This window comes from Cupriavidus sp. GW823-FHT06D04, assembly GCF_058795055.1.
This window is the reverse complement of record NZ_JBXAHL010000023.1, coordinates 56755-113920: the sequence shown is the minus strand read 5'-3', so window position 1 is coordinate 113920 and position 57166 is coordinate 56755. Positions and strand designations below refer to the sequence as shown.

Annotated in this window: 51 protein-coding genes (2 of these 51 running past the window's edge); 14 read left to right on the top strand and 37 right to left on the bottom strand. The window is 67.0% G+C overall.

Annotation, left to right across the window (positions count from 1 at the left end; translation table 11 throughout):
• Positions 1–290, top strand: partial view of a patatin-like phospholipase family protein gene (locus AC1Q7H_RS25115; RefSeq protein ID WP_013953177.1) — the 3' end only. It extends 742 nt beyond the left edge of the window; only the last 290 of its 1032 coding nucleotides appear in the window; the start codon falls outside the window, past its left edge; the stop codon is at positions 288–290.
• Here the strand turns inward: AC1Q7H_RS25115 and AC1Q7H_RS25110 are convergent.
• The 10 genes from AC1Q7H_RS25110 to AC1Q7H_RS25065 form a co-directional block, all read right to left on the bottom strand.
• Positions 271–915, bottom strand: a complete 645-nt coding sequence (locus AC1Q7H_RS25110; protein WP_153953492.1) for an HD domain-containing protein — start codon at positions 913–915, stop codon at positions 271–273. The two genes, AC1Q7H_RS25115 and AC1Q7H_RS25110, sit on opposite strands and share 20 nt — an antisense overlap.
• Positions 912–4379, bottom strand: a complete 3468-nt coding sequence (locus tag AC1Q7H_RS25105) for an adenylate/guanylate cyclase domain-containing protein (RefSeq protein ID WP_013953175.1) — start codon at positions 4377–4379, stop codon at positions 912–914. Before AC1Q7H_RS25105 ends, AC1Q7H_RS25110 begins: the two co-directional genes overlap by 4 nt.
• 152 nt (positions 4380–4531) lie before the next feature.
• The gene (locus AC1Q7H_RS25100) at positions 4532–4852 is read right to left on the bottom strand and encodes a non-heme iron oxygenase ferredoxin subunit (RefSeq protein WP_013953174.1); all 321 of its coding nucleotides are present in this window, start codon (positions 4850–4852) and stop codon (positions 4532–4534) included.
• A 1-nt stretch (position 4853) separates the two neighbouring features.
• A complete protein-coding gene (locus AC1Q7H_RS25095; RefSeq protein ID WP_013953173.1) occupies positions 4854–5222 on the bottom strand; it encodes an SUF system Fe-S cluster assembly protein in 369 nt (122 codons plus the stop codon).
• Positions 5223–5226: 4 nt separating this feature from the next.
• A complete protein-coding gene (sufU, locus tag AC1Q7H_RS25090) occupies positions 5227–5673 on the bottom strand; it encodes a Fe-S cluster assembly sulfur transfer protein SufU (protein ID WP_013953172.1) in 447 nt (148 codons plus the stop codon).
• Entirely contained in the window at positions 5673–6941 is a 1269-nt protein-coding gene (locus AC1Q7H_RS25085) for a cysteine desulfurase (RefSeq protein ID WP_153953493.1), read from the bottom strand. The genes sufU and AC1Q7H_RS25085 overlap by 1 nt, the downstream gene beginning before the upstream one ends.
• Positions 6938–8281 carry a Fe-S cluster assembly protein SufD gene (gene sufD, locus AC1Q7H_RS25080; RefSeq protein ID WP_492381861.1) on the bottom strand — a complete coding sequence of 448 codons (1344 nt, stop codon included), beginning with the start codon at positions 8279–8281 and terminating at the stop codon, positions 6938–6940. The genes AC1Q7H_RS25085 and sufD overlap by 4 nt, the downstream gene beginning before the upstream one ends.
• Positions 8278–9024 (bottom strand): Fe-S cluster assembly ATPase SufC, encoded by a 747-nt coding sequence (gene sufC, locus AC1Q7H_RS25075; RefSeq protein WP_013953169.1) that lies wholly within the window; start codon positions 9022–9024, stop codon positions 8278–8280. Before sufC ends, sufD begins: the two co-directional genes overlap by 4 nt.
• Before the next feature lie 53 nt (positions 9025–9077).
• On the bottom strand, positions 9078–10526 hold the full coding sequence (gene sufB, locus AC1Q7H_RS25070) for a Fe-S cluster assembly protein SufB (RefSeq protein WP_492381860.1): 1449 nt from the start codon (positions 10524–10526) through the stop codon (positions 9078–9080).
• Positions 10527–10557: 31 nt separating this feature from the next.
• A complete protein-coding gene (locus AC1Q7H_RS25065) occupies positions 10558–11028 on the bottom strand; it encodes an SUF system Fe-S cluster assembly regulator (RefSeq protein WP_153953574.1) in 471 nt (156 codons plus the stop codon).
• A gap of 156 nt (positions 11029–11184) precedes the next feature.
• Here AC1Q7H_RS25065 and AC1Q7H_RS25060 point away from each other — a divergent pair, with 156 nt between their 5' ends.
• Positions 11185–11895, top strand: coding sequence for an SDR family oxidoreductase (locus tag AC1Q7H_RS25060; protein ID WP_492378034.1), 711 nt, complete (start codon positions 11185–11187; stop codon positions 11893–11895).
• A gap of 230 nt (positions 11896–12125) precedes the next feature.
• Entirely contained in the window at positions 12126–12572 is a 447-nt protein-coding gene (locus tag AC1Q7H_RS25055; RefSeq protein ID WP_153953498.1) for a group I truncated hemoglobin, read from the top strand.
• A gap of 191 nt (positions 12573–12763) precedes the next feature.
• On the opposite strand, the gene AC1Q7H_RS25050 is transcribed toward AC1Q7H_RS25055, so the two are convergent.
• Complete coding sequence (locus AC1Q7H_RS25050) at positions 12764–13477, bottom strand: TetR/AcrR family transcriptional regulator (protein ID WP_492381859.1); 714 nt, start codon at positions 13475–13477, stop codon at positions 12764–12766.
• A gap of 207 nt (positions 13478–13684) precedes the next feature.
• Here AC1Q7H_RS25050 and AC1Q7H_RS25045 point away from each other — a divergent pair, with 207 nt between their 5' ends.
• The 9 genes from AC1Q7H_RS25045 (at position 13685) to AC1Q7H_RS25005 (ending at position 22761) form a co-directional block, all read left to right on the top strand.
• Positions 13685–14971, top strand: coding sequence for an alpha/beta fold hydrolase (locus tag AC1Q7H_RS25045; RefSeq protein WP_492378035.1), 1287 nt, complete (start codon positions 13685–13687; stop codon positions 14969–14971).
• Between the two features lie 33 nt (positions 14972–15004).
• Positions 15005–15661 carry a VOC family protein gene (locus AC1Q7H_RS25040; protein WP_194946779.1) on the top strand — a complete coding sequence of 219 codons (657 nt, stop codon included), beginning with the start codon at positions 15005–15007 and terminating at the stop codon, positions 15659–15661.
• Positions 15658–15930, top strand: coding sequence for a hypothetical protein (locus tag AC1Q7H_RS25035; RefSeq protein ID WP_194946780.1), 273 nt, complete (start codon positions 15658–15660; stop codon positions 15928–15930). Before AC1Q7H_RS25040 ends, AC1Q7H_RS25035 begins: the two co-directional genes overlap by 4 nt.
• A gap of 15 nt (positions 15931–15945) precedes the next feature.
• Positions 15946–17658, top strand: a complete 1713-nt coding sequence (locus AC1Q7H_RS25030) for an AMP-binding protein (protein WP_153953501.1) — start codon at positions 15946–15948, stop codon at positions 17656–17658.
• Positions 17655–18149, top strand: a complete 495-nt coding sequence (locus AC1Q7H_RS25025; RefSeq protein WP_153953502.1) for an acyl-CoA thioesterase — start codon at positions 17655–17657, stop codon at positions 18147–18149. Before AC1Q7H_RS25030 ends, AC1Q7H_RS25025 begins: the two co-directional genes overlap by 4 nt.
• Positions 18146–18904, top strand: coding sequence for a maleate cis-trans isomerase family protein (locus tag AC1Q7H_RS25020; RefSeq protein ID WP_153953503.1), 759 nt, complete (start codon positions 18146–18148; stop codon positions 18902–18904). Before AC1Q7H_RS25025 ends, AC1Q7H_RS25020 begins: the two co-directional genes overlap by 4 nt.
• A gap of 10 nt (positions 18905–18914) precedes the next feature.
• Positions 18915–20072 (top strand): FAD-dependent monooxygenase, encoded by a 1158-nt coding sequence (locus tag AC1Q7H_RS25015; protein WP_492381858.1) that lies wholly within the window; start codon positions 18915–18917, stop codon positions 20070–20072.
• A gap of 91 nt (positions 20073–20163) precedes the next feature.
• Positions 20164–21585 (top strand): MFS transporter, encoded by a 1422-nt coding sequence (locus tag AC1Q7H_RS25010; protein ID WP_492381857.1) that lies wholly within the window; start codon positions 20164–20166, stop codon positions 21583–21585.
• Between the two features lie 204 nt (positions 21586–21789).
• Positions 21790–22761, top strand: a complete 972-nt coding sequence (locus AC1Q7H_RS25005) for a Bug family tripartite tricarboxylate transporter substrate binding protein (RefSeq protein ID WP_153953505.1) — start codon at positions 21790–21792, stop codon at positions 22759–22761.
• 4 nt (positions 22762–22765) lie between these two features.
• On the opposite strand, the gene AC1Q7H_RS25000 is transcribed toward AC1Q7H_RS25005, so the two are convergent.
• The 3 genes from AC1Q7H_RS25000 to AC1Q7H_RS24990 all read right to left on the bottom strand — a co-directional run bounded on the left by AC1Q7H_RS25000 (position 22766) and on the right by AC1Q7H_RS24990 (position 26310).
• Positions 22766–23671, bottom strand: coding sequence for a LysR substrate-binding domain-containing protein (locus tag AC1Q7H_RS25000; RefSeq protein ID WP_211981585.1), 906 nt, complete (start codon positions 23669–23671; stop codon positions 22766–22768).
• 73 nt (positions 23672–23744) lie between these two features.
• Entirely contained in the window at positions 23745–24983 is a 1239-nt protein-coding gene (locus AC1Q7H_RS24995; protein ID WP_492381856.1) for a metal-dependent hydrolase family protein, read from the bottom strand.
• A gap of 1 nt (position 24984) precedes the next feature.
• Positions 24985–26310: an MFS transporter gene (locus AC1Q7H_RS24990; protein ID WP_013953160.1), complete on the bottom strand. Its 1326-nt coding sequence runs from the start codon at positions 26308–26310 to the stop codon at positions 24985–24987.
• A gap of 442 nt (positions 26311–26752) precedes the next feature.
• Between AC1Q7H_RS24990 and AC1Q7H_RS24985 the strand changes: the two genes are divergently transcribed.
• On the top strand, positions 26753–27466 hold the full coding sequence (locus AC1Q7H_RS24985) for a PA4824 family protein (protein WP_211981581.1): 714 nt from the start codon (positions 26753–26755) through the stop codon (positions 27464–27466).
• A 42-nt stretch (positions 27467–27508) separates the two neighbouring features.
• Here the strand turns inward: AC1Q7H_RS24985 and AC1Q7H_RS24980 are convergent, their stop codons facing one another.
• The 11 genes from AC1Q7H_RS24980 to blaOXA form a co-directional block, all read right to left on the bottom strand.
• Positions 27509–27874 carry an HVO_A0114 family putative DNA-binding protein gene (locus tag AC1Q7H_RS24980; protein WP_112776617.1) on the bottom strand — a complete coding sequence of 122 codons (366 nt, stop codon included), beginning with the start codon at positions 27872–27874 and terminating at the stop codon, positions 27509–27511.
• Complete coding sequence (locus AC1Q7H_RS24975; RefSeq protein ID WP_492381855.1) at positions 27875–28150, bottom strand: toxin-antitoxin system TumE family protein; 276 nt, start codon at positions 28148–28150, stop codon at positions 27875–27877.
• A 331-nt stretch (positions 28151–28481) separates the two neighbouring features.
• Positions 28482–29393 (bottom strand): carbohydrate kinase family protein, encoded by a 912-nt coding sequence (locus AC1Q7H_RS24970; protein ID WP_153953510.1) that lies wholly within the window; start codon positions 29391–29393, stop codon positions 28482–28484.
• 28 nt (positions 29394–29421) lie between these two features.
• Positions 29422–31056, bottom strand: a complete 1635-nt coding sequence (gene pgi, locus AC1Q7H_RS24965) for a glucose-6-phosphate isomerase (RefSeq protein ID WP_492381854.1) — start codon at positions 31054–31056, stop codon at positions 29422–29424.
• Positions 31057–31080: 24 nt separating this feature from the next.
• Positions 31081–32577 carry a glucose-6-phosphate dehydrogenase gene (gene zwf / locus AC1Q7H_RS24960; RefSeq protein ID WP_492381853.1) on the bottom strand — a complete coding sequence of 499 codons (1497 nt, stop codon included), beginning with the start codon at positions 32575–32577 and terminating at the stop codon, positions 31081–31083.
• Between the two features lie 44 nt (positions 32578–32621).
• The gene (locus AC1Q7H_RS24955) at positions 32622–33542 is read right to left on the bottom strand and encodes an ABC transporter substrate-binding protein (protein ID WP_228772350.1); all 921 of its coding nucleotides are present in this window, start codon (positions 33540–33542) and stop codon (positions 32622–32624) included.
• Between the two features lie 91 nt (positions 33543–33633).
• On the bottom strand, positions 33634–34665 hold the full coding sequence (locus tag AC1Q7H_RS24950; protein WP_013953152.1) for an ABC transporter permease subunit: 1032 nt from the start codon (positions 34663–34665) through the stop codon (positions 33634–33636).
• 79 nt (positions 34666–34744) lie between these two features.
• On the bottom strand, positions 34745–36307 hold the full coding sequence (locus tag AC1Q7H_RS24945; RefSeq protein ID WP_492381865.1) for a sugar ABC transporter ATP-binding protein: 1563 nt from the start codon (positions 36305–36307) through the stop codon (positions 34745–34747).
• 19 nt (positions 36308–36326) lie between these two features.
• Positions 36327–37595, bottom strand: coding sequence for an ROK family protein (locus tag AC1Q7H_RS24940; protein WP_013953150.1), 1269 nt, complete (start codon positions 37593–37595; stop codon positions 36327–36329).
• 198 nt (positions 37596–37793) lie between these two features.
• Positions 37794–37943, bottom strand: coding sequence for a hypothetical protein (locus AC1Q7H_RS24935; RefSeq protein WP_492378039.1), 150 nt, complete (start codon positions 37941–37943; stop codon positions 37794–37796).
• 948 nt (positions 37944–38891) lie between these two features.
• Positions 38892–39731 (bottom strand): OXA-1206 family carbapenem-hydrolyzing class D beta-lactamase, encoded by an 840-nt coding sequence (gene blaOXA, locus AC1Q7H_RS24930; protein ID WP_492378040.1) that lies wholly within the window; start codon positions 39729–39731, stop codon positions 38892–38894.
• Between the two features lie 160 nt (positions 39732–39891).
• Here blaOXA and AC1Q7H_RS24925 point away from each other — a divergent pair, with 160 nt between their 5' ends.
• Entirely contained in the window at positions 39892–41532 is a 1641-nt protein-coding gene (locus tag AC1Q7H_RS24925) for a hypothetical protein (protein ID WP_153953515.1), read from the top strand.
• Positions 41533–41646: 114 nt separating this feature from the next.
• Here the strand turns inward: AC1Q7H_RS24925 and AC1Q7H_RS24920 are convergent, their stop codons facing one another.
• The 12 genes from AC1Q7H_RS24920 to AC1Q7H_RS24865 form a co-directional block, all read right to left on the bottom strand.
• Positions 41647–41943, bottom strand: coding sequence for a TFIIB-type zinc ribbon-containing protein (locus AC1Q7H_RS24920; protein ID WP_013953146.1), 297 nt, complete (start codon positions 41941–41943; stop codon positions 41647–41649).
• 126 nt (positions 41944–42069) lie between these two features.
• On the bottom strand, positions 42070–43401 hold the full coding sequence (locus AC1Q7H_RS24915) for a nucleobase:cation symporter-2 family protein (RefSeq protein ID WP_492381852.1): 1332 nt from the start codon (positions 43399–43401) through the stop codon (positions 42070–42072).
• A 294-nt stretch (positions 43402–43695) separates the two neighbouring features.
• Positions 43696–44886, bottom strand: coding sequence for a type III PLP-dependent enzyme (locus AC1Q7H_RS24910; RefSeq protein WP_153953517.1), 1191 nt, complete (start codon positions 44884–44886; stop codon positions 43696–43698).
• A 22-nt stretch (positions 44887–44908) separates the two neighbouring features.
• Positions 44909–45685: an HpcH/HpaI aldolase family protein gene (locus AC1Q7H_RS24905; RefSeq protein WP_492381851.1), complete on the bottom strand. Its 777-nt coding sequence runs from the start codon at positions 45683–45685 to the stop codon at positions 44909–44911.
• Positions 45682–47457: an IucA/IucC family protein gene (locus tag AC1Q7H_RS24900; RefSeq protein WP_492381850.1), complete on the bottom strand. Its 1776-nt coding sequence runs from the start codon at positions 47455–47457 to the stop codon at positions 45682–45684. The genes AC1Q7H_RS24905 and AC1Q7H_RS24900 overlap by 4 nt, the downstream gene beginning before the upstream one ends.
• Positions 47458–47464: 7 nt before the next feature.
• Positions 47465–49276: an IucA/IucC family protein gene (locus AC1Q7H_RS24895; RefSeq protein WP_492381849.1), complete on the bottom strand. Its 1812-nt coding sequence runs from the start codon at positions 49274–49276 to the stop codon at positions 47465–47467.
• A 4-nt stretch (positions 49277–49280) separates the two neighbouring features.
• Positions 49281–50483, bottom strand: a complete 1203-nt coding sequence (locus AC1Q7H_RS24890; protein WP_153953521.1) for an MFS transporter — start codon at positions 50481–50483, stop codon at positions 49281–49283.
• Positions 50480–51964: an IucA/IucC family protein gene (locus AC1Q7H_RS24885; RefSeq protein ID WP_492381864.1), complete on the bottom strand. Its 1485-nt coding sequence runs from the start codon at positions 51962–51964 to the stop codon at positions 50480–50482. Before AC1Q7H_RS24885 ends, AC1Q7H_RS24890 begins: the two co-directional genes overlap by 4 nt.
• A 296-nt stretch (positions 51965–52260) precedes the next feature.
• Positions 52261–53289, bottom strand: a complete 1029-nt coding sequence (gene sbnB, locus AC1Q7H_RS24880; RefSeq protein WP_492381848.1) for a 2,3-diaminopropionate biosynthesis protein SbnB — start codon at positions 53287–53289, stop codon at positions 52261–52263.
• Positions 53286–54308, bottom strand: coding sequence for a 2,3-diaminopropionate biosynthesis protein SbnA (sbnA, locus tag AC1Q7H_RS24875; RefSeq protein ID WP_153953524.1), 1023 nt, complete (start codon positions 54306–54308; stop codon positions 53286–53288). The genes sbnB and sbnA overlap by 4 nt, the downstream gene beginning before the upstream one ends.
• A gap of 142 nt (positions 54309–54450) precedes the next feature.
• Positions 54451–56745 carry a TonB-dependent receptor gene (locus tag AC1Q7H_RS24870; RefSeq protein ID WP_013953136.1) on the bottom strand — a complete coding sequence of 765 codons (2295 nt, stop codon included), beginning with the start codon at positions 56743–56745 and terminating at the stop codon, positions 54451–54453.
• Between the two features lie 252 nt (positions 56746–56997).
• Positions 56998–57166, bottom strand: the end of a protein-coding gene (locus tag AC1Q7H_RS24865; RefSeq protein ID WP_153953525.1) for a thioredoxin family protein. 350 nt of this gene lie beyond the right edge of the window; only the last 169 of its 519 coding nucleotides appear in the window; its start codon lies off the right edge, out of view; its stop codon occupies positions 56998–57000.

The window sequence follows — 57166 nt, the reverse complement described above, 5'->3', positions numbered from 1 at the left end:
TCAGCTTCAACTCGTCGCTGATGCGCGAGATGCGCGCCATTGCCTTCGTCACGTCGCTGATCCAGCAGGGCAAGGTCGACCGCACGGAGATGAAGGAGATGTGGATCCACTCGATCCGCTCGGACCAGACCATGGCCGCGCTGGGGGTCTCCACCAAGTACAACGCCGACTGGGACTTCCTGTGCTCGCTGCGCGACAAGGGCCGGGCAGAAGCGAGCCGGTGGCTGGAGCAGCACTACGACAGCGTGGGCCGGTGCTCCAGCATCGATATCAGCGGAGAGTTCCTGTAGGCCAGACCGGCTGTGCCAGCCGCCACGTCAGGTTGGCGCGTGCCTGCGCCTCGTAGCGCGCCTGGAACAGATCGGTGGTGTAGATGCGTGGGCTGGCCAGCAGCGCACCCAGGAAGGCGCGCTCGGCGACGTCATAGGCGGCGTCGTCCAGGTCGGTGCGTTCGGCCCGCAGGTTGGCGCCATTTTCCTGGAAGCGCGCGCGGCTGCAGCCCAGCGCCGCCAGGTCGATATCGGCGGTGAAGCGGCCAGCCAGGCTTGCCGGCACTTCGGCGTGGGTGGTTTCCAGGATAAGGGCGGCCACGCGCGCGGCGGCGGCGATGGTGCCGCCTGCCCAATGGCGCAACCATTCGGCGCTGCGTTGCTCGTTGTCCGTGGCGCCGGGCACGTAGATGACGTCGTGGCACCAGAGCGCCAGCTCCACCTCGTCGGTATCCGGTATCGCGCTGCGCGCCCAGTCCAGGTCGTGCAGGCAGCGGCGTACATGGTCGAGGGTGTGGTAGTGCCGCGTCGGTTCACCGTAGTAACAGGCGAGATCGGTATAGGCGTCGGCCGCGCGCGTGCCGCCCGCACGTGTCCACAGGGCGACAAAGCGGTCTTGCAGGGGGAGGGCTGGCGTCGGAGTCATGCGTGCGGGCGCTCCGTGGTATTGGCGTGGTCGGCGGTCAGCGCTTCGAGCAGCGCCTGGGCCTCCCGCCAGTCCGCGGTATCGGTGCCCTCGCTGAAGCTGCCATGGATCCGGGCCAGCGCTTCACGCGCCGCGTCGCCCTTGCCTTGTTGACGCCACAGCCGGGCCAGGCTCAGGGTGGCCTGCAGTTCCAGCGGCTTTGCACGTTGTTCGTGGGCGACCGTGATGGCCCGGTGCAAGCAGGCCTCGGCTTCCACCTGCGCGGCTGGCGGCGCGGGGTGCTCTGCCGACAGCTGCAGCAGCATCTCGGCGCGCAGCCGGTACACGGTTGACTCATCGAGCCGCTCTCCGGTCTCTTCCACCAGCGCCTGTGCCTGCGTGAGCACGTCCAGCGCGGCGGTGGTCTGGCCTGCCCTGCCGCAGGCCTCGGCAACCAGGGCCAGGAGGTTCGGCATGCCCAGTCTGCCGCCGGTGGCCTCATAGGCGGCTACGCCCTGGCGCGTCAGCGCAACGCCTTCCTGGTGACTGCCCAGCTCCGCCATCGCCCAGCCCTGCAGGACGGTGCCCCACGACAGGTAGATCGGAAAACCCTGTTCGCCCGATATGGCGATGGCGGCTTCGGCATACTCCTGTGTCAGCCGGACTTCGTGCCGGCATCGATGCTGTTCCGCGGCAAATACCAGGCACAGCGCAAGGTTGTATGCATCCGGCCGGGCCCGGGCCATGGCCAGCGCCTCCTGGCAGCGCGCCAGTGCCTGGTCCGCCAACCCCTGGTACCACAGGATCCAGCCCAGCGTACTGGTAGCGTGGACGGCCGGGTCGCGCCCGTAGCCCGTCAGGAAGTCGTACGCTGGTTGTTCAGGATGCGGCACCGCGAGCACCGCCTCAACATGCTTGCGCGCGGCGTCCAGCATGCCGAGGCGGAACAGCGTGGCGCCAATCGCGCGATGGCCCTCCGCCAGTTGCTTGGGCTTCTGCGACTTCATGGCCAGCGCAAGCAGCCGCTTGCCCAAAGGCAGCGAGACCTGGTATTGCGCACGCAGCTGATAGAACGCCCACAGCCCCAGTTGTGCCGAGAACAGGTAGGGCGTCTGCTGGCCTTGCTCGCACAAGGCCAGCGCCCGCCGGTAATTGCCCTCCACTTCGGGTGATGCCTGGCCCCGGGCCGCAATCAGCGCGGGCCCGAGCGCAAGCAGCAGCGTCAGTTCCTGGCGCGCGCGCTCGGCACTGTCGGGTTGCCGCTTGATCAGGTCGATGGCGGTGCTCAGGTGCCGGATCGCTTCGGCCTGCGCGGAGCGCAGCAGTGCCTGCTGGCCGGCGCAGTGCAGGTACTCGACCGCCTTCGGGATGTTGCCGCTGAGGCTGTAGTGGTGCGCCAGTTCGCTGCAGTAGTCCTTGAGCCGGCCATGGAAGAGCGCCTCGATGGCCTGGGCGGAGCTTTCATGCAACGCGCTGCGCCGCTCGGTGAGCAGCGAGCTGCCGGCCACCTCCTGGGTCAGCGCGTGCTTGAAGGCGTACTCGACCTCGGGGAACGCTGGACGTTCGTAGACGAAATCCGCAGCCTGCAGGTCGGCCAGCAGCGGATGCAAGTGGTCTTCCGGCAAGCCGGTCACGCGCAGGACCAGGCTCAGCGGGAACTCCTTGCCGATCACGGCCAGCGTCTGCAACAGCTCCTTCTGGGCCAGCGGCAGCCGATCGATACGGGCGGCCAGCACGCCTTGCACGGTGGTGGGGATATGGAGCAGGGCCGGCGCGGTCTCGATGCGGTAGCAGCCGGGCTGGCCGAGCAGCGCGCCTTCCTCGGCCAGGGTCTGGACCACTTCCTCCATGAAGAAGGGGTTGCCTTCGGTCTTGTCGAGGACCAGCCGCTTCAGCGGCACCAGGCTGCGGTCGTCCCCGAGCAGCGCGGTCAGCAGTTCCTGCGCCTCCGCCTGCCCCAGCGGCTGCAGCTGCAGCTGCGAATAATGCCCGTCCGCATTCCAGTGATGGCTGTACTCCGGCCGGTAGTTCACCAGCAGCAGGATCCGCGCGCCGGGTACATGGTCGATCAGCATGTTGAGGAACGCCTCGGTCTCACCGTCCAGCCATTGCAGGTCTTCGAAAATGACTTCCAGTGGCTGGTTGAGGCTTTCCCGGACCAGCAGCCGCGCAATGGCGTCGAAGGTGCGCTGGCGCCGGATGGTCGGGTCCATGGTCGGCAACGGCGAGTCAGGCTCAATGGTGCCGAGCAGGTAGAGCAGGTAGGGCAGGTGCTCTTCCAGCGAACGGTCCAGCGTCAGCAGCCTGCCGGTGACCTTTTCGCGGCAGCTGCGGTCGCCGTCCTGCGCCGTGATCTGGAAATAGCTCTTCAGCATCTCGATCAGCGGCAGGTAGGCAAAAGCCTTGCCGTGCGAGACCGAAAAGGTCTCCAGCGCCAGGCAGCCCTGCTGCGACCTGACCTTGAATTCATGGAACAGCCGGGACTTGCCGACCCCCGCTTCGCCGACCACTGCAACAATGCGCCCGTGCCCCGCCTTGGCCTGCTCCAGCGCCGCGTGCAAGTGCGCCAGCTCATCCTGTCGCCCGACAAACCTGGCCAGTCCGCGGTGCGCTGCCACCTGCAGGCGCGTGCGCAAGGCACCCAGGCCAACCACCTCATACACCGCGAGCGGGTCGCGCACGCCCTTGACATGGGTGGTCCCCAGCGCCGTGAACTCGAAATAGCCTTCGGTGAGCCTGTGAGTCGATTCGCTGACCAGGATCGACGCCGGCGTGGCAATCCCCTCCATGCGCGAAGCGATATGGATGGTGTGCCCGACCGGATCGTAGTCGGTATGCAGGTCATCCTTGCGGATCGAGCGCACCACGACTTCGCCGGTATGGACGCCGATCCGGATCTGCAGCGGAATGCCTTGCTCCAGCCGCACCCGGTCGCTGTGGCGATGCATCGCATCCTGCATGCGCAGCGCCGCGTAGAGCGCGCGCAAGGCATGGTCCTCGTGGGCAATCGGCGCGCCGAACAGCGCCAGGATGCCGTCGCCGAGGAACTTGGCCACATAGCCCTCATAGTGGTGGACGGCTTCCATCATCAGCGTCACCACGGGGTCGATCAGCCGGCGCGCGTCTTCGGGGTCCAGGTCCTGCGTCAGCGCGGTCGAGCCCGCCATGTCGGCAAACAGCGCGGTGATGGTCTTGCGCTCGCCGGCAGTCTCGCCCCTGGCCTCCATTGCAGCCTGCTCGGCCAAGATGCGCCCGGCAAGGTGGGGCGGCGTGTAGAGGACCGGGGCCGTGGCCGCAGGCGGCACTGGCGTGGAAGCAGTGCTGGCAGGGGCGTCGGACAGCGCAAAGCCGCAAGCGCGGCAGAATTTCGCGGCTGCAGTGGCCTCTTCGCCACACTGTGGGCAGGCTCGGCCAAGCCTTGCCCCGCATGCCTCACAGAAGTTGGCTCCCGCAAGGTTCGCGAAACCGCAACTGGTGCAGCGCATTTCGCCTCCTGGCCGTCGTTGGTCGCCTGGACGGTACTCAACACTATTAGAGGTGGGATCGACGGGGATGGCAAGGCGGTGCTGCCTGATGACAGTGCGTCCAGACTGCTCCAGGCCAAGTGACTGATCTTGCACCGACTCGGGATGTACGCTTATTCCCCGCGCTCGTCCCTGACCTGCACCTTGCCGTCCGCCACCCGGACCGGGAACGTCGCCACCGGTTCGTAGGCGGGCGGGGACAGCGCCTCGCCCGTCAGCAGGGAAAAGCGCGAGCCGTGGCGCGGGCAGACGACTTCCTGGCCTTCCACGTCGCCGCCGCAGAGCGGCTCGGCCTCATGCGAGCAGAGGTCCTCGATGGCGTAGTAATTGCCATCCACATTGAATACCGCGACCTGGACGCCATCGACATCGACGCTGCGGCAAGTGCCGGGCGCGAAGTCCTGGGCTTGGGCGACATCGATCCAATCACTCATTTCAGAGCAGCCCCAGTTCCAGGCGTGCCGCCTCGCTCATCCGTTCTCTCGACCAGGGCGGGTCCCACACCAGTTCCACCTCGACTTCTTCCACCCCGCTGGCTTCCATCACGGCGCCCTCCACCACGCCAGGGAATGTCTGCGCCACCGGGCAGCCCGGTGCGGTCAGCGTCATGCGGATGCCCACCTTGCCGCTGGCTTCGTCCACCGATAGCTGGTAGATCAGGCCAAGGTCGTAGATATTGACCGGGATCTCGGGGTCGTACACCGTGCGCAAGGCCGCTATCACCCGCCCCTCGAGGCTGTCCGGCTCAGGCTCGAACCTGTCTTCGTGTTCCCTGGCCTTGTGCAGCCAATCGATCATGCTCATGGTTTTACTCCGTTGAGACCGGCCTGGCGCTGTTCTCCAAAGCGGCTTGCATGGTATGCCACGCCAGGGTGGCGCACTTCACGCGTGCCGGGAACTCGCGCACGCCGGCCAGGACCTCCAGTTTTCCCATCGGCACCTCGGCCTGCCCCGGCGCTCCGGTCACCAGCGCGTGGAAGCCGGAGAACAAAACCCGCGCCTGCGCCTCGGTCTTGCCTTTGAGCGCTTCTGTCATCAGCGAGGCCGAGGCGGTGGAGATGGCGCAGCCCGAGCCCTCGAAGCTGGCGTCCTCGATCACCCCGTCGCGGATTCTCAGGTACAGCGTCAACCGGTCGCCGCACAGCGGGTTGAAGCCCTCGGCGCTGCGGTTCGCTGCCGCCAGCCGCCCGAAATTGCGCGGCGAGCGGCTGTGGTCGACAACCACTTCCTGGTAGAGGTTGCGCAGGTCAGACATCAGGCGAATACCTCCTGTGCCGCGCGCACGGCAGCAAACAGTGCATCCACTTCTTCACGCGTGTTGTACAACGCGAAGGAAGCCCGCACCGTGGCAGGCACGCCGAAGCGCTCCATCACCGGCATGGCGCAATGGTGGCCGGCACGGACCGCCACGCCGTGCTGATCGAGGATGGTGCCGACATCGTGCGGATGGATGCCGTCCAGGGTGAACGAGAGGATGCTCGCCCTGTCGGCAGCCGTGCCGATCATGCGCAGGCCGGCGATCCTCGCTGCCTGCGCGCCGGCGTAGGCGAGCAGCGCGTGCTCGTGGGCGGCGATGGCTTCCAGGCCGACCGCGCGCACGTACCTGATGGCGGCGCCAAGGGCGATGACGCCGGCGATATTGGGGGTGCCGGCCTCGAACTTGTAGGGAAGCTCGTTGTAGGTGGTCTTGCGGAACGTGACCTCGCGAATCATGTCCCCGCCGCCCTGGTAAGGCGGCATGGCATCGAGCAGCGCGGCCTTGCCGTAGAGCACGCCGACGCCGGTGGGGCCGTAAAGCTTGTGCCCGGAGAACGCGTAGAAATCGCAATCGAGGGCCTGCACGTCGACCTTGAGGTGCGGCACGGCCTGGGCGCCATCGATCAGCACCGGGATGCCATGGAAATGCGCCAGCTCGATGATGTGTCGCACCGGGTTGACGGTGCCAAGCGCGTTGGAGAGGTGCGTCAGCGCGACCAGCCTGGTGCGGGAGCCGAGCAATTGCGCGAACTGCTCCAGCATCAGCTCGCCGGCATCGTTGATCGGTGCCACCTGCAGCAAGGCGCCGGTGCGCTGGCACGCCAGTTGCCAAGGCACGATATTGGAGTGGTGCTCCATCGCGCTGATCAGGATCTCGTCGCCCGGGCGCAGGCGCTGGCCGAAAGTTGCCGCCACCAGGTTGATCGCCTCGGTGGTGCCGCGCACGAACACGATTTCCTCGCGCCCGGCGGCGTTGATCAAGTCTCGCACTGCGTCGCGCGCGGCCTCATAGGCATCCGTGGCGCGCTGGCTCAGGGTATGCACGCCGCGGTGGATATTGGCGTTGAGCGCGCCATAGTAATGCGCTTCGGAATCGATCACGCTTTGCGGCTTCTGGGTGGTGGCGGCGTTGTCCAGATAGACCAGCGGCTTGCCGTTGACGGTCTGGCGCAGGATAGGGAAATCCTGCCGCAGCCGCTCTACCTCCGGGCTGGCGACCGTCAACGCTTGCTCCACGGCCATCAGTTCATGCGCAGCCGTGTTCATGGCAGCTCCTTCACGGGCTCCGGCAGCCGGCCGCGCAAAAGCGTTTCCAGCCGCGTGCGTAATGGGGCAGGGCCGAGCCGCCTGACGACCTCCTCGGCGAAGGCAAAGGTCAGCAGGGCACGCGCCTCGGCATCGTCCATCCCACGCGAGCGCAGGTAGTAGATCTGCTCGGGATCGAGCTGGCCTACGGTGGCGCCGTGGCTGCATTTGACGTCGTCGGCATAGATCTCCAGTTGCGGCTTGGTGTCGACCTCGGCGTTGTCGGACAGCAGCAGGTTGCGGTTGGACTGATGCGCGTCGCTGTGCTGCGCATCGGCATGCACCACCACCTTGCCGTTGAAGACGGCGCGCGAGGCGCCCGCCAGCACGCCTTTATAGAACTCGCGACTCTTGCTGTGCGGGCTGGCGTGGTCGATGCGGGTGTGGTGGTCAATATGCTGCCGCCCGCCGGTCATATACAGCCCGTCCAGCGAGCAATCGGTATGCTCGGCATTCAGCCCGACTTCAATGTCGACCCGCGCCAGGGCGGCGCCCAGGGCAAAGGAACTGGAGGCGACGCGGCTGCCATGCCGCTGGTCCAGGTTCACGCCGGCGATATGGAAGGCCTTGAGGCTCTCCTGCTGCAGCTTGTGATGTTCGACCTGCGCATCGCGCTCGGCAACGATGTCGGTGATGGTATTGGTGCAATAGGCCAGGCCATCCAGGCCCGCGTGATGCTCCACGATGCAGACCTGGCTGCCGGCTTGCGCCACCACGAGGTTGCGCGCATGGGTTGCCAGCTCGCCAGCCGTGGCGAGGAACAGCAAGTGGATTGGCTGTTCGGGGACGGTGCCCGCCGCCACGCGGATATAGGCTCCATCAGTCATGAGCGCCATGTTCAAGGCGGCGAAACCGGACGCAAAACCGGACGGGTACTCGCTTGCGCGACGCACTAGCAGCGCTTCCAGGCAGTCCGGCGCGCGCTCCAGCGTCGCGGCCAGGCTGGCCAGCTCCGTGCCCGCAGGCAGGGCACCAATGCGCGACCATTGCGGCTGGTGCACGCCATTGACGAACACCATCAGGTGCGCGCCGGCCAGGGCGAGCGCCTCGATCTGCGCTGCCACCGCGCCGTCCAGGCCGTCGCCGCCCTGCGGCAGTGCCACGGCAAAGCGGCTTCGCTCGAGTGCGGCCACGCTGGTGTATTTCCAGTCCTCCTGGCGCAGCGTGGGGAACCCGGCTTGGGCGAAATACTCCAGCGCCTGCCGGCGCGCGTGCGCAAGCCAGCCCAGGCGGCGGCCGGGCAGTGCGGCCTCGACGCGGGCGAACTCGGCGAGATAGTGCTCCAGTCCGCTTGCGCTCATGTTGAAGACTCCATCCCGGCATAGCCGTGCCGCTCCAGCTCGCGCGCCAGCTCGGGCCCGCCAGACCTGGCGATGCGGCCTTGCGCAAGCACGTGAACCTGATCCGGCACGATGTAATCGAGCAGGCGCTGGTAGTGCGTGACCAGCACAATCGCGCGTTGCGGGCTGCGCATGGCCTCGATGCCCCTGGCGACGATCTTGAGCGCGTCGATGTCGAGGCCAGAGTCGGTCTCGTCGAGAATGGCGAGGCGCGGCTCCAGCACCGCCATCTGTAGGATCTCGTTGCGCTTCTTCTCGCCGCCGGAGAAGCCCTCGTTCACCGATCGGTAAAGCAGGTCCTGGTCCATCTCCATGAGCTGGAGCTTGTCCTTGACCAGGGCGAGAAAATCCATGGCGTCCAGCGCTGGCTGGCCGCGGTGCTTGCGGATCGCGTTGAGCCCCGCCTTGAGCAGGTAGATATTGGAGACGCCGGGAATTTCCACCGGATACTGGAAGGCGAGGAAGATGCCAGCGCGGGCGCGCTCTTCCGGCGGCATGCCAAGCAGGCTGGTGCCGTCATAGAGGACCTCGCCCTCTGTCACGGTAAAGCGGTCGCGCCCGGCCAGTACGTGGGCCAGGGTGCTCTTGCCCGAACCGTTCGGGCCCATGATGGCGTGCACCTCCCCGGCCTTCACGGCGAGGTCGATGCCGTGCAGGATGGGCTTGTCATCTACGCTGACATGCAGCTTGCGGATCTCAAGCATGGCCGGCTTCTTTCATCCAGTGCGCCCTGCGGCGCGCGCCGTGCGCGCCACGTTTACCCGATGCTGCCTTCCAGGCTCACGCCCAGCAGCTTCTGCGCTTCCACCGCGAATTCCATCGGCAGCTCCTTGAATACTTCCTTGCAAAAACCGTTCACGATCATAGAAACCGCATCCTCTGCGCTGACCCCGCGGCTCTGGCAATAGAACAACTGGTCCTCGCCGATGCGCGAGGTGGAGGCCTCGTGCTCGACCTGGCCGGTGGCGTTCTTAACCTCGATATAAGGGAAGGTATGGGCGGCGCATTTGTCCCCCAGCAGCAGCGAATCGCACTGCGAGTAGTTGCGTGCGCCAACCGCGCTCCTGGCCATCTTCACCAGCCCGCGGTAAGCGTTCTGGCCGCGGCCGGCCGAGATGCCCTTGGAAAGGATGGTGCTCCTGGTGTTCCTGCCGAGGTGCGTCATCTTGGTCCCGGTGTCGGCCTGCTGGTAGTGGTTGGTCAGCGCGACTGAATAGAACTCGCCGACCGAGTCGTCGCCCTGCAGGATCACGCTCGGATACTTCCAGGTGATGGCGGAGCCGGTCTCCACCTGGGTCCACGAAATCTTCGAGCGCGCGCCGCGGCAGTCACCGCGCTTGGTGACGAAATTGTAGATGCCCCCCTTGCCGTCCTTGTCGCCCGGATACCAGTTCTGCACGGTCGCGTACTTGATCTGTGCGTCTTCCAGCGCGATCAGCTCCACCACCGCGGCATGCAGTTGGTTCTCGTCGCGCATCGGCGCGGTGCAACCCTCCAGATAGCTGACGTAGGCGCCCTGGTCGGCGATGATCAGAGTGCGTTCGAACTGGCCGGTGTTGCGGGCATTGATGCGGAAGTAGGTCGACAGCTCCATCGGGCAGCGTACCCCGGGCGGGATATAGCAGAACGAGCCGTCGCTGAACACGGCGGAGTTGAGCGAGGCGAAGAAGTTGTCGGTATAGGGCACGACCGAGCCGAGATACTGCTGCACCAGCGCCGGATGCTCCCGCACCGCCTCGGAAAACGAGCAGAAGATGATGCCGAGTTCGCCCAGTTTCTGCTTGAAGGTGGTGGCCACCGAGACGCTGTCGAATACCGCGTCCACGGCCACGCCTGCCAGCAGTTCACGCTCGTGCAGCGGCACGCCCAGCTTTTCGTAGGTGCGCAACAACTCCGGATCGACCTCGTCCAGCGTTTTCGGTCCCGCCTTCTGGGAGTGCGGCGCTGAATAGTAGGCGATCGCCTGGTAGTCGATGGGCGGGTGCTTGACCGTCGCCCAGTGCGGCTCGGACATTGTCAGCCAGTGGCGGAAGGCCTTGAGACGCCACTCCCGCATGAATTCCGGTTCGCCCTTGATGGCCGAGATCATGCGGATCACGTCCTCATCCAGCCCGCACGGTACCGTGTCCGTCTCCACGGGCGTGTAGAAGCCATGCTTATAGCCCTGGTTGATCAGTTCGTCGAGCTTGCGTGCCGGGGTTGCCATGATCTGCCTTCGCTTGCCACTGTCACCTGAATCACTGAATGTCGGCTTGCGGCCCGTTTGTGCGTCGGGCGCGCAAGGCGCCAATATCCACCGGGTGCAATACCGGTTGCGCCATATCTGCCAGCGTCACGCCATCCAGTGCGCTAAAAATGACTCGATTGATCGATTGCCAGTTGGCACGGATGGCGCACAGGCCCTCCTGCGCACACAGGCCGGCAGCGACACTGCACTCGGTCATGCCGGCCGGGCCTTCCATGGCGTCAATCACCTGTGCGATCGAGATCTGTTCCGGCGGTCGCGCCAGCTGATAGCCGCCGTTGGCACCGCGCATGGACTCCAGCAAGTGGTGTCTTGCCAGCATCTTCAGAATCTTGCTTGCCGTCGGTACCGCCACGCCGATCGCGGCGGCGACCTCTGCGGCACTGTAGATTCGGCCCGGGTTTCGCGCCAAGTGCGTCATGATCACCGTGCCATAGTCAGTCAGCTTGCTTAGTCTGAGCATCGTCGCCACCAGTATTTGCTAATTAGAACTAATTCGGTCCTCATTTGTTCCGACATCCGGGTTCGAAGTCAGGCCAGGATCCGGGGGATCCGCTGGCACAAGGTTGCGGGCGACGGTGTATAGATGATTATCTGCGCGAGCGGCGAGGACTCAGGCATGGTCAACCAACCCATTACCGTCATCACCGGCGCGAGCCGCGGCTTGGGCCGCGCAGCCACGCGCCGTCTGGCCACAGTTGAAGGTCATCTGGTCGTCGCCACGGCGCGCAAGCCGACGGACCTCGCGGCGCTTGAGACAGAACTCCGGCTTGCGGGGCATCCGATTGCATGCCGTCCCCTTGACGTCACGGAGGAAGGCTCGGCGGCCGCGCTGGCCAGCTGGCTGACCGAACGCTTCGGTCGCGTGGACGTGCTGATCAACAACGCTGGTGTTTCACTCGATCACTACAGCACCAGCCTGCTCGAACTGCCGCTCGAGACCCTGCGCCGCACCCTGGAAATCAATCTGTTCGGCGTGCTGCGGACCACCCAGGCGTTGGCGCCACTGCTGCGCGCCAGCCGCGCCGGCCGGGTGGTCAACCTGGCTTCGGGCATGGGACAGCTGGCGGAGATGGGCAGCGGCGTGCCGGCCTACCGAATCTCGAAAACGGCGCTGAATGCCGTCACGCGCATCCTGGCCGCCGAGATGGCCGATAGCGGTGTCAAGGTCAACTCGGTGTGCCCCGGCTGGTGTCGCACCGACCTGGGCGGCCCCGATGCGCCGCGCTCGCCGGAGCAGGGCATCGACACTGTGATCTGGCTGGCAACGCTGCCCGACGATGGCCCCACCGGCGGGTTCTTCCGCGATCGCCAGCCGATTCCGTGGTAGCCCCGGAGGGTTCGCGGCAGCCGCGTCGAAAACGCTGTGACGCGGCTTCGAGCATCCGGATAGCGGCGGATTTCCCTACTCGGAAGGGCCATGAGAAAACCATGCAATCTGCTATGCTGAACCAGCGGAATCGCCCATGTAAGCAGGCGTCGGCAGTTCATCATTGCAGATTGCGCCAGCAACTGTTTTCAAGTCTGTCCGGAGTCTGAATCCTGCAAGAGGAGACGACCATGCGCATTTCACCTTCTCTGTACGGTGTTCTGCTGGCCGCATTGATTGGACTCGGTGGTTGCGCCATGCCGGATAAGCCGAAGCCAACCATGCCTTCGTTATACGAACGGCTTGGTGGCATCCAGGCAATTACAGCGGTCGTCGACGATTTTGTTGGAAATGTTGCTGCCGACGCGCGTATCAATGCAAAGTTCGCCACGGCCAATATTCCGCGTTTGAAGACGAGACTGGTTGAACAGATTTGTGCTGGCGCAGGAGGGCCATGCACTTACTCTGGGCGTGACATGAGGACCGCCCATGCCGGCATGGGAATCACCAATGGCGAGTTTGATGCGCTGGTGGAAGACCTGGTGAAGTCGCTTACCAAATTCAAGGTGCCGTCTCAGGAACAGAAAGAGTTGCTCGGCATGCTAGGGCCAATGAGGAAGGACATCGTCTCTCGATAGCCCTGCTTTCCCTCAGCCTCGCGTCGGCCCACTAACGACCGGGCTGCCACGCGTTCGGCCATGCGCCCCGGAGGGCTGTAGTGCCGCGCGGTAATACCTTGACACCCACAACCTCGTCAGAGACGTAGCCCAATCGCTAACGTATGTCACGATCCGGCGCCCCCAGCCCGCGCGCTCCGGACTGGCCACTGCTACGCCCCGGAATCGGGCTCGACCGCGGCCGGCACTTGCAGGCTGCGCTCCAGCAGCGTCAGGTCGTCCCGCAGCAATTGCAGGATGGCTGCCGGACCCGGCTTTTCCAATGCGCGGCTGGCGGGCAATTCCACCGAACGTAGCGCCATATCCGCGATCTGTCCTGCGACATCATCCATGGAAACCTGTCCGGCGGGATTGAACCACCACGCGGTCCAGTTGCACATGCCTATGATCGAGAACGCCGCGACTTTCGCGTCCACCACGCGGAACGTTCCATGATCGATGCCGAATTCGATCGCTTGCCGGAACTGCTCGAGCACCGCGCGGCGCGACTGTTCCGCCATCTTGCGCTGCTTTAGCGGCAGGTTGTTTTCGTTGCGCTCCACCACGCGGAACTGCAACGGGTGCGACAGGATCAGCGTGGCATGGCGCAGCACCAGGTGGCGCAGAATGCCGGCAGGCGTGCACATCGCTTCAGGGATGGCCTCGGTCGCCAGTTGCGCAGCGGTGCGCGTGACCGCGGTGGTCAGTTCCTCGAGGATGGCTTCCTTGCTCTTGACGTAGTAGTACAGCGCGGGGCGGCTCAGTCCCACTGCGTCGGCAATGTCGTTGAGTCCGGTGCCATCGAAGCCACGCTCGATGAAGAGGCGGGTTGCAACTTCCAGGATCGAGTCCCGCAGTGCGTCGCTCTTGGTCTGTGTCTTTGCCATGGACTGCCATTCAGTTTTTCGACGCAGGCGTCGAGACGCCACCACGATAAACAATAAGACGCGGACGCGCCACCCCAATGGCCGGCGGCTCGCACTGAATCCTTTGAAATAGTGTCACAAAGTCACTTCTATCCGTGATTCGACACGGCTGCGAATAAATTTACGCTAACGTCGAAAAATAGACTATGCTGTAAAAAACGGAGTGAGATGATGACAAGTTCCAAGACGCCCCCCCACGCATCGCCCGCGGCAGCCGGCCCGATTGCCGGGTTTCTCAATACCGACTGGAACCCGCGCGACGTGCCACCCGGCACGGTGACGCGCAACGTCGTGCTGCGTACGGAGGATGGTGCAGCCACGGGTGGCTCGCTCTACGCCGCAGGCCAGCCGGATACGGTGGTCTGCATCATGCATCCGCGTGAATTCATGGCTTGCCACTACCTGATTCCGGACATCGTGGAAGCGGGCTGCGCGGCGTGGTCGCAGTCGCCGCGTTCGGTCGGCAACGACCAGCGCCTGGAGCACGAGTTCGCGCTTTACGACGTGGCCGCAAGCGTGAGCTACCTGCGTGAAGCAGGTTTTCGCCGCATCGTGCTGCTCGGCAATTCCGGAGGCAGCGGCTTGTACGCCTTGTATGTCCAGCAATCCAACGCAGCCCCCGCGGCACGGATCCCCAGGACGCCTGGCGGCCGCGCCACCAATCTCGCGTCAGCGACGCTGCCGGCGGTGGATGGCGTCGTGTTTGTCGCGCCGCACCCGGGGCAGGGCGTGCTGCTGCAGGGCTGCATCGACCCGGCCGTGAGCGATGAATCTGATCCGCTTTCCGTCGTTCCGGCGCTCGATGCGTTCTCGGCTGCCAATGGCTTTGCGCCGGCCCCTCAGTCCTCCGCGTACCACGCTGACTTTGTGGCGCGGTATCGCGCTGCGCAGGCCATGCGGGTGCAGCGCCTCGACAACCTGGCCAGGACGATGATTGCCGAGCGCATGGATGCTCGCGCGGAAGTGAAGCGCAACCCCGGTACCGTCAGCGATGCCATCCGGCGCCGCGCCGCCCACACGCAGCTCTTCACCGTGTGGCGCACGGATGCCGACCTGCGCTGCTTCGACCTGTCGCTCGATCCGTCTGAGCGCAAGTACGGATCGCTCTGGGGCGCGGACCCGTTTGCTTCCAACTACGGTTCAGTCGGCTTCGCACGTGTCTGCTCGCCAGAGAGCTGGTTGTCGACGTGGTCGGGGCTGTCGTCGAATGCGGCGCTGTCCCGGACCGCACCGGCCATTCACCAGCCCACCCTGCTGATCGAATACACAGCTGACCAGGCCTGCTTTCCAGGCGTCATCGCGGACATCTTCCACAGCATAGCCAGCACTGACAAGCAGCACCACCGCGTGCGCGGCGACCACCACGGCCGCGCGCTGGCCAAGGGCGAGGAGCCTGGCCGCTATGCGGCGGGCCGCCTGCTGCAGAGCTGGCTGCGCGAGACCTTTCCCCAATAACGAACCCGACCAATCCGATCCGGAGACGCAACGATGTTTGCAAGTACCGCTTCACCAGATGCTGGCGCGCCGCTGTGCCTGCACGGCGTCGACCATACCGCCAGGCCGACCTGGCGCCTGAAGGAAACCGTCACGTTCTATCGCGACATCCTGGGCCTGCCGCTCATTCACACGATCTCGGCACGCGGCTGGGGCCCCGCGACGCATCCCGATTTCCTGCACTTCTTCTTCGACAGCGGCAAGGGCAGCACCATCGCCTTCTTCTACTACCTTGGCAGTGTTGAGCCGGATGGCATTGCTGGCCGCGACGCCCGTCCCCCGTTCCCGGACGACCACGTCTTCGACGCCACCCACACGGCGTGGCTGGTCGAGTCGCAGGAAGCGCTGCTGGCATGGAAGGAACGACTGGAAGCGCGTGGCGTCGTGGTGTCCACCGAGACCGCGCACGAGGTGATCGAGTCGATCTACTTCCGCGACCCCAATGGCTACTTCATCGAGATCACGCGCAAGCTTCGCCCGCTTGCTGCGCTGGACGCGCGCGACGCCGATGCTACGCTGGCCGCCGCGATCGAGCTGGAGGACGAGGCCCGCGCCGATCACGCACACGTGACCTCGATCGACGAGATCTGGCTGCGCAAGGCAGAGATCCTGGGCTGCCGCCTGGACCTGGAGCAGGAGTGTCACGCATGAGCCGGTCTTCCCTGCGCATCTTCGTGCTGAACGTGCCCGAGTTCGCCTCGCTGACGGAAGCAGCGCGCCGCTTGCCGGCTTGCCGTGTCAGCGACCTCGGCGACTATACCGTGATTGCCGCGAGCGAGCCGATCGAGTTCGGGCGTCGCGAACTGGGGCTGAAGCCCGCAGTCTGGTATGGCCTGTTCACCGGCGGCCTCGACGGCAGGATCGAGTCGTTCGGCCGCGATACCGTGCGCATCGTGCCGCGCGATTATGAGTCGGCCTGAGAGCGGGAGGCAATCATGACCGGTATTCAGTTTCCGATCGAAGGCGTGGCGTATTGCCCGCGAGCGGCCGCGGCAAGGTACTTCGAGACCGGGGCGTGGGTAGACGACACCCTCGGCGGGGCGCTGCGCAAGACCGCGCGGCGTGATCCGGACCGCCTGGCATTTATCAGCGACGAGCGCGCGATCACCTTCACCGAAATCGACCAGCGCAGCGAGCGCCTGGGCGCCGCGCTGCATCAGCTTGGTCTCAGTCCCGGGGATCGCGCGATCTTCCAGATGGGGACCGCGATCGATACGGCCATTGCGTTGATGGGCTGCTACAAGGCAGGCGTGGTGCCGGTGTGTGCCGTGCCGCAATACCGTGAAGTGGAGATCGGCCAGTTGTCCGCGCTGTCGGAGCCGCGCGCCTATTTCGTGCAGGCCGACTTCAGTGCCTTCGACCTTGCCGGCTTTGCGCGCGGCATGGCGCAGCGTCATCCGTCGCTGCGGCACCTGATCGTGGCCCGGGGCGAGCCCGTTCCGGGACTCGGCGCGCACGGCGAGCACGGCCTGGACGCGCTGATCGACGGCATATCCTATGAGCAGGCAGTGGCCGTGCTGGCCCGGGTGTCGATCGGCAGCCAGGATGTGCTGAGTTTCCAGTTGTCCGGGGGCACCACCGGCGTGCCAAAGATCATTCCCCGCTTCCATGCCGAGTACATCGGCCATGCGCTCGCCTGCATGCGCCAGCTTGGCCAGACCGAACACAGCCGCCTGATCTGGTCACTGCCGTTGCTGCATAACGCTGGCCAGCTCTACGTGCTGGTACCGACTGTGGCTGGTGGTATGACATCGGTACTGATGCCGCGCGTCGACATCGCGCGCATGCTCGAACTGATCGAGCTGCATCGCGTCACGCATGGCATGTCGATCGGACCAGTTGCGCCGCAGATGATCGCCTACCAGGATATCGCGCGGCACGATCTTTCGTCGCTCGAACTGTTCGGCACGATGACGCGCGCCGACGCGCTGGAAGCGCACCTCGGCGTGCCTTGCTTCAACCTGTTCGGCACCACCGAAGGGCTGCTGCTGGGTGCCGGCGCTCGCTTTCCCGCAGGGGTCCGCCATGGCACGCAGGGCTTCTCCGGTTGCCCGGATGACGAACTCCGCCTGCTGGCGCCGGGCACCGACGAGCCGGTGCCGCAGGGCACGCCGGGCGAACTCTGCTTCCGCGGCCCGTCAAGCCTGCGCGGCTACTACAAGGCGCCCGAGGCTACCGCGCAAACGCTGACGCAAGATGGCTTCGTGCGCTCCGGCGACCTCATGACCGAGCATGTGATCGACGGCTACCGCTGCTTCGCTTTTGAAGGCCGCCTGCGCGACAACGTGAATCGCGGCGGCGAGAAGATCGGATCGGAGGAGGTGGAAGCGTATGTCAGTCGCCATCCGGCGGTGGCGGACGCCAAGCTGGTGGCGATGCCGGACCCGCTGTACGGCGAGAAGGGTTGCATTTACCTGATCCTGCGCGCCGGGCACGCGGCGCCGGATGTTGCGGAGCTTGCGGCGTTCCTGGTTGGCCAGGGACTCGCGAAGTTCAAATGCCCGGAGCGCATCGAAGTGGTCGGGGAGTTTCCGGTGACACGGGTTGGGAAAGTCGACAAGGCTGCGCTGCGGGCCATGGTGGCACGCCGGCTGGAAGTGGAGGCAGGCATAGCCGGAACCGATGGAACGGGGAGGGTGCCAGCATGATCTGTACCGAAGCCGTACTGGCTGACACACCGTTCGTCGTACGCCGGCGCGTCAAGTGGGGCGAATGCGATCCGGCCGGCGTGGTCTACACGCCGTCCTTCTCGGAATACGTCATTTCCACCGCGGAACTGTTCTACGAGCGCCTGTTCGACGGTCGCCCTCAAAACACCAAGGACGAGCTTGGATTCGGCACGCCAACACGTGCACTGGCGTTCGACTTCCGCCGTTCGCTCTGGCCGGATGAATCGTTCGATATCGAGGTGCAGGTCGAGGCCATCGGCACGCGGACCTACACCCTGGCGCTGACGGCGCGAATGAGCGAAGGCCGCGACACCGCGTTCGTCGCCCGTCTCACCCCGATCTGCGTGCGCCGCGGGACCCGTGATGCCATCAATGTGCCCGCCTCGCTGCGCAATGCACTGGAGCAGTATCGGCGCGCTTGCGAGACGCACCAGCTTGCCAACCCAACCCACCAAGGCCAGACAGCATGAACCGTCGTACCTACCGTATCGGGCAGATCGTGCCCAGCTCCAACACGACGATGGAGACTGAGATCCCGGCGATGCTGCACGCGCGGGAGCAGATCCTGCCGGAGCGTTTCACCTTCCATTCGAGCCGCATGCGCATGCATCGCGTGGTGCGCGAAGAACTGGAGGCCATGAACCGCGAGGGACTGCGCTGTGCCGCCGAGCTGGCCGACGCGCGCGTCGACGTGATGAGCACGGCCTGCCTGGTTGCGATCATGGCAATGGGCCCCGGCTACCACCGTCAGGTGGAGCAGGACCTGTTGCGCGTCGCACGCGAGAACCACTGTGGCGCGCCTGTAATGACATCCGCAGGTGCGCTGGTGGCGGGCCTGAAGTCGATGGGCGCGCGCCGGATTGCCCTGATGGCGCCGTACATGAAGCCACTGACTGAAGCAGTGGTGCAGTACATCGAACATGAAGGCATCGAAGTCCTGGACGCGCTGTCATTCGAGATCCCCGACAACCTGGAGGTCGGGCGTCGCGATCCCATGCAGTTGCTGCAGGACGTCAGGCGCCTGAACACCGCCAATGCCGACGTCGCGGTGCTGTCGGCCTGCGTGCAGATGCCGTCGCTGCCGGCGATCCAGGCGGCGCAGGACGCGATCGGCCTGCCGGTCACGTCCACGGCAGTTTGCACGGTTCGCCAGATGCTGGAGCACCTTGACCTGGCACCCGTCGTCCCCAACGCCGGCGCGTTCCTTGCGCCGGCCAGCAAGTAAGAGGATTACCATGAATGTCGCCGTTATCGGAGGCGGGCCGGCCGGCCTGTATTTCTCGCTGTTGCTCAAGCAGCGGTATCCTGAAGATCATATCGTCGTGCACGAGCGCAACGAGGCGGGCGCCACCTACGGCTGGGGCGTGGTGTTTTCCGACGTCGCCCTGTCGTTCCTAGAGGTCGCGGATCCGGCGTTCTTCCGCAAATTCACCGCGCATCACCAGCGTTGCGATTTTATGGAGGTCGCCCACAAAGGGGTGCGGGTGCCACTGCACAACAACCACTTTTCGCGCACCTCGCGCATCGACCTCCTGCGCGTGCTGCAGCAGGCGTGCGCCGACGCCGGCGTCGACATTCACTACGGCAGCCGCGTGAGCGACCCGGCGGAACTGCCAGACGCCGACATCATCCTCGCCGCAGACGGCATCAACAGCGAGGTCCGGACCCGGCTGGCGGAGCATTTCCGGCCGAGCTTCGATGTGCGCCGCAACAAGTTCGCCTGGTACGGCACCCATCAACTGTTTCACCCGGTCTCGCTGATCTTCCGCGAGACCGGCCACGGGGTGTTCATGGCTCACGCTTACCAGTACAGCGAGACACTGTCGACCTTCCTGGTGGAAGTCGACCCCGAGACCTGGCAGCGCGCGGGACTTGACACCGCCACGGAAGAAGAGAGTCGCGCCTTCTGCGAACAGGTCTTCGCGGAAGACCTGGGCGGTCACGCGTTGCTGGGAAATCGCTCCAACTGGTTCCAGGCGAGCGTGGTGCGCAATGAACACTGGTCGCATGGCAAGGTGGTCTTGCTCGGCGACGCGCTGCGCAGTGTGCATTTCTCGCTGGGCTCCGGCACCCGCATGGCGATGCAAGATGCGATCGCGCTGTGCGATGCCGTCTGCTCGCATCGCGATGATGTGCCGGCGGCGTTCCGGGCGTTCGAGGACAGCCGGCGCGATGCATCGGCGAAATTCCAGGACGCGGCCCGCCGCAGCCTCGACTGGTACGAGTCGGTCGATAGCAAGATGCACCTCGATCCGGTGGCGTTCGCCTACAACTACATGCTGCGCACCGGCAGGGTCACGCATGAAGACCTGCGCCAGCGCGACCCGGAGTTTATCGCCCGCGTGGAAGCGGCTGGTTACAACCATCCCGTTGATGCACCGACCGCGGTATAGCCGCACGCCTGCGCGAAATTCTCGCAAAACCCCGCTGTACCCGCACAAGCCGCAGCATAGCGGTAGTGCGCCGACCATCCCGGGAGACAACATGACAGCCCCATCCGCCCCCCAAGGCGCGGCGGCCGGCGCGCCTGTGCGCGCCACCGTCAACGTGCGCGAATTCATCGACGCGGCACGCCTCTCATCGCTGCAGTTGCGCACCATCGCGTTGTGCTTCGCGATCGTGGCACTGGACGGCTTCGACATCGCCATCATTGGCTTTCTTGCTCCCCATATCCGCAGCGAATGGTCGCTGTCGGTGGTGGCCCTGGGGCCGCTCTTCTCTGCCGGCCTGCTCGGGCTGATGACCGGCGCTTTTCTCTGCGGTCCGCTGGCTGATCGCATTGGCCGGCGTCGCGTGCTGGTCATGTCGGTGGCGTGGTTCGGTGCTGCCTGTGCGGCATCTGCCGCGGCGCCAGGCATCGGCTGGCTGATCGCGCTGCGGTTCCTGACCGGGATGGGCCTGGGCGGCGCCATGCCCAATGCGATCACGTTGACCGCCGAGTTCAGCCCGTCGCGTCGCCGTGGCATGTTGCTGACGATCATGTTCTGCGGATTCTCCCTTGGCTCCGCGCTGGGTGGCGTGGTGACCGCGTATCTGATCGAGCAGGCCGGCTGGCGCGGCGTGCTGGCGCTGGGCGGTGTGCTACCGCTGGCGCTGGCCCCGGTACTGGCGCTGGCCTTGCCGGAATCGGTGCGCTACCTGGCCACGCGTGAAGGCATGGAGGCACGGATCGCCGCCACCCTGGCACGCATCGATGCAAGCCGGGTCACGGGCGGCCAGCGCTACGTCACCGACGAGCCTGAGGGCCCCAGCTCTCCGGTCAGCCAGCTCTTCGCGCCGCGCTACCGGCAGGGGACGCTGTGGCTGTGGCTGGCATTCTTCTGCAGCCTGCTGTTGCTGTACCTGATGATCAACTGGCTGCCGATCCTGGTCCAGCGCAGCGGCCTCTCGCTGAAAGAAGCATCGATGCTCGCGGGGTTGCTGCAGGGCGGCGGCGTGCTGGGTGCCATCGTACTGGGCGTGCTGCTCGACAGGTTCAATCCCTATGCCGTGGTGGCCGGCGCCTACACGCTGGGTGCCATCGCCGTGGCATGCCTGGCTTCGGTGAGCGCGCCCACGGCAGTGGCGGCCGCGATCTTCGTCACCGGCTTCTGCGTGAGCGGATCGCAGGTCTGCGCCAATGTGCTGGCGTCGGCGTTCTATCCGACGTCGAGCCGCGCGACTGGCGTGGCCTTGGCACTCGGTATTGGCCGGGTAGGGGCCATCGCAGGCTCGCTCGGCGGCGCATTGCTGCTATCGGCGGGATGGAGCAATGCGGCGCTCTACCTCCTGCTGGCGATTCCGGCAGTGGTCGCGGCGATCGGCATCTACCGGACCGGGCGCGTCCAGGTTGCGGTCAGTATCCCGGAGCCCGAAGTCGGGGCAGACCTCACCCGTATCGAAGCCGCTACCCCGTTTCGCAAATAGAGCGAGGCATAAGGGCTTGCCATCGGGGCGCGCGTCCGTCCACGCAGCACTCGCCGGTCAGCGCCTGTCCGCACATACCCTTGGTTGACGGGATAATTTATATGCGTAAAATCCAATTCATAACTATGAATAATGGCAGGTCCCGGCCCTAGGCTGGCCTTGCCGGCAACGGCTTCCGACAACCGCCGTCCAGGAGACAACCCGATGAGACCGAACTCGCGCCGCCGCCTGATGCTGTGCGCCGCCGTGCTGGGCGCGATGCCCGCGCTGGCCTGGAGTGACACCTATCCCAGCAAGCCGATCCGTATGGTGGTGCCGTTTGCGCCAGGCGGCGCCACCGATGTGGTGGCGCGGCTGATTTCGCAGAAGCTGGGCGAAGCGCTCAAGCAGTCGGTGGTGGTGGAAAACCGCCCCGGCGCCAACGGTATCATCGGCACGGACATCGTGGCGCGTGCGGCGCCGGACGGCTACACGCTGCTGCTGAACAGCGCTGGCGCGCAGACCCTCAGCCCGGTGCTGTACAAGGCGGGCTATGAGCCGCTGAAGAGCTTTGCGCCGATCTCGCAGATCAGCAATATCGGCTTCGTGATGGTGGTCCACCCGTCGGTGCCGGCCAAGACCGTGCAGGAGTTTGTGGCGCTGGCCAAGTCGAAGACCAAGCCGCTGAGCCTGTCGGCCGGCAGCAGCATGATCGAGCTGATCGGCGCCACCTTCAAGTCCGCGGCGGGCACGCCGGACGTTGTCAGCGTGTCTTACCGCGGCACCGGGCCGCAGATGCAGGCGGTGGTGGCGGGGGAGGTCGACATGACCATCGACCCGTTCAACGGCATGGCGATGATCAAGGCCGGCAAGCTGCGCCCGCTGGCGGTGTTCGCGTCCAAGCGCTCGCCCGCGCTGCCGGATGTGCCGACCATGCATGAGGCCGGCTATGACGGCATGGCCTTCAATTCCTGGGCGGGCCTGTTGGCGCCGGCCGGCACGCCCAAGGAGATTGTCACGCGGCTGAACCAGGAAGTGAACCGCATCCTGGCGCAGCCCGAGATCAAGCAGCGCCTGGCAGCGATCGACTATGAGGTGGTGGGTGGCACGCCGGAGCAGTTCGCCGCGACCATTGCCGAGGATGCGGCGCGGTGGGTCAAGATCGTCAAGGATACGAACTACAAGGCGGGATCGTGAGGGCTCAGGCTGGTGCAGGCGTCGCCTGCCGCACCAGCCAGCTGCGGAACGCGCGTGCCGCGGCCGGTTCCATCCGGTCGCGCGGCCACACCGCGTAGTAGCCGCCGCCCAGGCTGGCGCTGGCGTCGCTGGCGCGCACCAGCAGGCCTTCGCGCAGGCAGGCGTCGATCATATGGCGCCAACCCAGCACGATGCCCTGGCCTTCCATGGCCAGCTGCAGCAGGATCGGGTACTGGTTGGAGGTCAGCACGTTGCGCAGCGTGGCATCGGGCAGGCCCTGGCTGGCTAGCCAGGTCTGCCAGGACATCCACTGGCGCTGGCCGTCGTCGAGCATCAGCAGGGTTTCATTGGCCAGCGCGGCCGGGGCCAGCGTGCGGCCGTTCAGGTAGCCCGGCGCACACACCGGGAACACTTCCTCGCCATACAGCCGTCGCGCCGCCAGTCCGGGCGGAGGACCCTCGCGCAGGTAGTACATGCCGATATCGAACTCCGCCGGCGACAGTGACGCCAGGCTGTCGTTGACGGTCAGGCGCAGCTGGATCTCGGGGTGCGCCTCGCGGAACGAGGCCAGCCGCGGCGTCAGCCACAGCACCGCAACGCCGCTGGAGCACGCCACTGTCAAGGCGGTATGGCTGCGCACCTTCATCACGTCTTCGGTTGCTTCGGCGCAGCCCACCAGCAGGCGCTGCACCACCTCGGCATAGCGCTGGCCGCTGACGGTCAGGCGCAGCGCGCGCGGTTCGCGGATAAAGAGCTTGCGCCCGAGAAAGCGTTCCAGCTGGGCCACCTGGCGGCTGATCGCACTTTGGGTCAGGTGCAGTTCGGCCGCGGCGCGGGTGAAGCTGCCGTGGCGCATCGCGGCTTCAAACGCGACCAGGTTGGGCAGGGGCGGGAGCGGGGAAATGCGCATGGGGGCTTCCGGTCAGAGAGGCCCCCATGATAGACCGCCGTTGCAGGCCAGCGGGAGGGGCGCGCCGCCCGGGTCAGCCTTCGCGGCGGTGGATGCGGCCGGCCTGCATCACCACGCTCAGGCGCTCGCCCTGGCCGGCGATCAGGCCGATATCGGCCAGCGGGTTGCCGTCGACCAGCAGCAGGTCGGCCAGCGCGCCGGCGCGCACGGTGCCAAGCTCGCCTTCGCGCTGCAGGATGGCGGCGGCGATCGAGGTGGCCGAGCGGATCGCTTCCAGATTGCCGAGCAGCTCGGCGCGGATGCGGAACTCTTCGGCTTGGTGGTCGTGCATCTCGCCCAGCAAGTCCGAGCCATAGCCCATCGGCACGCCGGCATCGGCATAGATGCGCAGCGAGTCGCGGCCGGCCTGGCGCACGGTCTCGATCTTGGCTACCGAATCGGCCGGCAGGCCCAGGCGGGCGCCGTCGCGCGCAAGCGCGTCGTAGGTGACCAGCGTCGGCACCGCGAAGGCGCCGTGCTTGCGCATCTCGTCGGCGGCAGCGCGGTCGACCAGGTTGCCGTGCTCGATGGTGCGCACGCCGCAGCGCACCGCGCGCGTGATGGCGCGGCCGGTGTAGGCGTGGGCCATCACATAGGTCTGTGCGGCTTCGGCTTCGGCCACGATCGCGCGGATCTCGTCTTCGCTGTACTGGGTGTTGCCGATCGGGTCGGTGGGCGAGGCCACGCCGCCCGAGGCCATGATCTTGATCTGGCTGGCCCCTTTCTGGATTTCTTCGCGCACGGCCAGGCGCACGGCATCGACGCCATCCACCACGCGCGCGATGGCACCGGCGCGGAAGGCGCACGAACAGGGCTCGAGCACATCTGAGCGCGGACGGAAATCACCATGGCCGCCGGTCTGCGACAGCGCCTTGCCCGACGCAAAGATGCGCGGCCCCGGCACCAGCCCGGTGGCAACCGCCTGCGACAGGCCCCAGTCGGCGCCGCCGGCATCGCGCACGGTGGTGAAGCCGCGCTCCAGCATGCGCTGCATGATCGGCAGCGCGCGGATAGCCACCAGCACGTTGGGCTGCACCGCGTTCAGGCCGAGGTTGGCCAGCGAGGCCAGCACGTGCACGTGGCAGTCGATCAGGCCGGGCATCACGGTCTTGCCGCGCGCGTCGATGCGCTGTGCGCTGGGGGCATCGATGGCCGGGCCGACCGCGGCAATGCGCTCGCCTTCAACCAGCACGTCGTGGCCGCGCAGCAGCTCGCCCGTGCCGGGTTCGAGCACATCGCCGCCGTGGAAAAGGATCTGGGGACTCTGGGACATATCAGCGTTGTTGCAGGTAGGAAGGTTCGCGCACGAAACGGGTGCCGACCAGGCTGATGGCGGCGGCGATCATCACGTAGATGGCCGGGGCCATGCTGCTGCCGGTGGTGGCGATCAGCCAGGTGATGATGAACGAGGCAAAGCCGCCGAAGATCGTCACCGCGAAGTTGTAGGCGACCGACAGGCCGGTCGACAGCACGCGCGCCGGGAACAGCTCGGAGAAGGCCGCCAGGATCGGGCCGGTGTAGGTGGCGATCAGCACGCCGAACACCAGCTGGAACACCAGCAGCGACGACAGTCCGGGTACATGGTTGATGAAGGTGAACATCGGCCACGCCAGCACCAGGATCAGCAGCGCCGAGCCGCTCAGCAGCACGCGCCGGCCGATACGGTCTGCCAGCAGGCCAACCAGCGGCGCGAACACCATGATGGCGCTGCCGCCAGCCATGCCGGCGATAAAGCCGTCGGCCTGCGGCACCTTCAGCACCTTGACCGCGTAGGTCGGCATGTAGAACAGCAGCACATAGGTGCACACCGTCCACAGGATCACCATCGAGAAGCTGGCCAGGGTCTCGCGCGGGTAGGCCTGCACGATTTCCTTCAGCGGTGAATCGGCGCGCTCGGCGTTGTCGCGGAAGGTCGGGGTTTCATCGAGGTGGTGGCGGATGTAGTAGCCCACCGGGCCGATCACGATGCCCAGCAGGAACGGCAGGCGCCAGCCCCAGCTGTTGAGCGCCTCGGTGCTCAGCGAACTGGTGACGAAGGTGCCCACCGCCGCGCCCAGCAGCACGGCCACGCCGATGCTGGCCTGGATCCAGCTAGAGTAGTAGGCACGCTGGCGCGCCGGGGCGTACTCGGTCAGGAAGGCGGTGGCGCCGCCCATCTCGCCGCCGGCGGAGAAGCCCTGCATCAGGCGCGCGATCACGATCAGCAGCGGGGCCAAGATGCCGACCTGGTCATAGGTCGGCGCAATGCCGATCAGCGTGGTGCCCAGCGCCATCAGCAGGATGGTCAGCGACAGTGCTGCCTTGCGGCCCACGCGGTCGGCGTAGATGCCCAGCACGATGCCGCCCACCGGGCGCATGAAGAAGCCCACGCCGAAGGTGGCCACGGCCAGCAGCAGCGAACTGAGGTCGTCGCCGGTGGGAAAGAACAGCTTCGCGATGATGACCGCGAAGAAGCTGTAGACGGTGAAATCGAACCATTCCAGGCCATTGCCGATCACCGTGGCGATGATGGCGCGGCGGCGCTGGCTGGGCTGGATGGCGGGCGCCGCTGGCGCTGCTGGTGTGTAGGGTGCGCTCGTGGGCGCAGCACTGTTTTGCATGGCTTCCTCCTCTGTGGCAGCTGCCGGGGGCGAGGGCCGGTGTCAGCCGGCCTGGCAGATGGTGCAGCCGATGTTAGGAGAAGGCGGGGCGCAGACGGTAGCGATATCTCCGCATGAATGCATGCGCGTGGCGCATGGCTCGGGTTGACCGCGCCGCTGGCCTGCCATTACACTGCGCCCCGTTCTTATCAGCGGAGTTATCCGTGGACAGTTGTCCCAGTCATTCTCGCGGAAGGGAAGTTTCCCGGGCCGCCGGGGTGCGCTGAGCCACTGCAGTCGTCTTTCGCTGCGGTGCCGCCATCGCGCCCCGCAGTGTCCCCCGTTGGCCAGGTGCAAGCCTGCGCCCGCCGGTGCCGTTCCTCCCTTCCTGTCCTTCAATGTCTTGTCATGGCCTGCGCGTAACGTTCGCGGCCATGTGGCGGTATTTGTCAGGAGGGTTGCCATGGTGTGGCACCAGTTCTTCGTGCGTCTGGCCACAGTGGCCATCGTGGCCGCGGCCTGCCGGCCAGCGCTCGCGGCCCGGCCGCTGATCACCGACGATGCCCGCATTGTCGATCCCAAGTCCTGCCAGCTGGAATCGTGGATGCAGTTCCAGTCCGGCGGCAATGAACTCTGGGCGCTGCCGGGGTGCAATCCCTCCGGCAACCTGGAACTGACGCTGGGCGGATCGCTGCAGCGGATCGATGGCGGGCTAGATGCCACCAATGTGCAGTTCCAGGCCAAGACGCTGCTGAAGCCGCTGGAGACCAACGGTTATGGCATTGCGCTGTCCGTTGGCCTTATTCATCATCCCAATGCCGAGCAACGCAAGCTGTTCGGCAACCTGTATCTCAATGTGCCGGTGTCGGTCTCGTTTGCCGACGACCGCTTCGTCGCGCACCTGAACGTCGGCGCCAACCGCGACACCGAGAACAACCAGACGCGCATGACATGGGGTGTCGGCACGGAGACGGCACTGCACCCGCGCGTGTTCCTGGTTGCCGAAACCTTCGGCGAGAACCGCGGCAAGCCGTTATTCCAGGCGGGATTCCGTTTCTGGGTGGTGCAGGACCGCGTGCAGGTCGATACCACCTACGGCAACGTGTTCGGCGGCGGTACCGGCGCGCGCTTCTTTACGATCGGGCTGCGGCTGCTGTCGCCGGCGTTCCTGCCGTAGTGGCAAGCGCGCCGGCCATGCTGCCAACCATGTCAGCGGACGCTAGTGAAAAGCAAGCTCAAGCTCCACGCCGCTGTAGTCAACGCGCGGAGCAAGCCTGCGGCGTGGCCCTTGTTCAAAGTGAATCAAGCCGTAGCCCTCCATCGTGCGGAGGGTCCGCGACAGGTTCGACACGGCGCGTCCGGTCTTCTGCGATAGCTCTTCGAGCGATTCAGGATTCGTTTCCGCGATCAGCGCAAGCAATTGGCGATTGGCGGGGGACAGGACCTTTGCCAGCACGTCCAGCGATTGAAACCAGACCTTGGGCTCATCCTTTCCGGGCTTGAGTTTGCCGCGGGCGATCGCCATGGTGCGGGCCTTGAAGTCTTCCAGTGAGGCGATGCCAATCTTGAGGTTGCCGCTCATCATTCACTCCTTTTGCTGCAGGATCTTGTCGACCTCTGTCCAGAAATCTTCCAGCAACGTGGAAGCATCCTGGTAGTCGTAGAATCGAACGCCCGCCGCAATGTGCTGGTGGCCGTACTCAATGCGCGTCCGCACTCCTGGCCCGGATCCCTCATTGATGCCGTGCGCATTGTCAAAACCAAGCAAACGGCAGCCAATCCTGTCATGCAGTGTCAGCGAATACCTCAGTCCGTGAGGGCGTTCCTGCGAGATAGGGCAGGTGCGCACCACGATTTTCACCCAATGCAAGCTTTCGTCATCTATGACGAAGCGGAGCCCATCCAGGTCCAATAGTGTGTCGAGGCTACGGTCGCGTATAGGTATGCTATCACAGTGTGATAAGTATGGCGAGCCCGACCGCTTGCATAGTTTCGTACGCCCATAGGACGCTCGAACAACGTTTGCCTGTGGCCAAGGCTCGTCTGGCTAGCACATCACTTTGCCACCGACAATGTAACGAGGAGGTTATTTTCTGGAAATCTGGCGCATATTCAGAGCTTTCCCAAAGGGCTTTCCTTGCTGGCACCGGCTTTCCCATTGCTGATCGCTTGCGGCTCCTGTCGCCGGCCCTTCAGGCAGCCAGTAATTCTTCCACTTCCTCGCGTCGCGGCGGATACGCGCCGGCCCGGGTCGCAGCAATGGCCGCCGCGGCGGCAGCCAGCCGCGCCTGTGCGGCAAGGTCGCCCGCCGCGCCGGACAGCACGCCGGCCATCCAGCCGCCCATCGCCGCATCGCCACAGCCGACGGTATCGGCCACATCAACTGCGAGCGCGGGCTGCTCGACGACAATACTGCCCTTGAGCAACGTCATGCCATGCGCGCCGCGCGTCAGCATGACGGTTGCATCGGGCGCCATGGCGCGTACCTGTGCCAGTGCCGCGTCGGTATCGAGCGCGGGAAAGAGCCCGGCTAGGTCTTCGTCGGAGATCTTGACGTAGCTGGCCAGTCGCAGCATGTGTGCGAGGACGTTGGCGTAGCCCGGTGCGCGCATCAGGTCCCGGAAGTTGGGGTCGAAGGCAATGCGCTTGCCCGCCGTTGCGGCCAGCGTGGCTTCTTCACACAGCCGTGCCGCCAGCGGCTGGCGCACCAGGCTGATGGAGCCGAAGTGGATCACCTCTGCCGCCTGGCGCCAGCCCTCTGGCAAGCGGGCCGGGTCGAAATGCAGGTCCGCGCTGTCGTCCCCGACAAAGAAGTACTGCGGCGGATGGCGTGACGCGACAAAGGCCAGGAACGGCGAGCGCGCCACCCGCTGCAGGAAGCGGCCGTCCAGGCCGGCGTCAGCACTGGCCTGGGCCAGGTCATCGCCGAACAGGTCCTGGCTGACGGCGCCCGCAAAGGCGGTCGCAATGCCCAGCCGGGCGCCAACGCGCGCCACGTTCCAGCATGAGCCGCCGGGCAGACCCAGCCAGCTGCCGTCGGCCTGGCGGACCATGTCGGTCAGGGCTTCGCCGAACACGACATAGCGGGGAAGGGGCGTGGACATCGGAGTCTCCTGTGTTGTCTGCCGCGGGTTAGCTTGCGGCCGTTTCCCGCACTGCCTGGGCGCGGCGGATCAGTGCGGCGGTCGAGGCATCATGCGCGGCGGCTCCGGCGGTGCCTTCCAGTTCGCGCTGGATCGGCGCGGCCAGCTTCTTGCCGAGTTCCACGCCCCACTGGTCAAACGAATTGATCTGCCACAGCGCACCCTGCACGAAGGTGCGGTGTTCCGACAGCGCCAGCAGCGCGCCCAGGTGGTACGGGTCCAGCCGCTGCAGCAGCAGCGTGTTGCTGGGCCGGTTGCCCTCGAATACCAGGTGCGGCACCAGCGCTTCGTCGCGCACGCCCTCGGCGCGCACTTCGTCGGCGGTGCGCCCGCGCAGCAGCGCTTCGCCCTGTGCAAAGCAGTTGGCCAGCAGCTTGGTATGGTGGCCGGGCAAGTCGCTCACGGTTTCCAGCGTGGCGATGAAGTCTACCGGAACCAGTTGGGAACCCTGATGCATCATCTGGAAGTAGGCGTGCTGGCCGTTGGTGCCGGTCGTGCCCCACACCACCGCAGCCGAGCCCGCATCGAGCGCGCCGCCGTCGAGCCGCACGGATTTGCCGTTGCTTTCCATTTCCAGTTGCTGCAGGAAGGCCGGCAGCAGTTCCAGCGGCTCGCAGTAGGGCGCCACGCAGCGGCTGCCGGCACCGAGGAAGCTGCGGTACCAGACATCGAGCAGGCCCAGGATCATCGGCAGGTTGCGCTCGGGCGATGCGCTGGCGAAATGCAGGTCCATCGCGCGCGCGCCGTCCAGCAATTGCCGGAAGCGCTCGAAGCCAATGGCGACGGCGATCGACAAGCCTACCGCCGACCACAGCGAGAAGCGTCCGCCCACCCAGTCCCAGAACGGGAACATATTGGCCGGGTCGATGCCGAATTCGGCCACCGCATCGCGGTTGGTCGACACCGCCACGAAATGCCGCGCCAGCCCGGCACGGGTCACGCCTTGCTGCAGGAACCAGTCGCGCGCGGTGCAGGCGTTGGCCATGGTTTCCAGCGTGGTGAAGGTCTTGGAGCAGACGATCACCAGCGTGGTGGCGGCATCCAGCCCGGACAGCGTGCGTGCCAGATCGCTGCCGTCGACATTGGCGACAAAGTGCATGCGCGGGCCGGTGGTTTGTGCATCGCCCAGCGCGCGGCAGACCATGCGCGGGCCCAGGTCCGAACCGCCGATGCCGATATTGACGACGTCGGTGATCGCTCGGCCATCGAACCCGGTCCAGGCGCCACTGCGCACTGCATTGGCAAAGCGCTCGATCTGCGCCAGCACCGTGGCGACGTCTGCGCCCACGGGTACGCCGAGCGCGCGATAGCCATCCTCCGGATAGGCGCGCAGCGCGATATGCAGTGCGGCGCGGTGCTCGGTGGTGTTGACCGGTTCGCCGCCGAACATGGCGTCGCGCCGCTCGGCCACGCGCGCCTGGCCAGCCAGGGTGAACAGCAACGCCAGCGTTTCGTCGGTGATGCGGTTCTTGGCGTAGTCCAGCGTCAGGCCGCAGGCTTCGGCGGTGAAGCGCTCGGCGCGCAGCGGGCCGCGCGGGCCGTCGAACCAGTCGCGCATATGGGTGCCGCGCAGGGTGTCGGCGTGCGCGCGCAGGGCTTGCCAGGCGGGTAGGGAAGTGGTCATCTTGGATACTCCGCAATACGTGGGCTACATCTCTTCATGCCAGGCCATGCTGTCTCGCGACAGCAGGGCACTGGAGGCCGCCGGGCCCCAGGTGCCGGCGGTGTAAGGCTTGGGTGGCGTGGGCGAGTTCTCCCACGTCTTCAGGATGGGCGCGACCCAGCGCCATGCCTGCACCTGCTCATCGCGCCGCACGAACAGGCCCAGCCGGCCGCGGATCACGTCGAGCAGCAGGCGCTCGTACGCGCCCACGCGCCGCACACGTGGGGCGGCAGTGTTCAGTTGCAGGTCGAGGGACGCGGGAATCAGTGCCTGCGTGTCGCCCGGCTGCTTGGTCAGGAAATACAGCCGGATGCTTTCCTCGGGCTGCAGCGTGATCACCAGCCGGTTGCCGGACATGACCCCCAGCGGATGCGGGAACAGCGGGTAGGGCACGTCGTGGAAATGGATCACGATCTCCGCCACGCGCGACTGCATGCGCTTGCCGGTGCGCAGGTAGAACGGCACCCCGGCCCAGCGCCAGTTGGCGATCTCGGCGCGGATGGCGACGAAGGTCTCGGTGCGGCTGTCGGGCGCGATCCCGGGCTCACTGGCATAGCCGGGCACGGGGTCGCCGCCGGCGGCGCCACGGGCGTATTGCCCGCGCACCACCTTCTCGGCGACGTCTTCCGGCCGGATCGGCCGCAGCGCCTTCAAGATCTTGAGCTTCTCGTCGCGGATGGCGTCTTCCGACAGGCTCGTGGGCGGCTCCATCGCGACCATGCACAGCAGCTGCAGCAGGTGGTTCTGCACCATGTCGCGCAGCGCGCCGATGCCGTCGTAGAAGTTGCCGCGGCGCTCCACGCCCAGTTCTTCGGCGATGGTGATCTGCACCTGCCGCACCCATTCGCGCCGCCACAGCGGCTCGAACAGTACGTTGCCAAAGCGCACCGCCATCAGGTTCTGCACCGACTCCTTGCCCAGGTAGTGGTCGATCCGGTAGATCTGGTCCTCGGCAAAGTGCCGAGCCACTTCGGCATTGATGGCCTCGGACGAGGCCAGGTCGTGCCCGAGCGGCTTTTCCAGCACGATGCGGCTGCGCTGGCCGGTCAGGCCCACGCGCGCCAGTTGCTCGCAGATGGTGACGAACAGGTGCGGGGCCGTGGCCAGGTAGAACACCACCACCGGCGCCGCGCGCGCATTGACCAGCTCGGCCAGCGCATCGAAGCCGGCATTGGCGTTGGCATCCACCTGCAGGTACAGGATGCGGTCGAGAAAACCCTGCCAGGCTGCGGCCGCGGCGTTGCCCGCCAGCGCGGGCAGTACTTCGTCGTCGAGCATCGCCAGGTAGGCATCATGCGACAGCGGCTGGCTGCCCAGGGCCAGGATGCGTCCGCGCGGATGCAGCGAACCGGCGGCGTGGGCATCGAACAGCGCCGGCAGCAGCTTGCGCCGCGCCAGGTCGCCGGTGGCGCCGAACAATACGAAATCGAACTCCGGGGCAGGTTCAGGTGCCGGAGCGCCGGCAGGGTGGCTAGCCATCATGGATCAGAAAATAGTGGAAGGGGTGGAGGGACCGGCCATGCCGCTTACCGCGGCGCGGCCCAGCCCTTGTACTGGCCGACATTGGCGCGCGTCACCAGCGTGGACGGCAGCAGCACGGTCGGGTTGGGCGGGCGCTGGCCATTCATCATGCCTACGCCCAGCTGCACCGCCGTGCGGGCAATGGCCCACGGGTCCTGGCTGGCCGAGGCCTGCACCAGGGTGTCGGCCTTGAGCGCCGCTTCGATGTCAGGCGCGCCGTCGACCGAGGCAATCACGATGCCGCGGCGGTTAAGCTGGCGCGCGGCCAGGTCCGCGCCCACGGCCTGCGGGTCGTTGATGGTGAAGACCGCGTCCACCTTGGGAAAGCGCGTCAGGTACAGCTGCATCACGTTCAGCCCGCCTTCGCGGGAGCCCTTGGCATCCTGGTCGTCGGACAGGATGCGGATATCGGGATGGCGCGCCAGCACAGTCTTGCAGCCCTTGACCCGATCCAACACTGCCGATACCGGCGGGCCGTTCTGGATGATGACGTTGCCGCGGCCCTTGAGCCGGTCGGCGATAAAGCCGCAGGCGAGTTCGCCGGCCTGGGTGTTGTCGGTCTGCACGGTGGCATCGGCGCCGGCGGCGGCCACATCGACCGCCACCACCACGATCCCGGCCTTGCGCGCCTTGCGTACCGCCGGCTCGATGGCGCGGGCGTCGGCGGCGTTGATCAGGATCAGGTCGACGCCGGCGACGATAAAGCTGTCGATGTGCATGAACTGCTTGTTCAGGTCGTAGTCCGCCGACAGCACGGTGACCTTTACCTTCGGGTTGACCTGCCGGGCCGCGGCCTCGGCACCGCGGCCCAGTGCGACGAAATATGGATTGCCCAGCGAGCCCAGCGTCACGCCTACCTTCCTGAGCGGACGTTGCGGGGCCTGGGCATCCGAAGCGTGCGCGTCTTGCGCGGGCGCCTGAGCCATGGCCGGTGCAGCGCACAGAGCGGCCAGCACGCCGGCCGCCAGGGCTTTGAGGATGGGTTGGATCACAATGTTTCTCCTGTCCGGCAGCGTGTCAGGTACGGGCGGAGCCCTTCTGGCGATAGCGGTCGAGCGCGACCGCGCCGATGATCACCAGGCCCTTGATGATGTATTGCCAGATATCCGACACGCCCAGCAGGATCAGCCCGTTGGACAGCACCGCAATGATCAGCGCGCCCACCAGCGTGCCGGCAATCGATCCGACCCCGCCGACAAAGCTGGTGCCGCCCAGGATCACCGCGGCGATCGCGTCCAGCTCATAGGACTGCCCCAGCTGCAGCCCGTTGGCCGCATAAAGCCGCGACGCCGACATCACGCCGCCCAGCCCCGACAGCAGGCCCGACACCGCATAGACGAACAGCAGCACCACCCATACCTTGATGCCCGACAGGCGCGCCGCCTCGGCATTGCCGCCGACCGCGTAGATCTGCAGCCCCAGCACCGTGCGGCGCAGCACCAGCCACGACACCGCGACCACCGCAATGGCAATCACCACCAGCCAGGGGATACCCAGCAGATCGCCGTTGCCGATAAAGGCGAACGAGATATCCGGGTTGTAGACCGTGCTGTCGTTGCCGACCAGCCGCGCTAGCCCGCGTACCGCGGTCAGGCTGCCCAGCGTCACGATGAACGGCGGCAGCTTCATGAAGGCGATCAGCGCGCCATTGACCAGTCCGAACAGCAGCCCGCACAGCAGCGCTGCCGGCACGCTCAGCGCCGCCAGTTGCGGCATCAGCGAGACCAGCATCGCCACCACCGCCGACACCGACAGGATCGATCCCACCGACAGGTCGATGCCGCCGGTCAGGATCACGAAGGTCATGCCCGCGGCCAACACCAGGTTGATCGACGCCTGCTGGGCGATGATCGACAGGTTCTGCAGGCTGGCGAAGTTCTCGGTCAGCAGCGTGAAGCCCAGGCAGAGCAGCACAAGCACCGGCAGCATGCCTAGTGCGCGCAGGCGTTCCTGCGTGGTGGCGCGCCCGGTGGCGCGCGCCAGCGGTGTGGAAGCCTGGGCGGTGACGCCATGGGCCGCATGGGACGTGGATGAGAGGGGATTGCGCATAAGTGTCTCCTGATGCTGCGAGGCGGGATGCCGCCCCGGTGCGGCCGTTCTTTGCCGGCCTGTACGGGAATTCAGCGGTTCAATGCAAGACCGGGGGCTGTTGCTCGCCGGCGCCGGTTGCCAGCGCAATGATCTGTTCCTGCATGGCGGCGGCATCGGCGCAGCCCGGCACTTCGCCGGCCAGCTCGCCTTCGCGCATCACCAGCACGCGGTCGCACAGGCCGACCACCTCGGGCAGTTCGCTGGAAATCATCAGCACCGCCACGCCGGAGCGCGCCAGCTCATTGATGAGCCGGTAGATCTCGGCCTTGGCGCCGATATCCACGCCGCGCGTGGGCTCGTCCAGGATCAGCACGCGCGGCCGGGTTTCCAGCAGGCGCGACAGCATCACCTTCTGCTGGTTGCCGCCGGACAGCGATCCCACGTTGACCTGCGGGTGCGCCACGCGGATGCCGAGCGAGCGGATCGCCGCGGCGGTGCGCTGGCGCGCGCTGGCGCGGTTTAGGCGCCCGCCCCGCAGCGCATCGCGCGCGGCCACGATCAGGTTGATGTTCTCGTGCACGCTCTGGTCCAGGAACAGGCCCTGCAGCTTGCGGTCTTCGGTCAGGTAGGCAATGCCGGCATCGATTGACTGGCGCGGGCCGGTGACGGCCAGCGGCGTGCCGGCCACGAACACGGCGCCATCGGTGCGGGCATCGGCGCCGAAGACCAGCCGCGCCAGCTCGGTGCGCCCGGCGCCCACCAGCCCGGCCAGGCCCAGCACCTCGCCGGCGCGCAGGTCGAAGCTGCAGCCGCGCACGCGCCGGCCATCGGACATATTGCGCACCGACAGCATGATCTCGCCCGGCGCGGCCTCGCCATGGGTCTTGGTGTAGAAGCCGGACAGGTCGCGCCCGACCATCATCTTGACCAGCGCCGCCTGCGTCAGCGCCTCACGCGTGAGCGTGCCGACAAAGCAGCCGTCGCGCAGCACGGTGACGCGGTCGGCCAGCTCATCGATCTCCGCCATGCGGTGGCTGATGTAGATGATGGCCATGCCTTCGGCGCGCAGCTGACGGATCAGCGCGAACAGGCGGTCGGTCTCGCGGGTGGACAGCGGCGTGGTGGGCTCGTCCATCACCAGGATGCGGGTCTCGAAATGCACCGCGCGCGCAATCTCCACCAGCTGGCGCTGCGCGATCGACAGCGTATGCACCGGCGTCTGCGGCGTGAAGTCCGCGCCCAGCCGGGCCAGCGTGGCCTCGCAGGCGCGCGCCATGGCGGCGCCGTCGACCATGCCGCGGTGGTGCAGGTGGCGGCCCAGGTAGATGTTCTCGGCCACGCTCAGGTTGGGCGCCAGGCTCAGCTCCTGGTAGATCACGGCCACGCCGTGGGCACGCGCCGTGGCCGGGCCGTCGATGGCCACCGGCTCGCCGCTGATGCGGCACTCGCCGCCCGGGTCGGCGATATAGGCGCCGGACAGGATCTTCATCAGCGTGGATTTGCCCGCGCCGTTTTCGCCCATCAGGGCATGGACTTCGCCGGCGTAGACGGTCAGCTCCATGTTGCTGAGCGCCTTCACCCCGGGGAAGGTCTTGGAGATATTGCGCAGCTCGAGCAGCGGGGCGGGGCCCGCATGGCCGCCATGCAGGTGCGCTGGCATGGGCGAGGTACGCGGTGCTTCAGACAATGGCATGGCTGGCCTCCGGAACGATGGCAGACGCACCCCGTAGCAGCTCGGCGCGCGGCGAGAAGTTCATGAACATCGGCAGCGACGCGGCACCCACCGCGCCGGCGTTGGCGCCAAAGCAGCCGCGCACCACGGTGGCGGGCGCGCGGGCTTCGGGGGCGCCTTCATCCAGCGCCTGCTGCAGGCGCGCGATCAGCGTGGCGACCAGGCCGCCGTCGATATCGGCATCGAAGATCACCAGCGGCACGTCGAGCACGGCGAGGGCGGACTGCAGCGCAGGCGCCAGCGCATCGACGCAGTCGGCAATCCATTCCTCGACCGCGGGGTGGCCCAGCTCGACCTGGCGCTGAAGGTCGGCATGGCCGTTGACCACCACGCCGTGGTGGCGCAGGTGGCGGGTCAACGCGTTGAGCGACGCGCGCGAGATCAGGATGTCGCGCCGCTTGCCGTTGCCGGCGGCACCCGGCGCGGAGGGCAGGGTGCTGGGCGGCACCGGCATCATCGCGATATCGCCGGCATTGCCGGAGACACCGCGCACGCAGTCGCCATTGAGCACCACGCCGCCGCCGATGGCGGGGCCAAGGAAGACGTAGAGGAAATGCTGGGCATGGTGGCGCCCGTAGAACAGCTCGGCCACCGCGGCGGCGGTGCCGTCGTTCTCGCCGAAGACCGGCAAGCCGGTGGCGGCGTTGAGCATTGCCGGGAAGTCAGCCTGGTCCCAGGCGCGGAAGCTTGCCTGGAAGGCCTCGCCCTGTACGTCCAGCTCGCGCAGCCAGGCACCCAGGTTATAGGGCTGCGCCACGCCGATGCCCAGCAGCCGCTTCTGTTCGGCGGGGGTGAGCAGGGCGCGCAGCTCGGCAATATCGTGCCGCACCATGTCCAGCGCCTGGTCAGGGTGGGGCAGGACCAGCTGGTGGGCGCGGCTGGCCAGGATATGGCCGGCAAAGTCCACCATCACCACCTCGATGCTCCCGCGGTCCAGCCGTACGCCAATGCCGAAGGCGCCCTTGGGCTGCAGCCGGATCAGGCTGGCGGGCTGGCCGCGCTGGCCTTCCGTGCGGCGCCCGGACTGCTCGACCAGGCCTTCCTCGGACAGGGTCTGCACGATGCTGCCCACCGCCGTATTGGTCAGCTGCGCCATCCGCGCCAGATCAGCCTTGGAGGCCTCGCCGGCACGGCGCAGCGCCAGCAGCAGCGCGCGTTCGTTGTACAGGCGCAGGCTGGCGGAATTCACGCCACGGCCCGCTTTGGATGCGGTCATCTTGTCTCCGTCCGCTATTAATTAATTCACCTTGAATTAAATGATATGAGAGCGCAGAACTCAACCGCGGGGAAACCCGGAGGGCGGATGCGGCGCCTGGGCGCCAGGTGATGGGGAAGCCACTGTCGTGGCTCGGATGCGGAAGAAAGCGGCGGTCCGTGCGCAGGGGGACCGCCGGGGTGCTGCCCGGGAGCGGGCTTATTGTTTGGTCATCTGCATGGTGAAATACCCGCCGGTCCCGGTGCTGCCGGCCATCACCAGCGTGCGCGCATAGCGCGTGCTGCTGTTCACGATGATGCTGCCGTCGGCCGGCATCAGGCGGAGCGCGGCAAAGCCCTTGTGCGGCACGCCAGTCGACAGCGCGCAGCCGGTGCTGCCCGGCTGCGTGGAGTTTTCGGCAACGGTCCTGACCGCATACAGGTTCTTGGCCGATCCCGGGGTGGCAAGCGTTGCCGTGCCCTGCAGGTCGCAAATGCGGGTGCCGCTGGTATAGGTACCGGTGACGTTGCCGGCGATGGCAGCCGTGGTCCACGGCTAGCGCGCTGGACGGATCGTAGGTACCGGATAGCACATTGGTAGGGTTGCCTGGCGTGGCGACGAAATTGCCGTCAAAGCGCTGGCCCGGGGTAATGGTGCCGGCCCCGGTGGCCGGGTAGGCAAAGCCGGTTTCGTACAGCGTGCCGGGGCCCAGTGTCCAGGTCGAACCAGAGAACTGGAACGCGCCTCCCAGCACGCCCGTCAGTCTCGCGTGCACGAACTTCCCGCTGTTGTCGACCAGCGTGGCGTTCATGACGCCGACCCAGAGACCTTCGCTGTCATTGCCGACGGCTGCCGTCGAGCCCGGTTGCGGTGCGCTCAGGCTCGGCCGTAGCTCGCCAGTGGGTTCAGGTTGCGGTGCTGGATCCGGCTTTGGCCCGGGTGCCGGTGCCGGACTATTTTCAGACGGTGGCGTTTGTGGCGCCGGTGTGGGCGTCGCATTGTCCCCGCCGCCGCCACAGGCGGCCAGCAACGCGATGGCCGACAGCAGGGCTGCCGGCATGGCTATTTTCTCATTGGATTTCACCTCCGGATTGTGGGAACGGTCTTGCTTTCCCGTTGCATACAGGCGCCGGCGGATCCCATTACGGATTGGTTGCGTCGGGCGACGCGGTGGGAAATGCCGACCAGCCAAGCTATCGATCCGGGGTTGGCAGGTAAATCAGACGGATCTGAAATACGGGGGAGAAAATGCCTGAATGAAGTGTCTAGGGTAGTGGCTACAGGCGGCCGCGCATCCGGCGGCCGCCTTCGGAAGCGTCAATCCGGCAACGCGCCCGCCTGCCGCAGCGCCGCGCGTGCGATCTCCATGCGCGCCTTGGCGTGCTCGGGCCGCAGCATGTCGAGATTGAGCGCAAACAGGTAGTCATCATCGCCACGCTCAACCCAGCCCACCAGCCAGCCCACCGCCGGCCTGGCCGAATCGGCCCAGCCGGTCTTGGCGTGCAGGGTGTAGGCGGCGGTGCGCTCCATCACCGTAATGTCGTCCACGGCCTTGAAGGTGGTTGGCGAGAAGGGCAGCGTGCGCTGCACCACGCCCTTCAGGAAGTCGATCTGCTGGTAGGCGGAAATCTGCAGCGTGCCGTTCAGCCAGAAGCGGTCGACCTGGCCTGAACTGTTGGCATTGCCATAGTGCGACGCAGTCAGGTAGCGCTGGTAGGCCGCGCTGCCAACCCGCCGCGCCAGCGCCTGGTAGGCCGGCACGCAGGAGTTGGGGAAGGCCACGCGCAGCGGCACGTCAGCGTTGCAGGCCTCGGGCAGGATGGCCTTGCCGCCGACCAGCCAGACCTTGCCGTCCCACGGCAGCTTGTCATGGTCGACGTCGGCCACGGCGCCGCTCTCCAGGCCGATCATCGAGTTCAGGATCTTGAAGGTCGACGCCGGCGAGTACTGCGTGGACGCACGCGGCTTGTTGTAGGTCAGCATGCGGTCGCGCCGCAGGTCGTAGATCACCATGGTGCCGGTGGCATCGGCCTGGCGGAACAGCGCCGCGGCATCCAGCGGGACTTCTTTCGGTGCCGCCAGGGCGGGCACGGTGGCGGCAAGCAGGCCGAGGCCGATCGCCATCGGTGTCAGCAAACGAGCAAGATGATTGTTCATGGCTGTGCAGAGGAGTTGAGGGGATGGCAATCCGGGCCCGGACCGTGGTGCGCAGCATAGGAGAGCGCCCGGATAACGCCAACCGCACCGGCTGTAACTTGCGTAACATGACGGGCGCCGCCTGGCTTTCCCCGCGATTTCCCCGTTCCCAGACTGCCTGATGCCAGCCACGCCTGCCCCGATCCGTATCGACGTGTCGGCCCCGTACCGGGTCGACGGCCAACCCGCGCGCTACCAGTCGGTCTGGCTGCTGGCGCGCATCTGGCATGCGCATCGCACCGGGGAGGGAGGAGTCACCGCGGCAGTGGTGCGCAGCGCCTTCCCGACGGCGGCCAACCTGCGCATGCTGGCGTCGCGCGCGTTTGCGGACTTTGCGCGCTGGCAGGTGGCGGTTGGATGGGGCGCCGACCGCCAGCGCGATCCCGCTGCGGCCAATCCCGCGCACCGCAGCCGCGGGCCGTTCTGGATCACGGCAGCGAGCGCGCGGCGCCTGCGCTTTGTGGCGGACGGGCGCACGCTGGGCCCGGCCGCGCTGGCCGGCCATCTTGCCTTTGCCACGGCGCCGCAAGCGGCGCCGGCCGGCCAGCCGGACGGCGTTGGCTACGTGATGCGCGACATGGCCTTCTGGCGCGAGCTGACCCAGGCCATGCGCGGCGCCCAGGACGGCCACGCGGGCATGCATGGCTCAGCCGTGGCCGAATCCTTCCGCGCGGCTGGCCGCAGTGCCGGCGACGGTTTCCAGCAAGCCCTGTCGCTGCTCAAGGAAAGCCTGGCCTGGCGCCGCTGCGGCCGCCTCGATCAGAGCCGGGCGGCGCTCAGGCGTGTCGACCGCCTGGTGCAGGCGGCCGAGGCAGGCGCGGCGACGCCCGCGTTCTGCGCCATGGCGCATATCGTGCGGGCCTGGGAACGGTATACCCGCGGCGACAGCGACGGCGCGCGTGCCGGCCTGGAAGGACTGCACTCCGATCCGGAACTGCGCCTGGTGGTGCGGTACAACCCGCGCGTGCGTTTTGAAGTGCTGAACCTGGAAGCGCTGCTGCACAAGGCCGATGCCATGCGCGCCGGGCATGCCTGCACGGCGCAGGCCGCGCAGCTGGCGCTGGATACCTTCGCCGGCGCGCTGCAGGCAGCCTACGAGGCCGATTCCGTCGACGCCGTGCAGCATGCCGCGGCCAATATCGGCCTGTGCCTGTGGCTGTTCTGGCAGCACGGCCTGGTCGATGCCGCGCGGGTCTTGTCCGCCAGCGCGGTGCAGCGGCAGGCGATGCGCTGGCTGGGCTTGTCGGAGTGGATCTGCGACCGGTTCGGCGTAGGCGGCGGCACGGCGTGGAACGCGATCTTCCTGCTGCGCATCGCACGCGGCAGCTGCGGGCCCGATACCCCGCCGTCCGACCGGCCAGCCAGGGCCAACGACAGCATGGCCGCGTTCCGCCGCCAGCGCCCGTTGTCCGTTGCGGACGCTGTCGACGCCCTGCGGCCGTTCCACGCGCCGTTCGCGCCGGCCAAGGGCTTCGTGCGCTGGTCGGCCGTGGCTGCGTTCGCCCTGGAAGACCATGACGCCGGCCACATCAGGCTGGGGCCGTTGCAGCTGGCCAACCTGCTGCTCGAATCGGCCTGGTATCTCACCCACGAGCAAGGCGCGACCGCAATGGCGTGCGCAGCAGTGGAGCGGCTGGCCGCCCAGCTGCCTGCGCTGCGGCCGGCCGAGCGTGCGTTCTTCACCGCGGAACTGCGTGCCTTGCCGCCAGAGTTGCGCGATGCTGCCGCAGAAGCTTCTAGGCGCAGGCGCAAGGCGGCGTGAGGGCAGCGCGCTAAGCCCCGGTTGTGCCGGTCCGGTTTGCGCGGGACAGCGCAATAGCGGCCGGCAACAAAAAAGGGCGACCTTGCGTCGCCCTTGCTCACTGGCAAGCCAGAGTCAGTCGAACAGCTCGTGCCAGATGCTCTTCTTCTTATAGTGTTTCTGCTCGCGCTCATAGTGCCGGTCGCGGTCGCCATGGCCGCGCTGGTATTCCTGTCGCGGGGGCGGAGTTTGCTGCGGCATTTGCTGCATGGGCACCTGCTGCACCGGGGCGGCTGCCACGGAGCGCTCGAGGATCTTGTCGAGTTCGCCCCGGTCCAGCCAGACACCGCGGCATTTCGGGCAGTAATCGATCTCGATGCCCTGGCGTTCGGACATCACGAGTTGCGTTTGCGGGCACACCGGACAATCCATTGCTTCTCCTCATTGAAGTGAAAACGTCAGGATATGACCGGCGCCAGCCCATATGGTTCGACCGGAGGATACTTGCAGAAGTGGTGCCGAGGGCGTTTGATGTGGTGCGCAGGCCCTGGCAGGCGCTCAGGCAGCCTCGCCGACGGTGCCGTGGCCGGCGTCTTCAGCCGGCTTGTCCTTGCCGCCGGGCAGCAGCAAGTTGAGGATCACCGCCGACAGCGAGCCCACCGTGATGCCGGAGCCAAACACTTCGTGGACAAAGGCCGGCAGCTTCGACAGCAGTTCCGGGCGGAACGTCACCGCCAGGCCGCAGCCGATCGACACGGCCACGATCAGGGTATTGCGCTGCGTGAACTTGACGGTGCTGAGCATCTGGATCCCGCCCGACACGATCATCGCGAACATCATCAGGCCGGCGCCACCCAGTACCGGCTGCGGGATCGTCACCACCAACGCGCCCAGCACCGGGAACAGCCCCGCCAGCAGCAGCATGACACCGGTCAGCGCGACCACATGGCGGCTGGCCACGCCGGTCAGCGAGACCACGCCGACATTCTGCGCGAAGGTCGACAACGGCGGGCTCGACACCAGTGCCGCAAAGGCCGAGCCAAAGCCATCGCACAGGATGCCGCGCGACAGGCATTTGCCGGAAATCGGCCGCTGCGTGGCCGCGCCCAGTGCCATGAACGTGCCCGTGGACTCGACAATGGTCACCAGGAAAGCGATCGACATGGCGACAATGCCCGAGATGGGGAACGACATGCCGAAGTGCAGCGGCTGCGGCACCGCGATGATGGGTGCCTGGTGAAACTGGGTGAAATCGACCAGGCCCAGTGCCAGGCAGAGCAGGTAGCCGCCGGCAATGCCGACGACAATGGCCGAGGCCGACAGCATGCCCTTGCCCCACTGCACCACCGCCACCACCAGCGCCAGCACCGCGACGGCAATCGCCAGATTGCCGGGCGCGCCATAGCGGCTGCTGCCCTGGCCGCCTGCGGCCCAGTCGATGGCCACCGGAATCAGCGACAGGCCGATCATGGTGACCACCACGCTGGTGACGGTATGCGGAAACAGCTTGCGGATCGCCGGCATGAAGAAGCTGCCCAGGATCATCACCAGCGAGCCCGCCAGCGCCGAGCCCAGGATGCCGGCCACGCCGTGTTCGACGCCCACGCTGATGGCCGCGCCGACAAAGGCGAAACTGGTGCCCATCACGCATGGCATGCGGATACCCACCGGGCCAATGCCCTTGCACTGGATGATGGTGACGATGCCCGAGCCAAGCAGGGCGGCATTCACCAGCGCAATGACCTGGTCCGGCGGCAGTTTCAGGGCACCGCCAATGACCAGCGGCACCGCAATGATGCCGCCCAGGGCGGCCAGCAGATGCTGGAGCGCAAGCAAAAACGTCGTCAGCCGCGGGGGGCGGTCTTCCACCTTGAACAGCAAGGGCGCCATTCATGTCTCCTGTTGTCTGGCCGGATATGTTTCCGGACTGTCTTGTTCTTCTGGCGCCGGGGGAGGGGCAGCCCCCGGCCCTGTCGTTGCGCGCTGCCGGACAGGCGGAGAAGACCGCCTGCAGCGAGCATGGCCGGGATCAGGTTCCAGGCCGCAACCGGGGAGCAAGAATAGCAGGGATAAGCACTCCGTGATACAAAAATTGCATACAATTTGTATCAGCTCCCTTGCATGGGAGGATAAGAACAGTGGAACAGCGCCGCGCGCCGGCGCGCGGAACAGGTCCGGGGCCGGCTACTCGCCGAAAAACACCCTTTCCGGATGCGGATGGCTGAGGAAGTCGTGGTGCGAGATGTGCCAGCCGTAGGCCCCGGCCAGCATAAAGACGATGCGGTCGCCCACGCGCACGCGCGGCACCGTTACCTCCTGCGCGAAGACGTCCTTCGGCGTGCAAAGCTCGCCGCAGATCGTGAGCCTTGCGTCAGTCAGCTCCGGGCGCGCAAACGGGTAAGGCCACGCGTCGTTCGGTGCGACGAAAAACGGATGATTGTGCTGCCACGACACCGGCAGCCGGAAATGGTGCGTACCGCCGCGCACGATGGCGAAGTGCTTGCCGTGATTGTGCTTGAGGTCGATGACTTCAGCCACGTAGCAGCCGCAGTCGGCGCTGATGAAACGGCCGCATTCCAGCACGATGCGGCAGCCGGGCCGCCGCTGCTGCAGCAGTTGCGCCAGCCCGGCGCAGAAGCGCGGCCAGTCAAAGGTGCGATTGGGATCGGTGTAGTCGATGCCGATGCCGCCGCCGACATTCAGCCATTCCAGCGCCAGTCCGTGTTCGTCACGGCATTGCTGCGCCAGCGCGATATGGCGTGAAATCAGTTCGAGATGCTGGTCGGCGTCCAGGCTGTTGGAGCCCGCGTGCAGGTGCAGCCCGACCAGGCGCACGCCGGGCAGGTCGCATGCCAACGCGATCACGGCGGGGAGTTCCGCCTGGTCGATGCCGAACTGCGTCGGACGCCCGCCCATCTGCAGCGTGGCGCCGGGCAGGCCGTAGGCCGGATTCACGCGCAGCAGCACGTCGGCGCGGCGGCCCATGCGTTGCGCGATGCGGTCCAGCCGGCGCAGTTGCAGCGCGCTTTCGACGTGGATCAGCCTGACGCCGAGGCGCAGCGCGCCCTCCAGCTCGGCATCGGTCTTGCCCGGGCCCCCGAATACGACCGGCACGTCGGCTTCGACGGCGCGCACGCGTTCGATTTCACCCAGCGACGCGACTTCGAAGCCGGCCGTTGCGCCCAGCAGCGCGCGCAGCACTGGCGCATCGCTGTTGGCCTTGATTGCGTAGTAGAGATCGCAGTCCTCGGGCAAGGCGGCAGCGAGGCCAGCCGCGCGCGTGCGCAGGTGGTCCAGGTCATAGAGATAGGCGCACGCAGGCCCCTTGCGGGGATCAAGTTCATCCAGGTAACGGGTGATGTTTTGCGGGTTCATGTGGTGGCGGGAAGGGGCGGCTTTATGTTGATGACTGGGAATGGGATTGCAGGTGTGCGGCCATGGCCCGGCGCGCGATGCCGCGGTCGTCGCCGAGCAGCAGCATGCGCGTGCCTTGCTGGCGCCAGAGCGCGGCGTCTTCCGGGGTGCGCGGCAGCGCGCAGAAATGCTTGCCATGCGCGCGCGCCGCATCGGCAATGCGCGCCACGGCGTCCCACACCAGCGGATGACGCGTCTGCCATGGCACGCCAAGTGATTGCGAGAGATCCGCGGCGCCTTCGAGCAGCACATCGATGCCGGGTACAGCGGCGATGTCATCGAGCGCATCGAGCGCGGCGCTGTCTTCGATCATCGCCACGACCAGCGTATCGGCGCCCGCTGCGGCAGTGGCGGCGGCAAGATCGTCGCGGCCGAACGCGCTATGCCAGGTGGCGTTCAGCCCCCGCTCGCCGGGCATAGGCTTATGCTGTGCGTAGTGGCAGAGCCTGGCCGCCTGCCTTGCCTGCGCTACAGCACTGATGCGCGGGAAGACGATGCCCTGGGCGCCGGCGTCCAGCGCCGGCGCCACCTGGTGCGGGGCCGCCACGCGCACTAGTGGCGCGATGCCGCTGGCGCGCGCCGCCAGCAGCATGGCGCCAAGCTGCGCGCCATCGATCAGCGTGTGTTCCAGGTCGATCACCACGAAGTTATAGCCGGCGGCAGCGATCAGCTCGACGGTCAGTGCCGCAGGCGTCGAGCAGAACAGGCCGTGCACCTGGCCGCCGCCCGGATCCGACAAACGCGCCTTCAGCGATCTCATGCCGCCTCCGCCTCCGCCAGCGCCAGCGGATTGGGCGCCTGCCGCGTGCGCAGCCGGATCTCGGGCATGAAGCGGCGGCTGGCCAACAGTTCGATCGACATGGTGGGCGCGAAGCAGTCGAAGCGCCGGAAGCTTTCAGCCAGGCGCGGGTGTGCGCGCTGGTAGCTGCGGATCACGCCTGCCACGATGGACCAGAACGCTGTTTCCTCGAGCTGGTAGTGGCCGGCAAGCAGTGGGGCCAGTTCGGCCAGGTTGACGAAGAACAGTGCGTCGCAGGTGAAGTCCCGCAGTTCATCGGCATCGTCCGTTTCAATAAACGAGTTCGGGTTGACGCGCGCATGCTCGGCCGGCGGCGGCGTGAGTTGCGGCGCGGCGCCGGACAGCCACTGGCGCGAGAAGCGCACGCCGTCGTGAAAGTCCTTGAGCGCCACGCGCTGCGGCAGGCCGTCGACGTGCAGCAGCAGCATGTTCTGCGCGTGCGACTCGAGCGCGGTGCCGTGCTCCCAGAGCAGGTGCAGCACCGGCAGCCATGCACGCTCCACCAGCCGCTGCAGCCAGACGCGCACGCCATGACGGCGGACCCACGGCTCGATCAGCGGCAGGCCGTCGACATCGATATGGGTAAGCGCGGTCATGGGAATGGCGGCCTCGCCGGGTGCCAGATAGCGGTGGATGCTTTCGCGCCAGATGCAGGAAAGCGCGCCGTACTGGCCCTGCACCGGCGCGGCGGGCACATGGCTGACGCCGGCGACTTCGCGCAGCAACACCGGCGCGGCCATCGGCTTGGTCCATTCCGTGCGCGCCACCAGGCTCGCCAGCCAGTCACTCAAGACGGCGGCATTGCATACCGTGTGCGGCGCCAGCACGCGTGAAGTGGAGGTGTTGACGAGATTCATGGCCAGCTTCAGCGACAACGCATCGGCCTGATCGGCATTGGCGAGGGTGCGGATCGACTGCTGGGGCAGGTAGCGGCCCGGCATCTCGCCGACGGCGATCAGCTCGCCGCGCGCGAACGCGCCGTGGTAGCCCGGCGCGATGACCTCGTCCCATTGCCACGGGTGGACGGGCAGCGGCAGGTAGTCGGCGGGATTGGCACCATGCTCGCGCAAAGCGGCCTCAAATGCGGCGCGCGCCGGCGGTGGCAGCAGGCTCTCGGGCGATGCCTCGGCGTTGCCGAGATTCCAGCGGCAATGCGAGCGGCGCGCTGCCAGCAGCACGGGCTGCAGGGGCGCGGCGCATTCCGGCGCGTAGCGTCCGTTGTCCGCCAGCGTGAAACCCATGCGCGATTTATATCCCGGGTGGTAAGGATGGGCACCCGTCAGCCGCGCTTCGATGGCATCGTAGCCGGCATCGCGCAACGGTTGTCCGGCGTGCCCGTTGGCATGGTGGGACTGCGCGTCCTTGACCTGCGTGGACAGCAGCTCCAGCCCGAACTGCTGCAGGCGCACCGGGTCGGCATCGAGCTGGCCGGCAAGCTCGGACAGCAGTTGCGCGACGTCGTCGGCTTCAGCCTGGCTCTCGCCTTCGCAACGGAGCACCGGCCCACGGATGCGGATGCGGCCGAAGCTGGCGGTGCGCTGCGCGGCGCAGCGATAGCTGACGGGCTGGCCGTCAGCCGTCACGCCGGGCAGTTCGACGCCGGCGTCGCTGACAATCATGTCGCGCAGGCAGTCTTCGAACAACAGGGCTTCCAGCAGCTGGCGCAGCACGCGGCGGACGGCTTGCTGGTATTGCGGGCTCTGGATCAGTCGTTGGTAATCGGTGGTGTTCATCGGGGGCTCAGGCTAGCGGTGCGGATACGAGGAAGTTCGGGACGCCTGCCCACGCAGGCGTTTCGCCGTGGCGGCCGAAGCAGCTCAGCATGTTGGCCTTGGCGGGAAGGGTGGGCAGGCCCTGCAGCGACGCCAGCAGCCGGCGCAGCGATGGGCCGCCTGCGTCGAGCGCGGCTGCGGTGTCCTGCCACAGCGTGGCTTCGTCGCAGCCGCCCGTGCGCGCGAGGCAGGCGATGAAGTGGCCGATATGGTTGACCAGCACGTAATAGGCAAAGCGATGCAGCGCGGCTTCCTCGGTGTACAGGGCGGGACTGTCGGCATCGAACTGCGCCGCCCAGGCAAAGCGGGCGCGGCTGATGCTGGCGCCTTCCATGTCGCGGACATAGCCGTGCACCGGCCAGCCGCCCGCGAACGCGACCATGCTGTTCTGCAGGTGTGCCTCCAGGCTGACGCCGTGCTCGGCGAACAGGCGCGCCAGCGGCAGCAGCGTGACATCGAGATAGCGCGCCCACCAGCGGCGGATATCCGCCGCGCCGGGTTGATGGCCCAGCGCTTCGCGCAGCAGGCCGTCCAGGATGCCGGCGCCATGCGCGGGCTCCTCCAGCACCGTGGCGAGCACTTGCGCGGCGTCGCCATGCGGGCCGCTCATGCCTTGCCGGAAGATCACCGCAGTGCTCGCGCGCAGCGCGTTGTCGGGCAGGGCCAGCACGGCGTAGCCGGTTTCGGCCAGCACCGTGAAGTGTGCGGACGAACGCGCCGCCTCGGGCAGCATGGCGATGGCGCGGCTGGCATCCAGCGCGCGCCGCACGTGCTCGGGCGGATTGTTGCGGACAAAGTTGGTGATGCGGATATCGAGCGCCAGCTTGAGGAAGCGTTGCTGCTGCGGCAGCCACACCGTGCGTACCGACGAGGTCGGCCAGGCCAGCTCTCCCAGCGGCCCGAGGGAAATCATCGCGCGGCTGGCCAGCAGTGGCTGGATCTCGCTGTGCGCGAGCAGCTGCGTGGCTTGCCAGGGATGGCAGGGCAGCAGGCGGTAGTCGCCCTCCTTGAGCAGGTCCGCGGCGGCCTCCATTGCCGCGGGGTCGATAGGCAGCGGCTGGCCGTCGATGGCGCTGCTCTCCAACTGGTCGCTGGCGACGGCGAAGTAGTGCAGCTGGAAGGCGGCGCCGAGCTCCGGCGCATAGCGTTGCAGCGCATCGTGGCTGAACCCTTCCGACGCCTTCGACGTGGCGTGGAATATGTGCCCGAAGCGCAGCCCCTGCTCGGCAGCGATAAAGCGCGAGGGCGCTTGCCGTGCGGGCGCTTCGCGGTGGTACAGGCGCACCTTCTGGACGCCGTTCTTCATCAGCGTGGCAAAGCGCTCCGGCCAGTCGGTGGCGGCGCTCTGTGGGTAGGCATGCGCGAGCGCCTGGGTGATGGCATCGGCCAGATTCTCGGCGCGGCGCAGCGGGGCGAAGGCGCTGCCGTCGGACAGCACCGCATCCGCGAGCCGGTGGTAGCCGATCGGGGATACGTAGGAGAGCGCAGCAGCCAGCCAGCGGTGGCGGCCGTCGCGATCCGCCAGTGCCAGCACCGCCGGTACCAGCCCCTCGGCACGCCAGCGCGCAAGGGTACTTCTCAGCGCAGCCGGCACCGGGGCCGGAAGGTGCGCGTCAAGGCGGGGATCGACGATGCCGGTCTCGCGGCAGTAGGTGTTGAAGAATTGCTCGATCAGGCGGCGCTCGACGGCGTCGGGCGCGGCGGCATCCCGGTCCGGGCGATGGGCGCGCAGGCGCCCTTGCGGCGCCACGGTGGTCGATGGCAGGAGAGTGGAAAGCATGCAGTTACCTCGCATCAGGGACGGTGGCAAACAACGATGAGCGATCAGGGACGACGAGTGCGGCGGCCAGCGCGAACATGGCGGCGATCAGCCATAACGTGCCCGCCGGGTCGGAGCGTGGCAGCCACGCCATCACCGCCAGCGGCCCGACCAGTTGCCCGGCGGTCATGGCGCTCTTGGCGATGCCGGTGGCGCTGCCGTGCAAACTCGCGGGCAGGCGGGCGCAGCAATAGGACAGCATGGATTGCGCGAGCGCGGCGAACAGCGCGCCCTGCACGACCCGGAGCGCGCCGATCTGCCAGAGCGCATCGGCAAGCGGCAGCAACGCGAGCGCGACGGCGCAGCCGCCGGCGGCCAACATGAATACGCGGACGGTCGTGCCGCGGTCGCTGAGCGCGCCCCACAGCGGGCTGGCGAGCATCGCGGCCAGCCAGCCCAGCGCGTGCAGGAAGCCGGTTTTGCTGCCGAGCAGGGCATCGTACGGGTAGCGCTGCTGCAGGTAGAGCGCGAACACGTTCACCAGCGCGAACGCGCCGGCCTGCGTCAGGCAGCCGGCCAGCAGCCAGCGGCGCAGCGACGCGTCCGCCAGCATGGCGGCGAATCCGCGCGACGAGCCGGCGCCTGGCAACGCCTGTGGCGCCGGCTCGCGCAGCCGCCATGCGAGCAGCAGCGTCAGCACGGCATTGGCCGCGGCCACTGCAAGCAGCATCGGCCGCACCGTCCACCAGTCCTGCAGCACGCCGCCGAGCACGGGGCCAAGCAACGCGCCGGTGGCCACGGCCGATTCCTGCATGCCGAAGGCACGGCCGCGCATGCCGGGCGTGCTGACGCGGCCGATGCAGATGGTCAGCAAGACGCCGACGGCGCTCGCGCCCTGCAACAGGCGGCCGGCCATGAAGCCGGCCACGTGCGTGGACAGCCCCATCAGCAGCAGGCTGGCGGTGAAGGCCGACAACGACAGCAGCAAGGGCCGGCGGTAGCCCCATCGTTCGCACCAGCTGCCGGCGAACGGCGCCAGCAGCAGCGCGCCGACGCCCGGCGCGGCCAGCGCCAGGCTGCTCCAGTGCGCGGCAGCGGGGCCGGCGAGGTCGCGCAGGTAGAGCGGCATGATCGGCACCAGCGTCATCAGGCCCGTCGTCACCACCGCCTGGCCGGCCAGCAGCAGGGCGATGTCGCGCGACGGGCCGGCTTGCGGCGCCGGCGTCATGACGGGACTCCGCTCTCGCGCAGCGGATTGCGCAGGCTGCCGAGCGCGCTGGGCATGCCGGTACTGGCGGTGTCGCGCGCCAGCAGCGGCGCAAGCAATTGCTTGAATGGCCATTCCGGCGCATCCAGCAGCGCGGTCCGCGCAATCTCTGCGGTCCGGTTGCCGGTACCGGCGGCCAGCAATCGGGCGATCTCCTCGCGCAGGATGCGCCAGCCCGTGCGCTCGTCGCTGTCGAAGGCCACGGCGATCGCGGCGGCGATGGCGTACAGGTTGACCTCGATCGCCAGCGTTTGGAAGTACGCGAGCAGTTGCGCCGGCGCATCGAGCATCAGCGTATTCGGCGTGGCGGTGTCCACGGCGTACGCGGGCACGTCCGCGCCGGCCTCTGCGAGCAGGGACGGGCAGATGCGCAGCGTGTCGTGATCGCGCAGCAGCAGCGCCCGCGGGCCTGGCTCGCCGACCACCAGCACGACGTTCTGCCCATGCAGCTCGGGCATGACGCCGTTGGCAAAGCAACGCAGGCCGGTTTCGAGCAGCAGGGCCGCGATGCACCGGAATGCCGCCCAGGCCTCGTCGGCATCGGTGCAGGACAGCCGGCGCAGCGCCGGCAGGTCGTTGCCGGCGGTCAGCGCCGCGCACGCCGCCATGGGCAACAGCCACGTGCCAGCCGCCAGGTCGCCGGGGTAGCGCCTGAGCACGCAGGCGAGCTCGCCCGGCTCAGCGATCAGCGAGTCGTGCTGGCGCAGTGCCCACCAGTCGCGCTCGTCGCAAAGCAGCAGGTGCTGGCCGAGCCAGGGATCGCGCGCCCGCAGCTGCGCCAGGCATTGTTGCGCGAGCGCACCGTTGTGCAGGTAGCGCGCGGGCAGGGTGCGCCTGGCTCCCAGTGCCTGCACGCCCAGCGACAGCTTGAGGTGGAGCTCGGGCCGGCCATGCATGACGAGCGAGCGCAGTGAGGCGGTCGGGTAGGCCGCACCGATGCCGCTACCGAGGTCGATGCATGGCGCTTGCCCGCTGGCGGCGGCGTGGGCCTGCTGCTGCCATTGCCACGGGTGCACCGGCATCCACAGGTAGCCGCGCTGCGCGCCGGCGGCTTCCGCGCGTGCCACCAGGCGGTCGAGTTCGTCGGGCGGCAGCAGCGAGCGGGCCAGCGGTTGCGCTGACGCTTCCATCGCCGAACCGGTCCGGAGCCGGTGTAACGGCACGGCAATCCAGTGCAGCCATACGGGCTGGCCGGATTCCGCGTCGAAGCCGGCGTGCGGCCCGGCCGCATCGCCCCAGGCCTTGGCGCGAGCGAGCGGATGGAAAGGGCGGTCGCGCAGGCAGCAAACCGCCTCCCACGACAGTAGCGAGCGCGGCGCCGCCGCAAGGCGATCCAGGATGGCCGGCTCGTGCGCAAGCGTGCGCGCGGCTTGCGCCTCGGCCAGCGCGAACAGCGTCTGCAGGCGCCCGCTGCGGCCGGGCCACCAGTCCGCCGACTGCAAGGCTTCCAACGCCGCGGCGGCGCCGAGCGGCATGGCGCTGCCGTCGCGTTGCAGGACGACGGGCGGCCTGTCATCGCCGGCGCCAAGCTGCAGCGGCCGGGGGCCGTCGAGGCGGCGGCCAAGCCAAAGCAGCGTGCCGGCCGTACCCAGGTCGACGGCGAGCGCGGCCAGCGGCGTGTCGTCAGCGGCTACCAGCCGGCAGTGCTCGCGCATGCCGTACAGGTTCTCCTGCCATAATGCGTCCAGCAGGTCCTGCGCCAGCATCCGCTCGCGTACGGGGTGGTGTGGCAGCACCGTCATAGCAGGGGCAGGCGCACGCCGACACCGCGCTGCAGCGCAAGCTGGTAGAAATGGCGCGCGCACACCATATCGTCCAGCGCCATGCCCATCGGGTTAAGCAGGATGATCTCGTCGTCGCGCTCGCGCCCCGGCTTCGCGCCGATCACGATCTCGCCCAGCTCGGCATGCAGCTGCTCGCGGCTGAAGCGGCCTTCCAGCACCAGTTGGTTGATGATCTTCTTCTCGCGGTTGGACTGGTCCCAGTCGTCCACCACCACCTTGTCGACCTTCTCATAGACGTCCTTGTGCACGTCCATGATCGAGACGTTGGCGACAAAGGCTCCGGGCTTGAGCCAGGCATGCTCCAGGTACGGCGCATCCGCAACCGTGCAGGTGACGGTCACGTCGGCGGCACGCACCGCCGCCTCGGCGCTGGCCGACAGCTCCCAGCCAACCGCCGGGAAGCGCGCGCCCAGCTGGCTGCGCGTCGCCTGCATTGCGTCGCGCGACAGATCGAACAGGTGGATGCAGCGGATGCCCGGGAACTGCTCCAGCAGCGTCTGCAGCTGCATGCGCGCGATCGGGCCGCAGCCGATACAGGCCACGTCGGTAAAGCTCGCGCGCGCCAGGTGGCGCGTCGCCACCGCGGTGATGGCCGCGGTGCGCATGCCGCTGATCAGGCCGCCTTCCATGATGGCGACCGGATAATTGGTCTGGGCGTCGTTGAGCACGATCACGGCGCTGGCGCGTTCCAGACCATGGCGCTGCGGGTTGTGCTGGCGGCTGCCGATCCACTTGATGCCGGCGACCGGGTTGTCGCCGCCGACGTAGCAGGGCATCGCAATGATACGGTCGGCGATATGGTCGGCGCCGGCCCAGCGCAGGTAAGGCTTGAGCGGCTGCACGCATTCGTCGCGCGCATGCAGCGCCAGGCCTTCGGCAATAGCCTGAACAAAGGCGTCGGAATGGTCGGCGCCAAGGGCGATCAGGTCGGCGCGGCTGAGGTAGTGCAGCTCGGCAGCGGGGGTCTGGATGGGGGCGTTCATGCGGTCACTCCGTGTGCAGGGATGGACGATTGCGCGGCAGCCGAAGCCGTGCGCGCGCGATGGATGGCGGCGACGCGTTCCAGCCATGCGTCGTCGTAGACGGTGTCGAGATAGCGTTCGCCGCGGTCAGGAAACAGGGTGAGGATGCGGGGCGGGCGTGCGCTGCGTGGCAGGTCCTGCAACAGGCGGCCGATCGCGGCGACCACCGCGCCGGACGACCCGCCGGCAAAGATGCCTTCCTGCGCCAGCAGGCGCCGGCAGCCGAGGGCCGCCGCGTGGTCGTCCACATGGATGACCTGGTCGATTTCTTCGCGGCACAGCAGCTCCGGCACGCGGCTCGCGCCGATGCCCGGCAGCTCGCGGCTGGCCGGCGGGTGGCCGAACAGCACCGAGCCGGCGGCGTCCACGCCCACCACCTTCAACGCGGGCCACGCCTCGCGCAGGCGGCGCGCGATGCCATGCACCGTGCCCGAGGTACTCACGCCGAGCACCAGCACGTCGACCGGCCGGTCGAGCTGGCGCAGGATTTCCTCGCCTTCGCCGTGGTAATGGCTTTCCCAGTTGCGCGGATTGCCGTACTGGTTGATCCAGACCGCATCCGGCAGGTCGCGCAGCATCTGCCGCACGCGCGCGATACGCGTTTCCAGGTAGCCGCCCTGGCTGTCCTTCTCGGTCACCAGCTCAATCCCGGCGCCATAACAGCGCAGGATCGTCAGGTTGGTCTGCGAGATCTTCGGGTCGACCACGGCGGTGAAGCGCAGTCCCTTCAGCCGGCATACCATGGCCAGCGCGATCGCCAGGTTGCCCGACGAGCTTTCGACGATGTGGGCGTTGGCGCCGATGGTGCCTTCGACGAGGCCCTTTTCGATGATGTAGCGGGCAGGGCGGTCCTTGACGCTGCCGGCGGGATTGAATAGCTCCAGCTTGGCAAAGACCTCGGCCCCGGTGTCCCCGAACAGGCGGCGCAGATGGACCACGGGTGTCCCGCCGATACTCTCGATGATGCTGTTGCAAACCATGGCTTACCCCTCATTCGATGTTGCCCGGCACCGTGCCTGGGCAATTTGTATCGCTTTGTAAATGATAATTATTTACATCTGAGCTTAAAAAAATGCCGGCCGAGGATGGTCCCGACAAGGCCATCGCCGTCCGGCGGCTGCTTTACCAGCGGTGCTGGTACATCGCGGTCAGCGTGATGCCCGCAGCCGGCAGGCGGCTGGTGTTGTTGCTGTTGCGCATCAGCTGGCTGTACAACGGGTAGTAGTAGCGGTTGAACAGGTTCTCAATCCCCACCGTGATCGTGTCCTTCTTGCTGACCTGGTAGCGGCTGATCAGGTCGACGGTGGTGTAGCTGCTGACCTCGCGCCGCCCGAAGCTGTTCTGGTCGTTGAGGCGGTAGTCGCGGCCGCCGTAGTAGGTCACCTGCAGGCGGTTGCTCCACGTGCTGATCGGCCGGTACTGGACGTAGGCGGTCAGCTTCAGCGGCGGTATGCGGTAGCCGGTCATGTTCTGGAAGCTGCTGCTGCCTTGCGGCTGCTCGCGGCCGTTGATCCAGGTAAACGTGCCGCCCGCGCCCCAGGTCTCGCTGTCGCTCAGGTAGTCGGCGGAAGCCTCCACGCCCGCGATGCGTTCCTTGGTGCGGGTCAGTATCAGGCCGTTGTTGAAGCTCTGCACGTCGCCCAGTTGCGAGGTGGTGTAGAACAGCGCCAGGCTCGCCATCGTATTGCCGAACGCGCCGCGCCAGCCGATTTCATAGTTGTTGGTCTTGACCGGCTCCAGGCTGGACGAATTGATATCGAAGCCCGGGCGCGCATTGCGGATCTGCAGGCCGATATCGGGCAACTGGAAGCCCTGGCCGAACGAGGCATAGAACTCCTGGTTCTTCACCGGCGCGTACGCACCGCCGATATTGAACAGCCACGCGCCATAGTTGACCGTGCCGCCCTTGACCGCGACCGGGTTGCTGACCTTCGATTGCGACAGCGGCACGAAGTCGTCGAAGCTGGCGTTGGCGCGCTCGTAGCGCACGCCGCCCTCCATCGACCATTGCTCGTTGAACTTGTGCTGCAGCTGCCCGAAGACGCCGCCGCTGCGGGTGGCCAGCGGCGGCATGTAGGTCAGCGAACCGGTCTTGTTGAAGACCAGGCCGCCGCTCTGGTCATAGGTGCGCGGATCGAACACATCGAGCGGCATGTCGCTGCGCTCCTGGTTGTAGTCCGCGCCCCACAGCAGCTTGGTCTTCTTGTCCGCGCCCAGCGGGGTGCTGATGGTCAGGCGCCCGCCAAATACATCGCTGTTCTGGCTGACCTGGTCCACGTTGCCGCCACGCGTGGCCACCGCGCGCGCATCGAACGGCGGGAAGCGGGTGAAGTAGTCGCGGTAGTAGATCTGGGTGGACACGGTGCTGCCGAGCAGGTCCAGGTTCTGGTAGCCCAGGTTGACGACGGTGTTGCGCAGCTCGTTCTGGTTTTCGAGCTGCAACCCCTTGATCGCGCGCGCGGCCGCGGTGCCAGGCGGCAGCTTGGCCACCGAGGGATCGGAGGCGTAGTTGGTGTTCTGCTTGGCCTGGTACTGGCTCACGCTCAGTTCGATGCGCTGCTGGCTGTCGATGCGCCAGCCCAGCTTGCCGCTCACGTTGTAAACGTTGGAATCGAACAGGTCACCCTGGCTCGGCTCCGGCGCGATGCGGTGTCCGTGGGCGTCATAGGGGCTGCCGATATGCTGCGCGCCCAGGTGGAACGCGTAGTCGATCGGCCCCTGGCTGCCGGAGAAGTGCTGCTGGACATTGGCGCTGAGCCCCTCCTTGCTCAGCCGCGTCAGCGGGGTGCCCAGCGTCACGGTGGTATCCGCGCTGGGCGGGCCACCCGCAGGCCGCGTGGTGATCGCGATGATGCCGCCGTTGGCGCCGGCGCCGTAGATTGCGCTGCTGCCACGCATGACCTCGATCTTCTCGATATTGCTGGGATCGATGGTGGCGAGGTTGCGCGCCGAATCCCGGTTGGTGTTGAGCGGAATGCCATCCACCAGGATCAGCGTGCCGCGGCCGCGCAGCGTCTGGCCGAAGTCTGTGACGGTGCGGCTGGAGTCCGCCATGCCCGGGATCAGCTTGCTCAGCATGGTCGCGAGATTGTTGGAACCCACCTTCAGTTCCTCGATTTCCTCGCGTTCCAGCACCGTTACCTGGCGCGTCGGGCTGACGAGGTCGCTCTTGATCCGGTCGACCCTGACCTCCACCGCATTCAGCTCGCCACCGTCGGCCTTGGCAGGTGGGCTGTCCTGCTTTGTGCTCGCACCGGATGTGCCGGTTTGCGCGACGGCGGACGCGGCGGCCATTGCCTGCGCCTCGGACAGCAGCGGAGTGCCCGCGCCGATGGCGGCCACAAGAAGAGCGAGCGGACGTACCCGGCAGCGGCCGGCCGGCCCCGCCAAGGTGACTGAGCGTGTTGCGGTTTGCATGGTGATGGTCAGGCCAACGTAGTGATGTGCGAAATGTGCTGTAATAGAACTCCGTGAATTGTAATAGTAATGATTCGCATTAACAATAAATTGTGGAGGAATCTGAATTTTCGTCTGGTGTGCCGGGAAACCGGCTCGGATGTGTCTTGGAACCCGAGACAGGTTCCAAGGGCCGGGCCGTGCCTGAGAGCACGGCCCGGGGCGCGGCAGGCTCGTTCGCCATCCGCGCTCGATGGCGGCGGTATGCCAGCCTTACTTGCGCCCGGCCAGCGCCTTCTGGATGGCCGCTTCGGTCTCGGCGTAATTCCCTTCGCCAAAGTGCTTGTAGACCACGGTGCCGTTGGCATCGACCAGGTAGAGCGCCGGCCAGTACTGGTTGCGCCAGGCGTTCCAGGTGGCATAGGCGTTGTCCTGCGCGACC

Coding starts and splice junctions, on each gene's coding strand:
- AC1Q7H_RS25010 (WP_492381857.1), top strand. CDS start 20,164: ATGACAGCCCCATCCGCCCCCCAAGGCGCGGCGGCCGGCGCGCCTGTG.
- AC1Q7H_RS24945 (WP_492381865.1), bottom strand. CDS start 36,307: ATGCCAGCGCACCTGCATGGCGGCCATGCGGGCCCCGCCCCGCTGCTC.
- AC1Q7H_RS24950 (WP_013953152.1), bottom strand. CDS start 34,665: ATGCGCAATCCCCTCTCATCCACGTCCCATGCGGCCCATGGCGTCACC.
- AC1Q7H_RS24915 (WP_492381852.1), bottom strand. CDS start 43,401: ATGGCGCCCTTGCTGTTCAAGGTGGAAGACCGCCCCCCGCGGCTGACG.
- AC1Q7H_RS25045 (WP_492378035.1), top strand. CDS start 13,685: ATGATGACAAGTTCCAAGACGCCCCCCCACGCATCGCCCGCGGCAGCC.
- AC1Q7H_RS24890 (WP_153953521.1), bottom strand. CDS start 50,483: ATGACGCCGGCGCCGCAAGCCGGCCCGTCGCGCGACATCGCCCTGCTG.
- AC1Q7H_RS25005 (WP_153953505.1), top strand. CDS start 21,790: ATGAGACCGAACTCGCGCCGCCGCCTGATGCTGTGCGCCGCCGTGCTG.
- AC1Q7H_RS25015 (WP_492381858.1), top strand. CDS start 18,915: ATGAATGTCGCCGTTATCGGAGGCGGGCCGGCCGGCCTGTATTTCTCG.
- AC1Q7H_RS24980 (WP_112776617.1), bottom strand. CDS start 27,874: ATGATGAGCGGCAACCTCAAGATTGGCATCGCCTCACTGGAAGACTTC.
- AC1Q7H_RS25020 (WP_153953503.1), top strand. CDS start 18,146: ATGAACCGTCGTACCTACCGTATCGGGCAGATCGTGCCCAGCTCCAAC.
- AC1Q7H_RS25000 (WP_211981585.1), bottom strand. CDS start 23,671: ATGCGCATTTCCCCGCTCCCGCCCCTGCCCAACCTGGTCGCGTTTGAA.
- sufU (WP_013953172.1), bottom strand. CDS start 5,673: ATGTCTGACCTGCGCAACCTCTACCAGGAAGTGGTTGTCGACCACAGC.
- sbnB (WP_492381848.1), bottom strand. CDS start 53,289: ATGAACGCCCCCATCCAGACCCCCGCTGCCGAGCTGCACTACCTCAGC.
- AC1Q7H_RS25110 (WP_153953492.1), bottom strand. CDS start 915: ATGACTCCGACGCCAGCCCTCCCCCTGCAAGACCGCTTTGTCGCCCTG.
- AC1Q7H_RS24925 (WP_153953515.1), top strand. CDS start 39,892: ATGCCAGCCACGCCTGCCCCGATCCGTATCGACGTGTCGGCCCCGTAC.
- AC1Q7H_RS24955 (WP_228772350.1), bottom strand. CDS start 33,542: ATGGCTCAGGCGCCCGCGCAAGACGCGCACGCTTCGGATGCCCAGGCC.
- AC1Q7H_RS25085 (WP_153953493.1), bottom strand. CDS start 6,941: ATGAACACGGCTGCGCATGAACTGATGGCCGTGGAGCAAGCGTTGACG.
- AC1Q7H_RS24900 (WP_492381850.1), bottom strand. CDS start 47,457: ATGAACACCACCGATTACCAACGACTGATCCAGAGCCCGCAATACCAG.
- AC1Q7H_RS25065 (WP_153953574.1), bottom strand. CDS start 11,028: ATGCTCAGACTAAGCAAGCTGACTGACTATGGCACGGTGATCATGACG.
- zwf (WP_492381853.1), bottom strand. CDS start 32,577: ATGATGGCTAGCCACCCTGCCGGCGCTCCGGCACCTGAACCTGCCCCG.
- sbnA (WP_153953524.1), bottom strand. CDS start 54,308: ATGGTTTGCAACAGCATCATCGAGAGTATCGGCGGGACACCCGTGGTC.
- sufB (WP_492381860.1), bottom strand. CDS start 10,526: ATGGCAACCCCGGCACGCAAGCTCGACGAACTGATCAACCAGGGCTAT.
- AC1Q7H_RS25055 (WP_153953498.1), top strand. CDS start 12,126: ATGCGCATTTCACCTTCTCTGTACGGTGTTCTGCTGGCCGCATTGATT.
- AC1Q7H_RS25025 (WP_153953502.1), top strand. CDS start 17,655: ATGATCTGTACCGAAGCCGTACTGGCTGACACACCGTTCGTCGTACGC.
- AC1Q7H_RS24940 (WP_013953150.1), bottom strand. CDS start 37,595: ATGACCGCATCCAAAGCGGGCCGTGGCGTGAATTCCGCCAGCCTGCGC.
- AC1Q7H_RS25035 (WP_194946780.1), top strand. CDS start 15,658: ATGAGCCGGTCTTCCCTGCGCATCTTCGTGCTGAACGTGCCCGAGTTC.
- AC1Q7H_RS24990 (WP_013953160.1), bottom strand. CDS start 26,310: ATGCAAAACAGTGCTGCGCCCACGAGCGCACCCTACACACCAGCAGCG.
- AC1Q7H_RS25040 (WP_194946779.1), top strand. CDS start 15,005: ATGTTTGCAAGTACCGCTTCACCAGATGCTGGCGCGCCGCTGTGCCTG.
- AC1Q7H_RS25050 (WP_492381859.1), bottom strand. CDS start 13,477: ATGGCAAAGACACAGACCAAGAGCGACGCACTGCGGGACTCGATCCTG.
- AC1Q7H_RS25095 (WP_013953173.1), bottom strand. CDS start 5,222: ATGAGCATGATCGATTGGCTGCACAAGGCCAGGGAACACGAAGACAGG.
- AC1Q7H_RS24870 (WP_013953136.1), bottom strand. CDS start 56,745: ATGCAAACCGCAACACGCTCAGTCACCTTGGCGGGGCCGGCCGGCCGC.
- AC1Q7H_RS24985 (WP_211981581.1), top strand. CDS start 26,753: ATGGTGTGGCACCAGTTCTTCGTGCGTCTGGCCACAGTGGCCATCGTG.
- AC1Q7H_RS24970 (WP_153953510.1), bottom strand. CDS start 29,393: ATGTCCACGCCCCTTCCCCGCTATGTCGTGTTCGGCGAAGCCCTGACC.
- sufC (WP_013953169.1), bottom strand. CDS start 9,024: ATGCTTGAGATCCGCAAGCTGCATGTCAGCGTAGATGACAAGCCCATC.
- AC1Q7H_RS24910 (WP_153953517.1), bottom strand. CDS start 44,886: ATGAACCCGCAAAACATCACCCGTTACCTGGATGAACTTGATCCCCGC.
- AC1Q7H_RS24895 (WP_492381849.1), bottom strand. CDS start 49,276: ATGCTTTCCACTCTCCTGCCATCGACCACCGTGGCGCCGCAAGGGCGC.
- AC1Q7H_RS24920 (WP_013953146.1), bottom strand. CDS start 41,943: ATGGATTGTCCGGTGTGCCCGCAAACGCAACTCGTGATGTCCGAACGC.
- pgi (WP_492381854.1), bottom strand. CDS start 31,056: ATGACCACTTCCCTACCCGCCTGGCAAGCCCTGCGCGCGCACGCCGAC.
- AC1Q7H_RS24995 (WP_492381856.1), bottom strand. CDS start 24,983: ATGTCCCAGAGTCCCCAGATCCTTTTCCACGGCGGCGATGTGCTCGAA.
- blaOXA (WP_492378040.1), bottom strand. CDS start 39,731: ATGAACAATCATCTTGCTCGTTTGCTGACACCGATGGCGATCGGCCTC.
- AC1Q7H_RS25105 (WP_013953175.1), bottom strand. CDS start 4,379: ATGCGCTGCACCAGTTGCGGTTTCGCGAACCTTGCGGGAGCCAACTTC.
- AC1Q7H_RS25100 (WP_013953174.1), bottom strand. CDS start 4,852: ATGAGTGATTGGATCGATGTCGCCCAAGCCCAGGACTTCGCGCCCGGC.
- AC1Q7H_RS25060 (WP_492378034.1), top strand. CDS start 11,185: ATGGTCAACCAACCCATTACCGTCATCACCGGCGCGAGCCGCGGCTTG.
- AC1Q7H_RS24905 (WP_492381851.1), bottom strand. CDS start 45,685: ATGAGATCGCTGAAGGCGCGTTTGTCGGATCCGGGCGGCGGCCAGGTG.
- AC1Q7H_RS25030 (WP_153953501.1), top strand. CDS start 15,946: ATGACCGGTATTCAGTTTCCGATCGAAGGCGTGGCGTATTGCCCGCGA.
- sufD (WP_492381861.1), bottom strand. CDS start 8,281: ATGAGCGCAAGCGGACTGGAGCACTATCTCGCCGAGTTCGCCCGCGTC.